Source organism: Paenibacillus sp. LPE1-1-1.1, from assembly GCF_040676435.1.
In the GTDB taxonomy this organism is placed as follows: Bacteria; Bacillota; Bacilli; order Paenibacillales; family Paenibacillaceae; genus Pristimantibacillus.
Genome location: NZ_JBEGHY010000046.1, coordinates 115,344 through 172,643, shown reverse-complemented (window position 1 = coordinate 172,643; position 57,300 = coordinate 115,344). Strand labels below are relative to the sequence as shown.

At 49.2% G+C, this 57,300-nt stretch carries 57 protein-coding genes (2 of these 57 running past the window's edge); 48 read left to right on the top strand and 9 right to left on the bottom strand.

All coding sequences use genetic code 11. The features are described 5' to 3' along the window. The 6 genes from MRBLPE1_RS31575 to trhA form a co-directional block, all read left to right on the top strand. On the top strand, positions 1-601 hold the 3' portion of the coding sequence (locus MRBLPE1_RS31575; RefSeq protein ID WP_364154063.1) for an FTR1 family iron permease. 1,214 nt of this gene lie to the left of the window's left edge; the window shows 601 of its 1,815 coding nt (coding positions 1,215-1,815); its start codon lies off the left edge, out of view; it ends in the stop codon at positions 599-601. Between the two features lie 168 nt (positions 602-769). After that, positions 770-1,096: a LapA family protein gene (locus tag MRBLPE1_RS31570; RefSeq protein ID WP_364154060.1), complete on the top strand. Its 327-nt coding sequence runs from the start codon at positions 770-772 to the stop codon at positions 1,094-1,096. 46 nt (positions 1,097-1,142) lie between these two features. After that, complete coding sequence (locus MRBLPE1_RS31565; protein ID WP_364154057.1) at positions 1,143-2,060, top strand: TRM11 family SAM-dependent methyltransferase; 918 nt, start codon at positions 1,143-1,145, stop codon at positions 2,058-2,060. 31 nt (positions 2,061-2,091) lie between these two features. Further along, entirely contained in the window at positions 2,092-2,295 is a 204-nt protein-coding gene (locus MRBLPE1_RS31560) for a hypothetical protein (protein ID WP_183562303.1), read from the top strand. A gap of 266 nt (positions 2,296-2,561) precedes the next feature. After that, positions 2,562-3,257: a lipase family protein gene (locus MRBLPE1_RS31555; protein WP_364154053.1), complete on the top strand. Its 696-nt coding sequence runs from the start codon at positions 2,562-2,564 to the stop codon at positions 3,255-3,257. Positions 3,258-3,333: 76 nt separating this feature from the next. Next, entirely contained in the window at positions 3,334-3,981 is a 648-nt protein-coding gene (gene trhA, locus MRBLPE1_RS31550) for a PAQR family membrane homeostasis protein TrhA (protein WP_364154051.1), read from the top strand. 129 nt (positions 3,982-4,110) lie between these two features. Here the strand turns inward: trhA and MRBLPE1_RS31545 are convergent, their stop codons facing one another. Beyond that, a complete protein-coding gene (locus MRBLPE1_RS31545; RefSeq protein WP_364154048.1) occupies positions 4,111-4,935 on the bottom strand; it encodes a lipase family protein in 825 nt (274 codons plus the stop codon). Between the two features lie 150 nt (positions 4,936-5,085). On the opposite strand from MRBLPE1_RS31545, the gene MRBLPE1_RS31540 reads away from it, so the two are divergent. Further along, positions 5,086-6,054, top strand: a complete 969-nt coding sequence (locus MRBLPE1_RS31540; RefSeq protein ID WP_364154045.1) for a Gfo/Idh/MocA family protein — start codon at positions 5,086-5,088, stop codon at positions 6,052-6,054. Between the two features lie 97 nt (positions 6,055-6,151). On the opposite strand, the gene MRBLPE1_RS31535 is transcribed toward MRBLPE1_RS31540, so the two are convergent. Next, positions 6,152-7,369: a magnesium transporter CorA family protein gene (locus tag MRBLPE1_RS31535; RefSeq protein WP_364154042.1), complete on the bottom strand. Its 1,218-nt coding sequence runs from the start codon at positions 7,367-7,369 to the stop codon at positions 6,152-6,154. Positions 7,370-7,589: 220 nt separating this feature from the next. Between MRBLPE1_RS31535 and MRBLPE1_RS31530 the strand changes: the two genes are divergently transcribed. Next, on the top strand, positions 7,590-8,144 hold the full coding sequence (locus MRBLPE1_RS31530; protein WP_364154039.1) for a general stress protein: 555 nt from the start codon (positions 7,590-7,592) through the stop codon (positions 8,142-8,144). A 123-nt stretch (positions 8,145-8,267) separates the two neighbouring features. On the opposite strand, the gene MRBLPE1_RS31525 is transcribed toward MRBLPE1_RS31530, so the two are convergent. Continuing rightward, positions 8,268-9,497, bottom strand: coding sequence for an NAD(P)/FAD-dependent oxidoreductase (locus tag MRBLPE1_RS31525; protein ID WP_364154036.1), 1,230 nt, complete (start codon positions 9,495-9,497; stop codon positions 8,268-8,270). A gap of 90 nt (positions 9,498-9,587) precedes the next feature. Beyond that, the gene (locus MRBLPE1_RS31520; protein WP_364154033.1) at positions 9,588-10,454 is read right to left on the bottom strand and encodes an AraC family transcriptional regulator; all 867 of its coding nucleotides are present in this window, start codon (positions 10,452-10,454) and stop codon (positions 9,588-9,590) included. Between the two features lie 202 nt (positions 10,455-10,656). Here MRBLPE1_RS31520 and MRBLPE1_RS31515 point away from each other — a divergent pair, with 202 nt between their 5' ends. The 4 genes from MRBLPE1_RS31515 (at position 10,657) to MRBLPE1_RS31500 (ending at position 15,143) form a co-directional block, all read left to right on the top strand. Next, positions 10,657-11,829: a galactokinase gene (locus MRBLPE1_RS31515; RefSeq protein WP_364154030.1), complete on the top strand. Its 1,173-nt coding sequence runs from the start codon at positions 10,657-10,659 to the stop codon at positions 11,827-11,829. A 44-nt stretch (positions 11,830-11,873) separates the two neighbouring features. Then, positions 11,874-12,860 (top strand): UDP-glucose 4-epimerase GalE, encoded by a 987-nt coding sequence (gene galE / locus MRBLPE1_RS31510; protein ID WP_364154027.1) that lies wholly within the window; start codon positions 11,874-11,876, stop codon positions 12,858-12,860. Between the two features lie 33 nt (positions 12,861-12,893). Continuing rightward, on the top strand, positions 12,894-14,483 hold the full coding sequence (locus MRBLPE1_RS31505) for a UDP-glucose--hexose-1-phosphate uridylyltransferase (RefSeq protein ID WP_364154024.1): 1,590 nt from the start codon (positions 12,894-12,896) through the stop codon (positions 14,481-14,483). A gap of 207 nt (positions 14,484-14,690) precedes the next feature. Beyond that, complete coding sequence (locus tag MRBLPE1_RS31500) at positions 14,691-15,143, top strand: hypothetical protein (RefSeq protein ID WP_364154022.1); 453 nt, start codon at positions 14,691-14,693, stop codon at positions 15,141-15,143. A gap of 114 nt (positions 15,144-15,257) precedes the next feature. Here the strand turns inward: MRBLPE1_RS31500 and MRBLPE1_RS31495 are convergent, their stop codons facing one another. Then, positions 15,258-15,485, bottom strand: a complete 228-nt coding sequence (locus MRBLPE1_RS31495; RefSeq protein ID WP_364154019.1) for a DUF1128 domain-containing protein — start codon at positions 15,483-15,485, stop codon at positions 15,258-15,260. A gap of 129 nt (positions 15,486-15,614) precedes the next feature. On the opposite strand from MRBLPE1_RS31495, the gene yyaC reads away from it, so the two are divergent. The 21 genes from yyaC (at position 15,615) to MRBLPE1_RS31390 (ending at position 36,912) form a co-directional block, all read left to right on the top strand. After that, the gene (gene yyaC / locus MRBLPE1_RS31490; protein ID WP_364154275.1) at positions 15,615-16,223 is read left to right on the top strand and encodes a spore protease YyaC; all 609 of its coding nucleotides are present in this window, start codon (positions 15,615-15,617) and stop codon (positions 16,221-16,223) included. Positions 16,224-16,228: 5 nt separating this feature from the next. After that, entirely contained in the window at positions 16,229-17,089 is an 861-nt protein-coding gene (locus MRBLPE1_RS31485; RefSeq protein ID WP_364154016.1) for an alpha/beta fold hydrolase, read from the top strand. Between the two features lie 23 nt (positions 17,090-17,112). Further along, positions 17,113-17,754, top strand: a complete 642-nt coding sequence (locus MRBLPE1_RS31480) for a DUF6483 family protein (RefSeq protein ID WP_364154014.1) — start codon at positions 17,113-17,115, stop codon at positions 17,752-17,754. A gap of 70 nt (positions 17,755-17,824) precedes the next feature. Further along, the gene (locus MRBLPE1_RS31475) at positions 17,825-19,012 is read left to right on the top strand and encodes a class I SAM-dependent methyltransferase (protein WP_364154011.1); all 1,188 of its coding nucleotides are present in this window, start codon (positions 17,825-17,827) and stop codon (positions 19,010-19,012) included. A 114-nt stretch (positions 19,013-19,126) separates the two neighbouring features. Continuing rightward, entirely contained in the window at positions 19,127-20,812 is a 1,686-nt protein-coding gene (locus MRBLPE1_RS31470) for a histidine kinase N-terminal 7TM domain-containing diguanylate cyclase (protein ID WP_364154008.1), read from the top strand. A gap of 121 nt (positions 20,813-20,933) precedes the next feature. Further along, positions 20,934-22,016 (top strand): HD-GYP domain-containing protein, encoded by a 1,083-nt coding sequence (locus MRBLPE1_RS31465; RefSeq protein WP_364154005.1) that lies wholly within the window; start codon positions 20,934-20,936, stop codon positions 22,014-22,016. Between the two features lie 105 nt (positions 22,017-22,121). Next, on the top strand, positions 22,122-22,475 hold the full coding sequence (locus MRBLPE1_RS31460) for a hypothetical protein (protein WP_364154002.1): 354 nt from the start codon (positions 22,122-22,124) through the stop codon (positions 22,473-22,475). Positions 22,476-22,624: 149 nt separating this feature from the next. Beyond that, positions 22,625-23,494 (top strand): YitT family protein, encoded by an 870-nt coding sequence (locus MRBLPE1_RS31455; RefSeq protein ID WP_364153999.1) that lies wholly within the window; start codon positions 22,625-22,627, stop codon positions 23,492-23,494. An 88-nt stretch (positions 23,495-23,582) separates the two neighbouring features. Beyond that, positions 23,583-24,674, top strand: coding sequence for a thiamine-phosphate kinase (gene thiL, locus MRBLPE1_RS31450; protein ID WP_414698952.1), 1,092 nt, complete (start codon positions 23,583-23,585; stop codon positions 24,672-24,674). 18 nt (positions 24,675-24,692) lie between these two features. Then, positions 24,693-25,181, top strand: coding sequence for a tRNA (adenosine(37)-N6)-threonylcarbamoyltransferase complex ATPase subunit type 1 TsaE (tsaE, locus tag MRBLPE1_RS31445; RefSeq protein WP_364153992.1), 489 nt, complete (start codon positions 24,693-24,695; stop codon positions 25,179-25,181). After that, positions 25,178-25,990, top strand: a complete 813-nt coding sequence (gene tsaB, locus MRBLPE1_RS31440) for a tRNA (adenosine(37)-N6)-threonylcarbamoyltransferase complex dimerization subunit type 1 TsaB (RefSeq protein ID WP_364153990.1) — start codon at positions 25,178-25,180, stop codon at positions 25,988-25,990. Before tsaE ends, tsaB begins: the two co-directional genes overlap by 4 nt. Further along, the gene (gene rimI / locus MRBLPE1_RS31435; RefSeq protein ID WP_364153986.1) at positions 25,987-26,475 is read left to right on the top strand and encodes a ribosomal protein S18-alanine N-acetyltransferase; all 489 of its coding nucleotides are present in this window, start codon (positions 25,987-25,989) and stop codon (positions 26,473-26,475) included. Before tsaB ends, rimI begins: the two co-directional genes overlap by 4 nt. A gap of 2 nt (positions 26,476-26,477) precedes the next feature. Next, entirely contained in the window at positions 26,478-27,542 is a 1,065-nt protein-coding gene (gene tsaD / locus MRBLPE1_RS31430; protein WP_414698948.1) for a tRNA (adenosine(37)-N6)-threonylcarbamoyltransferase complex transferase subunit TsaD, read from the top strand. Positions 27,543-28,506: 964 nt separating this feature from the next. Continuing rightward, positions 28,507-30,063, top strand: coding sequence for a 2-isopropylmalate synthase (locus MRBLPE1_RS31425; RefSeq protein ID WP_364154271.1), 1,557 nt, complete (start codon positions 28,507-28,509; stop codon positions 30,061-30,063). A gap of 113 nt (positions 30,064-30,176) precedes the next feature. Further along, the gene (locus MRBLPE1_RS31420) at positions 30,177-30,989 is read left to right on the top strand and encodes a class I SAM-dependent methyltransferase (RefSeq protein ID WP_364153983.1); all 813 of its coding nucleotides are present in this window, start codon (positions 30,177-30,179) and stop codon (positions 30,987-30,989) included. Between the two features lie 536 nt (positions 30,990-31,525). Then, on the top strand, positions 31,526-32,269 hold the full coding sequence (locus tag MRBLPE1_RS31415; protein ID WP_364153980.1) for an ABC transporter ATP-binding protein: 744 nt from the start codon (positions 31,526-31,528) through the stop codon (positions 32,267-32,269). Positions 32,270-32,336: 67 nt separating this feature from the next. Next, positions 32,337-32,564, top strand: a complete 228-nt coding sequence (locus MRBLPE1_RS31410) for a hypothetical protein (RefSeq protein ID WP_364153977.1) — start codon at positions 32,337-32,339, stop codon at positions 32,562-32,564. Positions 32,565-32,612: 48 nt separating this feature from the next. Beyond that, complete coding sequence (locus MRBLPE1_RS31405) at positions 32,613-33,542, top strand: polyprenyl synthetase family protein (RefSeq protein WP_364153975.1); 930 nt, start codon at positions 32,613-32,615, stop codon at positions 33,540-33,542. A gap of 141 nt (positions 33,543-33,683) precedes the next feature. After that, complete coding sequence (locus MRBLPE1_RS31400) at positions 33,684-33,854, top strand: competence pheromone ComX (protein ID WP_364153972.1); 171 nt, start codon at positions 33,684-33,686, stop codon at positions 33,852-33,854. Between the two features lie 33 nt (positions 33,855-33,887). Continuing rightward, positions 33,888-36,284: an ATP-binding protein gene (locus MRBLPE1_RS31395; protein WP_364153970.1), complete on the top strand. Its 2,397-nt coding sequence runs from the start codon at positions 33,888-33,890 to the stop codon at positions 36,282-36,284. Next, complete coding sequence (locus MRBLPE1_RS31390) at positions 36,262-36,912, top strand: response regulator transcription factor (protein ID WP_364153967.1); 651 nt, start codon at positions 36,262-36,264, stop codon at positions 36,910-36,912. The genes MRBLPE1_RS31395 and MRBLPE1_RS31390 overlap by 23 nt, the downstream gene beginning before the upstream one ends. Positions 36,913-37,017: 105 nt before the next feature. Here MRBLPE1_RS31390 and MRBLPE1_RS31385 read toward each other — a convergent pair whose 3' ends face one another. After that, positions 37,018-37,953, bottom strand: a complete 936-nt coding sequence (locus MRBLPE1_RS31385) for a phosphotransferase family protein (protein WP_364153965.1) — start codon at positions 37,951-37,953, stop codon at positions 37,018-37,020. Between the two features lie 35 nt (positions 37,954-37,988). After that, positions 37,989-39,923 (bottom strand): ABC-F family ATP-binding cassette domain-containing protein, encoded by a 1,935-nt coding sequence (locus tag MRBLPE1_RS31380; protein WP_364153962.1) that lies wholly within the window; start codon positions 39,921-39,923, stop codon positions 37,989-37,991. A 153-nt stretch (positions 39,924-40,076) separates the two neighbouring features. On the opposite strand from MRBLPE1_RS31380, the gene MRBLPE1_RS31375 reads away from it, so the two are divergent. The 14 genes from MRBLPE1_RS31375 (at position 40,077) to groL (ending at position 54,277) form a co-directional block, all read left to right on the top strand. Further along, on the top strand, positions 40,077-40,682 hold the full coding sequence (locus MRBLPE1_RS31375) for a 5-formyltetrahydrofolate cyclo-ligase (RefSeq protein WP_364153960.1): 606 nt from the start codon (positions 40,077-40,079) through the stop codon (positions 40,680-40,682). A 76-nt stretch (positions 40,683-40,758) separates the two neighbouring features. After that, positions 40,759-41,238, top strand: a complete 480-nt coding sequence (gene moaC / locus MRBLPE1_RS31370) for a cyclic pyranopterin monophosphate synthase MoaC (RefSeq protein ID WP_364153958.1) — start codon at positions 40,759-40,761, stop codon at positions 41,236-41,238. A 28-nt stretch (positions 41,239-41,266) separates the two neighbouring features. Further along, complete coding sequence (locus MRBLPE1_RS31365; RefSeq protein ID WP_364153955.1) at positions 41,267-41,761, top strand: MogA/MoaB family molybdenum cofactor biosynthesis protein; 495 nt, start codon at positions 41,267-41,269, stop codon at positions 41,759-41,761. Continuing rightward, positions 41,758-42,813, top strand: coding sequence for a molybdopterin-binding protein (locus MRBLPE1_RS31360; RefSeq protein WP_364153953.1), 1,056 nt, complete (start codon positions 41,758-41,760; stop codon positions 42,811-42,813). The genes MRBLPE1_RS31365 and MRBLPE1_RS31360 overlap by 4 nt, the downstream gene beginning before the upstream one ends. A gap of 55 nt (positions 42,814-42,868) precedes the next feature. Then, positions 42,869-43,102 (top strand): twin-arginine translocase TatA/TatE family subunit, encoded by a 234-nt coding sequence (locus MRBLPE1_RS31355; RefSeq protein WP_364153950.1) that lies wholly within the window; start codon positions 42,869-42,871, stop codon positions 43,100-43,102. 131 nt (positions 43,103-43,233) lie between these two features. Next, positions 43,234-43,986, top strand: coding sequence for a twin-arginine translocase subunit TatC (tatC, locus tag MRBLPE1_RS31350; protein ID WP_364154268.1), 753 nt, complete (start codon positions 43,234-43,236; stop codon positions 43,984-43,986). A gap of 544 nt (positions 43,987-44,530) precedes the next feature. Continuing rightward, positions 44,531-44,983: a VOC family protein gene (locus MRBLPE1_RS31345; protein WP_364153947.1), complete on the top strand. Its 453-nt coding sequence runs from the start codon at positions 44,531-44,533 to the stop codon at positions 44,981-44,983. Between the two features lie 526 nt (positions 44,984-45,509). After that, positions 45,510-46,676: a YhgE/Pip domain-containing protein gene (locus MRBLPE1_RS31340; protein WP_364153945.1), complete on the top strand. Its 1,167-nt coding sequence runs from the start codon at positions 45,510-45,512 to the stop codon at positions 46,674-46,676. A gap of 73 nt (positions 46,677-46,749) precedes the next feature. Continuing rightward, on the top strand, positions 46,750-47,340 hold the full coding sequence (locus MRBLPE1_RS31335; protein ID WP_364153942.1) for a TetR/AcrR family transcriptional regulator: 591 nt from the start codon (positions 46,750-46,752) through the stop codon (positions 47,338-47,340). A 280-nt stretch (positions 47,341-47,620) separates the two neighbouring features. Continuing rightward, positions 47,621-49,450: a heparinase II/III family protein gene (locus MRBLPE1_RS31330; RefSeq protein WP_364153940.1), complete on the top strand. Its 1,830-nt coding sequence runs from the start codon at positions 47,621-47,623 to the stop codon at positions 49,448-49,450. A 33-nt stretch (positions 49,451-49,483) separates the two neighbouring features. Then, positions 49,484-50,614, top strand: coding sequence for a glycoside hydrolase family 88 protein (locus MRBLPE1_RS31325; protein ID WP_414698947.1), 1,131 nt, complete (start codon positions 49,484-49,486; stop codon positions 50,612-50,614). 16 nt (positions 50,615-50,630) lie between these two features. Beyond that, positions 50,631-51,845 carry a DUF2264 domain-containing protein gene (locus tag MRBLPE1_RS31320; RefSeq protein WP_414698951.1) on the top strand — a complete coding sequence of 405 codons (1,215 nt, stop codon included), beginning with the start codon at positions 50,631-50,633 and terminating at the stop codon, positions 51,843-51,845. A gap of 437 nt (positions 51,846-52,282) precedes the next feature. Next, positions 52,283-52,564 (top strand): co-chaperone GroES, encoded by a 282-nt coding sequence (gene groES, locus MRBLPE1_RS31315; protein WP_076338572.1) that lies wholly within the window; start codon positions 52,283-52,285, stop codon positions 52,562-52,564. A 78-nt stretch (positions 52,565-52,642) separates the two neighbouring features. Next, complete coding sequence (gene groL, locus MRBLPE1_RS31310; RefSeq protein WP_076269676.1) at positions 52,643-54,277, top strand: chaperonin GroEL; 1,635 nt, start codon at positions 52,643-52,645, stop codon at positions 54,275-54,277. 179 nt (positions 54,278-54,456) lie between these two features. Here the strand turns inward: groL and MRBLPE1_RS31305 are convergent, their stop codons facing one another. After that, on the bottom strand, positions 54,457-55,434 hold the full coding sequence (locus MRBLPE1_RS31305) for a tRNA dihydrouridine synthase (RefSeq protein ID WP_364153932.1): 978 nt from the start codon (positions 55,432-55,434) through the stop codon (positions 54,457-54,459). A 656-nt stretch (positions 55,435-56,090) separates the two neighbouring features. Between MRBLPE1_RS31305 and MRBLPE1_RS31300 the strand changes: the two genes are divergently transcribed. Continuing rightward, positions 56,091-56,528 (top strand): VOC family protein, encoded by a 438-nt coding sequence (locus MRBLPE1_RS31300; protein WP_364153930.1) that lies wholly within the window; start codon positions 56,091-56,093, stop codon positions 56,526-56,528. A 362-nt stretch (positions 56,529-56,890) separates the two neighbouring features. Here the strand turns inward: MRBLPE1_RS31300 and MRBLPE1_RS31295 are convergent, their stop codons facing one another. After that, positions 56,891-57,300: the 3' portion of a FadR/GntR family transcriptional regulator gene (locus tag MRBLPE1_RS31295; RefSeq protein WP_364153927.1), read on the bottom strand. The gene runs 259 nt beyond the window's last position; the window shows 410 of its 669 coding nt (coding positions 260-669); its start codon lies off the right edge, out of view — the gene reads right to left on this strand; the stop codon is at positions 56,891-56,893.

Here is a 57,300-nt window from a genome sequence, read left to right as displayed (position 1 = left end):
CAGTGCGCGCGAATCGATTGAGGGTATTGCAGGCTTGTTATCCGTAGTCCTGATGATTACGGTTGGGAACTGGCTCCATAATAAGTCCAATATGAAAAATTGGAATCAATATATCGATAAGCAAATGGGCAGCGCGCTTGCTCGCGGCAGCCTATGGTCGCTATTTGCCGTATCGGGTTTAGCGATCTTCCGCGAAGGGGCGGAAACGACGATTTTTTATGTCGGCATGGCGCCGTCCATCGCACCGCTTCAGCTTGCGCTCGGCTTTGGCGTTACATTTGTGCTGCTGCTTGCGCTGGGCTTTGCCATTATCAAATTTAGCGCGAAGCTTCCTGTGCGGCCATTTTTCCTTGCAGCATCCGTACTCATTTATTACCTGGTCGTTCGGTTTCTGGGAGAAAGCATCCATTCCTTGCAGGTTTCGGGATGGCTGCCGTCGCATACCGCCACCGGTCTACCGACCATTGGCATACTAGGCGTATATCCAACCTGGGAAACAACGCTCCCGCAGCTGGCGGCGCTTGCGTACATCCTCGTGAAAATAAGCATCACGCAGCTGCGTAAAGCGGCAGTGCCAAGGAAAACGGCAAATGTAAAATAATATTAAGGAGCGGGTGCAATAAGGCACCCGTTCTTTTTTATGGCATGATTCTTGATCATGCTCCCGCGGTTAAACTTATAGTGCTGCGGCAATTGGTTAGTACGGAGCACATGAATAGGCGAATCGGCGGCGTTTATGGTATGATTTCTGGAAAAGGGAGGGATCGGTGTGAAGGGACAAGGCATTCTCATCTCCGCGTTGGTGTTCGCGTTTCTTATCGCTATATTCGCTGTTATAAACGTCGATTCGGTACAGGTGAATTTTCTATTTACAAAAACAACGCTTCCGCTGATTCTCGTTATTTTGGCATCAACGCTGCTTGGGGGCTTGACGGTCGGGCTGCTTGGCATGATTCGCCAGATTCGTTTGCAGCGCACGGTAAAAGCGTTGGAGAAGCAGGTAGCGGAGCTGACCAACGAAGCCGGGCTGCTGGGCGTATCGTCTGCCGGCAATCGCATGGAGCCAAAGGATGTGGCAAGACCGCAGAGCGAGTAGCTAATTTTTAAATAGAAGAAAGTATAAAATTTAAGCGAGGGCATTCATGTTTATTTATACGTATGCTTGTCATGAGGATGAGGCTACCTTATGCGGGCTTGAGCTGGAAACTTTGTTCGGCCAACCAGCGGACGGAGGAGTGATTCGCACTTCGCATGCCGTATCTGCGAGCCGCAGCCCGTTCATTAAACGGCGGATTGAGGTCATGAAACAAGCGGATAGCTTAGATGAACTCCTCCCTCAGCTGCCGGCAATCGAGCTTGGCGACCAAACCTTCAAGGTGCTGTTTACGCAAGGCGATGAAGCATTCGACTATGATGAACGGAGACAGCTCGAGCGGGCTGCCGGAGCGGCGATACGAGGCAAAGCGGATATGCGCAAGGCAGAGCGGCTTTTTGGATTGACGAAGCTGCAAGGAAGCTGGTTTTTCGGATTGCTGGAGGAGAATAGCGCGGTATGGCTCAACCATCAGAGCAAGCCGCAAAATTATTCGACGGCGCTTCCGACAAGAGCGGCACGAGCGATCGTTAACCTCGCGGCGGGGCGTTTCCCTGAGCAGCTGCGGCTTATCGATCCCTGCTGCGGCATGGGCACCGTCCTCATTGAAGCGTTGTCGATGGGGATCCAAATAGAGGGAATGGATCTCAATCCGCTTGCCGTAAAAGGGGCGAGGGTCAACCTGGCCCATTTCGGCTATCCTAATGTGGTGACGCTTGGCGATATGCGGCTTCTAGAAGGATTGTACGACGCGGCTATCTTGGATATGCCTTATAATTTATGCTCTGTCTTGCCGGAGAACGAACAGCTTGATATGCTGGAAAGCGTAAAGAAATGGGCCAAGCGAGCGGTCATCGTAACCACGGAACCGATCGGGCGGCAGCTAAAGCAGGCGGGCTGGCGGATAACAAAAAGCGCAACCTTGAGCAAAGCCTCTTTTACCAGATATATAAGTGTAGTAGAATAAGAATATGTAGTGCATGAAGTGAGGTGAACCTATGTCTACAATCGAACAAAACGAATCTGCCGAGCAGCCGAAGAAGCTGACTCAAGCAGAGAAAGCGAAGCAGCTGCTCGCTCAGAAGAAACAATCGAAAGCTGGAGGAGCTCCAGGCCAAACGCATCTTTCTACCGGGACGCAGGCACTGAAGAGCCAAAACACGAAGAAAGTTAACAATCAGCGTAAAAAGATGGGTGTATAGCTGTTCGAGTCGGTTAGTTAGACGCAGCAATAATCAAAGAGGAGCGCCGGCTGACCGCAGCCTGGCGCTCTTCTTTTGTATCCAAACGTAAGAGACCGATTCAAATATCCGTTTTTGGGGTAACGCATTACATTATCGGCCACCAAGGAAATAACATAAATTTGCAAGAATGAAATTTGCGGTTAACCCACATAATGAATATAAATATACGGATTAAATATTAGAGTGAGCGACATACGTTAATGTATATTACGGAGGGAATCGTTATGACGGCGACCAAACCATCACGAATGAATGTCTATTTGCTTGCCGGTATCGCTACGTCCAACAGCATCTTTACGGAATGCAAAATAAAGCTTGAAAAACTGTTTCAGTCTGACGGCGTAGAGCCCGACATTCATGTCATTTTTCCCTACGGCGATGCCAGCCGCAGCTTGGTTCGGCAAGTGCTGGAGGTGAAAAGCGATTTGTCTAACCGCTTAACGGCCGGGCGAATCGGCGGCTTGCATGCGCTTGGTAAGATTAAGGAAACTTTAACTAACGAACGCATTCTCCTGATTGGACACAGCGGAGGCGGAGCGGCGGCCTACCAGGCGGCGAAAATGCTGTATGAACAAGACAAGATCGAGGATTTCCGCATCGTGCAGGTCGGCTCGCCGAGAACGCCGATCGAGCCTAAGCTGCAAGACCGCGTCAGTTATTTTCATTCCATAGACAGATTGGGGAATCTGAGTGATCCGATCAGCCGGATCGGCACCTGGGGCGGCTGGAGCAGAGATCGTTATACTGTGCCAAGATGGAACCGCATGAAGTATGCGCCAGGTTATGTCGAAGGCATTCCTACGGTCGGCGGACATGCCGATTATTTTCGCCATACGCCAGACTACACTGACCAAGAGTCCATCTGTAATTTGGACAAAACGGTTGACCGCGTGCGCTGCTGGTTGAAAGGATGGGTATGATCCTTTACACTAAGTAAAGAGAATGCGTCCTGAAGGTATAAGGGCTCATGCTTATGACTTAGGAGGTGGACAGCCTATGGCGAATACCCATACGTATTCCAAAAAAGAAGAAATAGCGAATGCAGTCACGCATGGAATCGGAGCTGCGCTTAGCATAGCGGCGCTGGTGCTTTTAATTATATTCGCCGCATCGAAAGGAACGGCTCTGCATGTCGTTAGCTTTACGATATATGGCGCAGCAATGCTGCTCTTGTATTTAGCTTCGACGCTTGTCCACAGCTTTCCTGAGGGAAAAGCGAAGCGGGTATTCGAATCGCTTGACCACTCGTTTATCTATGTCTTTATCGCGGGCACGTATACGCCGATTTTGTTCCATATCGTAAAAGGGACGCTCGGCTGGGTATTGTTTGGCATTGTCTGGGGAGCCGCTCTCGTTGGCGTTATATTTAAAGCGTTTTTTGCGTCGCGGTTTCTCTTCACGTCGACGATCATCTATATTGCTATGGGATGGATTATCGTTTTTGCCTGGAAGCCTTTGAATGAACATTTGGCGCCAGGCGGCATACAGCTCCTTGTCACTGGTGGCTTGCTGTACACGTTTGGCACGGTTTTTTATGTATGGCGCGGTTTTCCTTATCACCATGCGGTATGGCATTTGTTCGTACTGGGCGGATCGGTTGTCCACTTCTTCGCGATTTTGCTGTATGTGCTGCCTGCAAAGTAAGGAATACGGCAACAGAATCGGATATCCAAAAATAGTGAGGCAAATCTCATTAACCATGAAGCCATTTTCATGGAGGCCGAGATTTGCTTCACTATTTTTTTTCATGCAGGCTGCTGCTTGCATTGTCGGTTAGACATCAATCGCAGGACACCAGCCGGGCGGGTCAGCGCAAACGGACAATGCAAAGGCGGGGTCTTCTTTCGCAAGATCGGCAAAATAGCTTGATAAAATATGGTTGCCCGCGATGGAGCCCATTCGGAACGAGCGTCTAACCTCGCCCTTAACATGCATATAATAATACGTTTGTTTGGTTTTTGGGGATTGGTATACGAGAGTGGGCAGATGCGGTACGATATCAAATTCATTCTGAAAGCGCCAGTGGGTCGCAATTGCCGCATTATAGGTACTGACAAATTTAGGATCGCCCACCCTAGGTGTACCGAAAGTATAGACAATAGGGGAAGTAAACGCAGAATTGTATGCCAGATCAATGGCCGCCAGCGTTGCTAGAGATCCGCCCAGGCTGTGCCCCGTAATGAATAACGGCTTATCGGGAGGAAGCTTCTTTAAAATATCGAGTATGCTTATGCGGGCGGACATATAAATGTCGGTAAACCCTTTGTGGGTAAGGCCTGCGTTTTTGACGGGCCGGTATGCGGTCTGCTGAGCGATGAAATCGGAAACCCAATCCACTGCGGAACCGCTGCCGCGGAAAGCGAGCACGGAAGCTCTCTCCGAGGTCAGCACAAACCCGAATCTTTCCGCACTGTTATCATAGGCTTTGGCAGTAAATTCGCCGGCAAGGCTGTAAGACCTCGGGACAAGGAACAGTCCGTCCTTGTTGTTGTAATGCATATAGGTTTGCCCGCAAACGGCTGCCAAAAACAAAGCTGTTCGAAGATCAAGCTCCTGCGATGCTTGCGTGTTTCTCGAGTCTTTCGGGTTTGCTCCCATATCATCCCTCCGCTCATACGGCTCCGGCTGTACCGATGTTGTATTATATGACAAAGTGGGCTGATGGGTACCAGCGGATAAGAATGGACTTAAAGACTGTAATCCAAGTATAATCGGGAAAGAAAACCGATTTTGAAAGGGGATTCATTCATGACGCTTCAAATAGGTATTGTGGGTACAGGCTGGTTTGGCATGATGCATGCGGAGAAGCTGGCTAAGCTGGATGGCGTGAATGTTGCGGCTTTTACCGCGACGAACCAACAGAAAGCGGATGCGGCGGCACAGCGTTTTGAGGGAGCACGGGGATATGATTCGATTCAACCTATGCTTGACGACCGTAAGCTTGATGCCGTATACGTATGCGTACCGCCGTTCGCGCATGGCGAAATCGAGTCGGCTTTGCTTGAGAGAAGCATTCCTTTCCTGGTAGAGAAACCGCTCGGAGTAGACGAGCAGCTTCCGTCTGCGATTTTGAAGGGCATCGAAGAGAAGCAGCTGATTTCGTCTGTCGGTTACCATTTCCGTTACATGGATGGAACCGACCGGGCAAGGGAGCTTCTGCGCGAGCGCACCGCTCTAATGGCTCTCGGCTATTGGATGGGCTCGATGCCGGGAGTCAACTGGTGGCGCAAGATGGAGGGCTCGGGCGGACAATTCGTCGAGCAGACCACCCATATCGTCGATTTGCTCCGCTATACCGTGGGCGAAGTGACGGAGGTTTATGCCGCATACGGCGACCGTTACATGAGCACCGTTGAGGAAGGCGTAACCGTTCCAGATGTAGGCACAGTAACCCTGAAGCTGGCGGGAGGCGCCGTTGCGACGATAAGCAATACATGCGCCATTCCGGCGGGAGACCTGGCCGGTTTACATATTTATACGAATAAAGGCGTGCTGGAGCTGGGTCATGGCGGATTGATTGATAAGGAAGCGGGACGCAAAACGGAATACGCCAACCGAACCGATCCGTATGAACTGGAAAACGAGGCTTTTCTGCACGCGGTGAGAACGGGGGACGCGTCGCGAATCCGTTCAAGCTACGCGGATGCGGTGCGCACACATCAAGTTACGATCGCGGCAAACCTTTCTGCGCGTACAGGCCAGCCGGTCAAGCTGTAAGCCGCTGTTTAAACGAAGTAAAACCGTCCAAACGGGTCATTGACCTGCTTGGACGGTTTTTTTTGTCCGTTTATTGGTTTAATTGGTTTGCATCATCTCATCGAAGCTTGGATGAACTCCGTTTCCGTTCTGAACGGGTTTTTGCCTGCGGCGGCTGCGTAGAAGCATCTACGGCTGAAGCTCGCCCGGTACGGCTTGCTTTCATCCGATTTGCCCGTTTTGCCCGTTTTGCCCTGGTGGAGGAGCCGTCTGAAGCGATGATTTCCTTGGGCGTACGCCCATTCAGCAAATCGCCGGTCCAGCCTTTCTTCCACAACCAAATATACATGAAGAGAGTAATGATGCTGATGATCGCTAACATAACCGTGAAGCTCCATTTAAAGTCCTTGAACGGGAGAAGCTCGAAGTTGACCCCCCATATGCTGCCTATGACCGTGGCAGGTAGGAAAAGCACGGTAAATATCGTGAGCGTCTTCATGATATCATTGCCGCGGAAGTTGGAGATGGCATCGTCCATGGAGATAAGGGTATCGATCTCCAGCGCGTAATGCTTGAGCAGTGCATCGATTCTTTCGAGCTTATGCGTGAATCGCTGAAAGCTGTCAACATCGGTAAGGCCGTTCATAAATGCCTCTATAGCGGCGCTGTGCACTTCTCTGATCGGGATGAAGAGATGGCTCCAATGCAGCAAGTCATAACGCCTCTCGAAAATATTATCGATCAGAACGGTGCGGTTCTCTTGGCGCATGGTTGCTTCAAGTTCGCCAAGGCGCGTCTCGAAGCCGTCCAAGCCGGTGTGAAAGGTATCCAAAATGATGCCAATCATAATGAAAAACGCTTCAGGCGCGGTCGCGCAGCTGTCGAGCTTTGAAGTATGCTGAGCGGACTGCAGCCTGAGCGGCAGGCGCATATCCTCATGCATCGTCAGCAATCGGTCCTCGCACAGCCAAAAATGAAAGGGCTGAACATCGGATTGGTCATCCGTTACTTGCAGCATGAGGGTACCGTAGAGCCGCTTCTTCGAAAGGGGAGCGTCACCCACCGAAATCATATTTGTCCGTCTGCCGGAACAGTCATCAATCCAAGAGGCGCATTCCGGAAAAAGATGCTTTAGCTCATCCGTATGCTGCTCTAAAGCATCCTGCTCCTTTTTTAAAATAGCTTTAACGGCTCTTTGCTCTTCGCGCGAAGCGTTTGTATGTTTTTGTGCATCTTTTCTGCTTGGCAAGGGTTCATTTCTTACGGTTTGCTGCCTTGCTTGCTGCAGTACATGCCATTCCCATCCTGCGGGATAGCGAAGCATCCGATGGATCATCGCTTTGCCTCCTGCTTGTCCGATTTTCCAATATCTATTCCTTCATCATACCGTGAACCGCTTTGATTCACAACCTAATCGTCAGATTAGGCAAATCGATTGTTACTTCAAGCTGCCAATCTACAAAATCCGACTTATTCCGTCAAAAACAGGGCATACCAATATTAGCTTAAAGCTTGAACAGCATAGGTATTCTGTCTGTATCCAGGAGGGAAAGTCGATGGCGAGAAAGATTGGCATTTTTGACACCGAGCAGCAAGCCATTACAGCGATTGAACAGCTCGAGCAATCCGGCTTCGCAAAGGGCGAGCTAAAGGTGCTGGCTAAGGATTCCGAGCATTCCAGACGCATAGAGGCGGAGAGCGACATCCATGTTGACGAGCTCAGAGAGATGGAATCCGCTTCAGACCAGGATGGATCAAGCAGCTTTGGCATGGCTGCCGCAACCGGTTATGCGGGCGTCGGCACAAATGCCGTTTATGGAATAACCGGTTATGGAGCGGCGCCTTATGCCGTAGGCGGCAATCCTTTTGCGGCTGCCATATTGTTCAACGATGATGAGCATAGCGGCAGCTTGCATGCGCTCGGGCTCGACGATGACGAAGCGCAGGCGTGCAGCCAGGCGCTGCGCAGCGGTTCAATAGTGGTCATCGTTGAAACCGATGACAGCAAATCCTTGTTCGACAAGGAGGGTGGACCGGATTTGTCGCGCCTCGGGGCGGCAGAGGCCGTGTTTCGGGCGTGTAACGCCTCAGTGATCGCCGCTGGCGAATAAGATCCATCAGATCCATTAGGATACGATGCAAAAAAAAGAAGTCTCGGTTATAGCGTAAGCAGTTTCTTGCGCTATACGAGGCTTCTTGTTATTTATCACAAGCGCGCATTGTATGTAGGCCGTTTAAGCATTGGTCAGGGATTTGCGGTCCAGCTTCACAATATCGGTTAAAGGATGCTTATCGCCGCAAATGAGATCGCGTACGATATGGGCAGCAAGCATGCTGTATACCGTGCCGTTGCCCCCATAGCCTAAGCAGTAATAGACGTTTTTCCATGCCGGGTCGGCACCGATAAAGGGCAGATTGTCGCAGGATTCCCCAAAGGTAGCGCTCCACTCATATTCTATGGGAGCCTGAAGTTCGGGAAACAGCGCTTTTAGCTTTCCATGCAGCTCCTCGCTTCGTTTCAGCCTTTGTTTACCGCTTTGCAGCGGCTGCTCAATATGCTCATCCAGTCCGCCTACGATAACGCGCCCATCGTGTGTCGTACGCATGTATAAGTAGGGGCGAGCGGTTTCCCAAACCAAAAAATGCTTGTGCCAGCTTTGAAGACTGTTCTGGATACCGGTTACAAGCGCGAAGGAGCGGCTCATCTCCGCTTTGATCAGCTTGCCGCGGAGCTCTTCTGGCTCGTAGCCGACCGCGTAGACCACATGTTCGGCCTCTATTACATAGCCATCCGACGTGCGAAGAAGGTGAATCCCGCTTGGCAGCGTATCATGCGCCACGATATCCGTTTGCTCATATATTTCAAGTCCGGCTTGGGCTGCGGCGTTAACGAGGCCGATTACGAATTGAAAGGGATTTAACTCTGCATCGCCATGTGTCACGATAGCGCCGGGCTTCCGGAAAGGGAAATGCTTCTCGATCTCTTCAGGCGGCCAATATTCAACATCGAATCCGCATGCTTTCAGTGCCTCGTACTCTTTTTTTAGCTTTGGCAGGTGCTGCTCGGTCGAAGCGTAAAAGAGGCTGCTTCTTCTTCTAAAGCCGACATCGGCTGCAAGAGACTCGGCTGCCTGTTCAATCAAATGGATAGCATCCCTGCATGCCCTATAAAAAGTTTTTGCGTCACGCTCTCCGATCTGGTCGATTAAGTCGCATAACATGATATCGTTCGAAAACTGCAGCAGGCCGGTATTGGCCAAGGTGCTGCCGCCTGACACCTGTCCCCGTTCTGCCATCAACACGGATAGGCCGCTGTTAATGAATACGGAGGCGCAAATAGTGCCGGAAATGCCGCCGCCGATGACGGCAACCTGTGTTTTTTTATGCTGGCGCAGAGGCTCGAATTCCCGGGCACTGTCTAGTGTTTCCGGCCAATATAAGTTACCGGTATAGAGTTCCTTCATTGGTCATCACTCCCTGAGATAGTATTACCCGTTTTTAGGAATATGAAGCGAGGGGAGGAGGATACTAATGCGTGCATGCAAAATGTTTTTTTATTCCCCGAAGCTCCGCATCGCTTCGCGGTACGCGGTAGGCGATTGGCCGTGAAAACGGCGGAATTGCTTGGAAAAATAAAGCGCGTCTTGCAGCCCGACGGAGGCGGAGACCTGCTCGATCGTCAGCTCGGGACGTTCGCGAAGCATATGCCGAGCCTTGTCGATACGCAGCTTGAGGAGGAACGTGACGGGGGATTCACCGGTTCGCTGCTTGAATAAGCGCGATAAATAAGCCCGGTTATACCCGAGCGATTCAGCCATTTGCGCGATGGAAACCGGGTGGGCATACTGCGTGGACAAGTAGTGGACTACCTGTTGCAGCAAATGGTCGCCCTCTGCCTGCGCGGTGCGCAGCGAGCTGCCGCTTTGCGTATGCAATAAAGTTTTGTATTCGGCGAGCAGCAGGTGCAGGTACCCGGCCGCTTTCATATCCGCCGCCGCGCCGCCGCGGCGGAAGGTTTCGAAGATTTGGCGGAACAAGGCGCTGGTCCGCCGTTTATCCGGCGCTAACACAACCTGCTGCTCGGCAGTAAATCCGGCAGCGGACACGAGCTCGGCGGATTGCGTTCCGTTAAAAGCGACCCAGCGATACCGCCAAGGCAGATCGCCGTCGGATTCGTAGCTGATCAGCTGCTCCGGCTCGATCAAGAAAGTATGGCCGGCACGGAGCTCATGCCGGAAGCCGTCGCAGATGAAAAGTCCCTTGCCCTCCAGCACGGTATGCATTAAATAAAAATCATATACCTTGGGCCCAAGCCGGTGAAGCGGCTTCGTCTGGCTCTCGCCGGCAAACAGCACATTCAGCTGCGAGTTCCCGCCGCCTATAACCGGATTGGAGGCAACCGTATACATATCCTGCTGCATTTTACTTTACACCTGCTTTATATTGAAATGATTATGCGAAGAAATGCTGGCTTTACACTATCATAGCATGTCCATTTAGGGTAGGAGAAGTCACATTAATCCATATAAAAAGCACTTGCCGCCATTTCGTTTTTCCGCGGGTTCCCTTATACTGAAGTTGAAAACAAAACACACTAAATTGACAAAAGGAACGTGATAGCAAATGGCAAACATTGACGCGCTAACACAGCAATTCATACAGCAATACGGCGGAGAAGCGGACGACATCGCCGTATTTCATGCTCCCGGCCGTGTAAACCTGATCGGGGAGCATACGGATTATAACGGCGGTTATGTTTTCCCGGCTGCTTTAACCTTCGGTACGACGCTGTTGATCCGCAAGCGTCAAGGCAATCAGCTTGGACTCGCGACAACCAATTTTCCTTCTTCGAAGAGCTTCTCGCTGGACGCTATTGTTTATGACGAGGCTGACGACTGGATGAACTATCCAAAAGGAATCGTATATGAGCTTCAACAAAGCGGTGTGCAATTCACTAGCGGCTACGACTTGCTGTACCATGGTGAAATTCCGAACGGAGCAGGCCTTTCTTCTTCTGCTTCCATCGAAGTCGTAACGGCTTACGCTCTTCAAACGCTTGAAGGCTTGGAGACGGACAAAGTAAAAATCGCTTTGCTTTCGCAAAAATCCGAAAATGAGTTTAACGGCGTGCAATGCGGCATCATGGACCAATTTGCGGTAGCCAACGGTAAAAAGGACCACGCGATTCTCCTGATGTGCGACACGCTCGAGTACGATCTTATTCCTTTTGACTCAGGCAAATATAAGCTCGTCATCGGAAATACGAACAAACGCCGCGGACTTGTTGATTCCGCTTATAACGAGCGCCGCGCCCAGTGCGAGCAAGCGGTTCAGGATCTGCGGGCTGCATTCCCCGAGCTTACGCTGCTCGGACAAATCAACCTGGAGCAGTTTAATTCCGCGAAGCATTTGATCAAGGACGCAACCGTGCAAAAACGCGCACAGCATGTCGTGGAAGAGATCGACCGCGTCCTGCAATCGATCAAAGCCCTGAAAGCGAATGATCTTGCCCAATTCGGCCAATTGATGAACGGCTCGCATGATTCCTTGCGAGATTTATATGAAGTAACAGGCGCTGAACTGGATGCTATGGTTGCGGCTGCCCGTCAAGTGCCGGGCGTGCTTGGCTCCCGTATGACAGGCGCTGGCTTTGGCGGATGCACCGTCTCGCTCGTACATGAAGACAGCGTAGAAGCGTTCCAAGAAGAAGTTGGCCGCAAATATAACGAAGCAACGGGCTTAACGGCTGATTTCTACGTATGCACGATTGGAAACGGCGTAGAGCGCCTCGTATAAACCGATTTTTTACAGCAGCACCATATGGAGAGGGGAAATGAAAGATGGCAGTTTTAGTGACAGGCGGGGCAGGATATATTGGTTCGCATGCCGTAGCAGCATTGCAGGAGCGCGGAGAAGACATCGTTATCGTCGATAACCTGCAGCAAGGGCACCGCGCAGCATTGCTTGGAGGCAAGCTTTACGAAGGCGATCTTCGCGATGCGGCTTTCATGGATACGGTATTTAAAGAAAATGAGATCGATGCGGTCATTCACTTTGCAGCAAATTCGCTAGTAGGCGAGAGCATGAAGGACCCTGGAAAATATTATCACAATAACGTTTTCGGTACCCTTTGCCTGCTTGAGAAGATGAATGAATACAATGTGCGCAAAATCGTGTTCTCGTCGACGGCAGCTACTTACGGCGAGCCGGAAAACGTACCCATCGACGAGTATGACCGTACGCTTCCGACCAACGCTTACGGCGAAACAAAGCTGGCGATGGAGAAGATGATGAAATGGTTCGATGTTGCCCATGGCATCAAATTCGTGTCGCTTCGTTACTTCAACGCGGCCGGTGCGCATGAGAGCGGCAAAATCGGCGAAGACCACAGCCCGGAAACGCATTTGATTCCGATCGTGCTTCAAGCAGCGCTTGGACAGCGCCCGCATATTTCCGTATTTGGCGAAGATTACGATACGCCGGACGGCACCTGCATCCGCGACTATATCCATGTCAGCGACCTTGCCGATGCGCATGTGCTGGCTGTTGACCGCCTTCGCGTCGGCGCGGACAGCGCTGTATATAATTTGGGCAACGGAACCGGCTTCTCTGTCAAGCAAGTTATCGATATTGCGCGTGCCGTTACCGGCAAAGAAATCCCTGCCGTGTTCGAGGCCCGTCGCGCAGGCGATCCTGCGACGCTTGTCGCATCGTCCGACCGTGCCCGCAAGGAGCTGGGCTGGAATCCGAAACGCGACAAGCTCGAGGACATCATAAAAAGCGCTTGGAGCTGGCATGAAGCAAATCCGAACGGTTACAACGACTAAGGTTACCCGCTCAACCGAAAGGGGCTACAACAATTGGCTAAAGAACAACAAGAGCTATCAGCCAGCGATGCGCTGATTCTAATCGAAAGATTGCTGCAATTCGCGGTACAGCGCAAGCTGATAGCCGATCAGCTGGATACGCATGCAGCACGAAACCAGCTGCTTGATTTATTTCGATTCACGGAATCATTCGAGGGAGAAGTCATCGAGGAGCGTCTGGAAAGCGCGGTTCCGCTGCTGGAGCAGCTGCTCGATTACGGTTATGCGATCGGGTTGATCCCGGACAATTCGACGACATACCGCGACCTGCTTGATGCGCGTATCATGGGGTATTTATTGCCGCGTCCATCCGAAGCGAGCGCCGTATTCCAGCGCTTGACGGAGGAGGAGGGGCTAAAAGCAGCCACGGATGCATTCTATAATCTGAGCATCGACTCGAATTACATTCGCATGGACCGCATTCGCAAAAATTTGTATTGGCTTCATGAGACGGAATTCGGGAAGCTCGAAATTACGATTAACCTCTCGAAGCCGGAGAAGGATCCGAAGGAAATCGCCCTGCTCAAAACGATGCCGCAAGCGAAGTATCCGAAATGCTTGTTATGCGTCGAAAATGTCGGCTACGCGGGACGCCCGGATCATCCTGCCCGCCAAAACCTGCGTGTCTTGCCGCTAACGCTGCAAGAGGAGCAGTGGTATTTTCAATATTCTCCTTATGTGTACTACAACGAGCACAGCATTATCTTTAAAGGTGCGCATGAGCCGATGGTTATCTCCCACTCGTCTTTTGCAAGGCTGCTGGATTTCGTTGAACAATTTCCGCATTATTTTATCGGCTCTAACGCCGATTTGCCGATCGTTGGCGGCTCGATTCTTAGCCATGACCATTTCCAAGGCGGCCGTCACGTATTTCCGATGGAGGCTGCTTCCGCCGATGTCTTGTTTGCTGATCCGACGCTTCCGGGCGTGCGCTTCGGTATCGTGAATTGGCCGATGTCCGTCGTAAGGGTCAATGGCACGTCAAAGGCTGACGTGCACGGCGCGGCTTGCCGCCTGCTGGACGAGTGGCGCGAATACAGCGATGCTTCGGCAGATGTACTGGCCTTCACGGAGGAAGCGGACGGCAAGCTGACGCCGCATAACACGATTACTCCGATTGCAAGGCTGCGGGATAACGGCGAGTATGAGATCGATTTGGTGCTGCGCAACAACCGGACCAGCGAAGAGCATCCGGACGGGATTTTCCATCCGCATCAGCATCTGCACCATGTAAAAAAAGAAAACATCGGGTTAATCGAAGTCATGGGACTTGCGGTGCTGCCAGGACGCTTGAAGGATGAGCTCGAGCAGATCGCAGCTTATTTGACAGGCGCAGCAGCGGCTTCCGCCGCTGAGCTTCATGCTGACACGCATCCGCTTCATAAGCATGCGGACTGGCTTCTGTCGCTTATCGGGCGCTTTGGCACCGCTAATACGGCGGAGCAGGCCAAAACGATCGTAGAGTCGGAAACCGGTGCCAAGTTCTTGGATGTGTTGAAGGACGCAGGGGTGTACAAGCACACAACGGAAGGCGCTGCGGCATTCGAGCGCTTCTTAACGTCGATCGGCCTTCAAAGAGCATAGTACGGAAGAACCTCCATTTGCGCGGGATACCCACGGCGGAATGGAGGTTTTATATTTGTATGGATCAGGTAAAAAGCTAATTAATTATCGAATGTGAAATTATATTAATTTGTAAAGTGCCAAAAATTATGGTATTTTTTATAGGATAAACAAAGCAATATGAATTATTTTTTATAACTCAATTAACTATTTATCGGAGGGGTCATGATGTCCGAAAAGATGCTGCCGCTAGATGATTTTTTGCAGCTAAGCACAGATGAGCAGGTCGAAAAACTTAAGCGTTGGAAGATGGACTATACGCTTAAAGATATCCGCGAGGCATGGAATTTCAAACATTCCGCGCAATACTATATGCTGCTGAAGAAGCTGCGCATTTATGAGAGAGTCGTAAATAAATCAGATAAATTTTATCCCGTTCAGGAGCAGTTGATCGCAAGAGCCAATGCTGGCGGGGAGCGCGGCTGGGCAGGGCAGAACGCTTATGCGGATCGGAAGCTGCCGGCTGACAGCTTTGACTATCACTTGAATACGACGCTAAGCGGCCCTGAGCTTGCGGATAAGCTGGAGAGAATCGCGCATTTCCTTAAAGGCGAGCATAAGGATGTTTCGATCAAGCTGTCTATAGAGGCTGCGGAGTTGGAAGCAGAGGATCAAGATTAACACTTGCAGCAAAGAAGAAGAACCGAGCTCGGCTAAGGTGCCAGGCTCGGTTCTTCTTCTGTTGAAAAATGAAAATTAATGTCTGATACTGGAATATTTTGTTTGAAAAAAATATTATTGAATCCGCAGCTTGCCAAGCTCGGATACAAGCGCTTCAACTTCGCTGATGCTGAACTTTTCTTTAGATGCAACCACTTCGTATAGGTCTCTAATATCCTCATATTTGCCAAGGTCGAAGTTAGAAGCCTGCATTGCCGCAGCGGAAGCCATTTTAAGCTTGGTTTTAATAACCTCGATCATATACTCAACGTTTTCTTGGGTTTGCAAGTCTAAATTAGTCATGGAGTGCCTCCTGAAATTTTTGTGGGCCGTAAGCAGCCTCGGGGAGTAGAATCGAACCTGTTTCGCTGCAGCAATTGTAACATGTTTCAATCGGGATTGACCACAAATTGAACAGGATCTTAAAATTGGATACAATTAAAAGCAGAACGGCAAAGTAAACGATCACAGGGCAGGTGCAAGGCGACGGAACAATTAACGAAAAGTGAAATAACTTTATTCCTTGAAAGCATTGCAAGTCAGCACAGAGACCGGAGAAGCATTGTATTTGTCTGTATTGGAAGCGACCGCTCATCCGGCGATTCCTTCGGGCCTCTAGCGGGAAGCCTGCTTAAGGACCGCGGCTGGCCGAATGTCATCGGCACGCTGCAGCAGCCTTGCGATGCGCATGCTGTAGAACGGTCGGCAGCGGAGATCCCTAAGGATTGCACGGTTATCGCCATAGATGCTTGCCTTGGTAAGCCCAGCTCTATTGGACGCTTCCTCGTATCGGAGGGCCCGCTTCAGCCAGGGAAAGCGATCGGCCGCCGATTGCCGGCAATCGGACAATACAGCATAGCCGGCGTGGTGAATGCAAATGGCCCCAAAGCCTACTGGATGCTGCAAACGACGTCGCTATATCAAGTGCTGCGTATGGCAAACGAGGTAGTGAATGCAATAGAAGCAGCTTGGAGCAGCTACATAGTGGAGTCGACTTCAGTAAATCCTGAATTACAAATTCCGATTGTGCAAAGGAGCTAATTGCAATGACTAACGAAGAACAAGGTAACGTACAATCTATCGCGCAGCGCAAGCTTTTCTTGAATAACGGCGCAGAGCTTGCTTATTATGATTCTCACCCGCATGACGGGGGAGCGGAGGACGGTATTTCCGAAGTGGTGGTCCTGCTTCACGGCTATTGCGGCAGCTCGGCGTATTGGGAGCGCATCGTAGAGGAGCTGGAGCAATCCGTACGCATTATTGCGCCTGACGCGCGCGGGCATGGCAGAAGCTCGGCGCCAAACGATGAGATTTATTCGATGGAGACGTACGCGGAGGATCTTGCCGAATTGCTGATTAAGCTCCAAATCCATAATGCGGTGCTGCTCGGTCATTCCTTAGGTGGTTATATTACCCTGGCTTTCGCGGAGAAATATGCGAAGAAGCTATCGGCGTTCGGCCTCATTCATTCGACAGCGCTGCCGGACAGCGACGCAGCGAAGGAAAACCGGGATAAAGCCGTATCGGCATTAGAGCAAAACGGGATTCAGCCATTCGTAGACGGGCTTATTCCTAAGCTCTTTGCCCCGGCAAGCCTCGAAGCCCGGCAAGGCGAGGTTGAACGCGGCAAACAGATCGGTTACGGCACATCCGTCCAAGGCGCGATTGCCACGGCAAAAGGAATGAAGGCAAGGTCTGACCGCAAGCATATTATCGAACAGTCCGAGCTGCCCGTGCTGCTTGTAGCCGGCGCCAATGATAAAGTCATTCCGCCGGAGAGCGTATTTGCGGCTGCAAACGGAGCGACAACAAAGGTAGAACTTGGCAGCTCCGGCCATATGGGAATGGTGGAGCAGCCGAAGGAGCTGATCTCAGCCATCGTCAGCTTCGTGAATTCAAAGCAGTAGCATGCAGGGAGAGGGGATGCCAGATGTTTCAACGCGATTACTTCATGCGGATGATCGAGCAGATGACGGAAGCGGTTGGCCAGATATTGAATCTGAGGCGAGAACGCAAGCACGAGGATGCGCTGCTGTTTATTGATGAGCTGCTGGATAAGAAATTCCGTTTGAGCAGCAAGCTGATCCGATCCTTGTCGGACGAGGATTTGATGAAGATGATGACGACGAACGGCCTATTGGAAACCGATCATTTGCTGGCCATCGCGATTCTGATGAAGCATGAGGCGGAGCTGAATGCGGAACTGGGCCGTGAGGACGAGAGCTTCTTAGCCAATATGAAATCCCTGCATCTCTTTCTGCGGTTATCGCTTGCAGGCGCAGAGCCTACGCTCGCGGAGCCGCGCGAACAAATCAAGGAGCTGCTGGCGCGGCTCCTTCCATACGAGCTTCCAAGGCAGACCAAGCGGCTCCTTACGGAATGGCATATGGAGGAGGGCCGTTATGATTCCGCCGAGAACCTCATGCATGAGCTGCTCGAGGATAACGGGTTGGACCGGGAAGAGGCAGCGGAGCTGTACAGACGAATGCTATTGCAGGCGGATGAACGGCTTGAAGCAGGCGGTTTGCCGCGCGAGGAAATCAAGCAGGGGCTTGAAGCATTATCAAGCTAGTAGATAGGACCTTAGACTAAGCGCGGAAGTGTGGGCTTAGCTTCAATAACGGCTGGGAGTGAAGATACGCATGACGGAACAATGGCAGCAAGACATCACAAAATGGATCAGCGAGAAAGAACTGCTGCAGGCAACGCTAAGCCAGCCTAAGCGGAAGGACGGCACTGCGGCGCCCAAAACGGTCATCCGTCCGATCGAGATGAAGAACGGGCTGTTTTATCAATTTGAATATCATTTTGCCAATAAGGTTACGCATGACAATATCGAAGAGGCCAAGGCTGCGGAGAGAGCCATTGGCCTGCTGCAGGAAAATTACCGTCAAGCGCTTGTAAAGACGCCGGAAGCGGATGTTCAACTGCTTTTTAATAAGAAAGGCAAGGCAGCCGTACTCAAGAAGCCTCCTACCGGGGATTCGAAAAAAGGAGTTCAGCAGCATAACAGGCAGAAACAGCGCGTGCTCGCGGAAGGAAAAGCGGCGCCGTTCCTTGTCGAGCTGGGCATCATGACGCCCGAGGGCTTGGTCCACGCCAAAAAACAAGATAAATACAGGCAGATCAACCGGTTCCTGGAGATGGTTACGGATGTCCTTGCGTACCTGCCGAAGGACAGGGAGCTTACGATCGTTGATTTCGGCTGCGGAAAGTCGTATCTGACATTTGCATTGTACCATTTGCTGGCAGTGGAGCAGCAGCGGAAAATCAATATTATCGGTCTCGATTTAAAAGCGGATGTCATTGCGTTCTGCTCTGGGCTTGCGGCTAAACTCGGTTACGATAAGCTGCAATTTTTGGTTGGCGATATTGCCGATTACGAGGAGCTGCAGACTGCCGACATGGTGGTCACCCTCCATGCATGCGATACGGCTACGGATGCGGCCCTTGCCAAGGCGGTCAACTGGGGGGCCTCGGTCATTATGTCTGTTCCGTGCTGCCAGCATGAGCTGTTCAAGCAGGTCGATAACGATGTCCTTTCTCCGTTGCTGTCGCAAGGCCTGCTGAAGGAACGTTTTTCCGCGCTGGCAACGGACGCCGCCCGGGGAACTTTGCTTGAGGTATTAGGATATAAGGTACAAATGCTGGAATTCGTAGATCCGGAGCATACACCGAAAAATCTGCTCATACGCGCCGTTCGTACCGAGCAGCAGGGGCTTTCCGTGAAAAAATGGGAGCAGTACGAACAATTCCGCCAGTTTCTGAATATCTCCCCGTCTCTCGAGCATATGCTCGCCGAGCGATGGCCGAACGAAATATCCAAATAATGGGTATAATATCGATTGTTAAACTTTGAATTTTTTGATGTTAAGTAATTGTCGATATTATTAACATTTGCTACAATGGAAGAAGATGGCTATCAAATGAATGGGTGAACCGTAATGGAATGGATGATCTGGCTAGACTTTAGTATGTTTCTAGTGCTGCTCGGCTTGTTTTTCTACGTGTTTGCCACAAGCACCGTTACGGTCCTGCATCGCATATACCTATCTTTACATATCGTGTTTATGAGCTGGACGTTCTCTCAATTCGTGTCGCAGACGGTTTCCTCAACGGCTTTCAAACTATTCTATCTTTCGGTTTCATACATAGGGCTTTCCTTGCTTGGCATTGGTTGGTTTGCCTTTATCCTTTTTCTTACCGGCCAGTCGTATGTGATACGAAAGAGCCGGTTATTCATTTTAGCGATACCGGCTCTTATATCTGTAGCGGCAGTCGTCATCAATCCTAACGGCATGTTTTTAAGTATCAATGTACGGCTCAGTCCGTTGAAGCAGCTTCAGCATGGGCCTTTGTATTGGATTATGATTGTCCAGCTGATTCTTTATATGGTGATTTCTTTCACGATTATGTTCTATAAGCTGCGGGGCGAGAAATCGTCCAGACAGCGTACTTTAATCAAGACCGCAATCGTTGGCATGTTCGTACTGGTTTCGTTTGCTATCGCCGATTTGATCATCAATGTTGTGTTCATTGAGGCAATGAATCGGTACGTTCCGTTAATTTCAGTCGGGATGGTGCTTGCGGCTGTCTATCTGGTTCACGCCATTAGAAGGAATAAAGTGCTCGATATTATTCAAACGGTCCAAAGGGACGTAATGAATACGATGTCAATGGGTATTATCGTATTGGACGAGAATGATATCATTCTCGAAGTGAATAAAGTGATCAAACCGATTCTTCGGCTGCGCATCGGCGATAAATTTAATCCTGCCCTTCTTGGTCCACAGTTCAAGGGAGAGGCTTCGAGGGAGTTTACGGCATTTATCGAGGAGCAGCGGAAGCGCCCCATGGACAGGCTTGAGATCGAAATTGCCATTTCTTATGACAAGTACCGCCATGTGATCGTGCAATCCGCTCCCATTTTGTACAATAAGAAGACACCGGTCGGAAGGCTGTTAACCTTCCAGGATGTAACCGAGCTTCGGCTGCTGGTAGAAGAGACAAATGACCAGAATGAGCAGCTTCAGGATCGCAACCGCGATCTGCTTATTATGCAGGACGAGCTGTTTCAAGCGAATAAAAAACTGGAGCATATGGCGATTACCGACGGCTTGACAGGCTGCTTCAACCGGCGGTATTTGCTGCATCAGCTGGAGCAAGAGGTCGTTGCGAATATCCGCTACGGCATTCCCTTTTCAATCTTTTTATTTGATCTGGACCACTTCAAATCCATTAACGACAAGTACGGGCATCTGATTGGCGACGAGGTGCTATGCGGCACGGTCGATGCGGTGCGGGGCTCGCTTCGGTTTACGGATATTTTGGCCCGGTACGGCGGAGAAGAATTTACGGTGTATTTGCCGCATACAAACCGGGAACAGGCGGATCAAATTGCCGAGCGTCTGATGGAATCGGTCGAGCAGAATAAAATCAATATGGGGAACGGGGAATTGCCGATCTCGGTGACGATCAGCATGGGCGTCATCTCGATTGATCATTTTGAGCCCACTGACCTCGCTGACCCTAAAGCCTTCTTGCGGGAGCTTCTCGCGCAGGCGGATGCAGCGCTGTACGAAGCGAAATTCAATGGCCGCAACCGGATTGTCAAAAGAAAACTAGCCTAAGGGCCCGAACGAGACGTTCGGGTTTTTTTCATGTCCTCCGCATAGTCAGTGGCAGATAGTTCTGATAAAATAGAGGCGATCGGTTACAAGCGCTAAATTATCGAAGGCGGGAACTAATCTAATGAGAAAAGTGCAAATTGGAATGGTCAAGCCGGGAGACAGAGTGGCTAAGCCTATTTTCCAAGAAAACGGCAACGTGCTTCTGGGTGATGGGGTGGAGCTCAATGATCGTTACATCGATCGATTGCGTAACTTGGGCATTGATTTTCTATTCATAGAGGATGGTTTAACGGAGGATATCATTCCCGAGGACACGATCAGAGATGAAACGCGTAAGCAAGCGGTCGATACCATCTATAAAACAATGAACTCCTTCAAAGACCAAAACGTATCAAAGGGCCGAACGATCGCACCCGATATGGGCCGGAATTTCCGGGCGGTGTTCGGACAAATCATGCAGGACCTGTCTTCAAGACCTAATATGCTCGTCAATTTAACGAGCATTCATGCCATGGACGGCTATTTGTTTCAACATTCCTTTAATGTAGCGGTGCTTGCGGGCATCATGGGCATAGCAAAGGGCTTTAACCGTAATCAGCTGGAAGAGCTCGGCATCGGCGCGCTTCTTTTCGATATCGGGATGACAAAGGTTCCGCAGAAGCTGTTGAATCATACAGGAGCCTTATCGGCGGAGGAGCGTACAATCGTCCAAAGCCATGCGAAGGATGGATTCGATATATTGCGGAAGTATCATGATATATCGATCGTATCCGCGCACTGCGCGCTTCAGCATCACGAGCGCTTTAACGGTTCGGGCTATCCGCGCGGGCTCAAGGAAAACGAAATTCACTTGTATGGCCAAATCGTCGGTTTAGCGGATACTTTCGATGCGTTAACTTCGCCGCGGCCGTATCGGAAGCGGTATACAGCGAGCGAAGCGATCGAGTTTCTTTTTGCTGCCGGAGGGACTTATTTTGATCATGAGCTTATCAAGCTGTTTTGCCGGCATATCTCGATTTATCCAGTAGCGACCTCGCTGCTGCTCAGCACGGGGCAGGTCGGCGTGGTATCGGAAAATAACGAGCTTGCCGTTCATCGTCCGCGGGTGCGCATCATTATGGAGCCGGACGGGACGATGCCAGCCTCGCCCTATGAAATTGAGCTGAAGGACAAGCTGCATATTACCGTCGTCAAGGAGCTGTAGCAAGCAGCTGAAGCCGGTTATATTAGGCGTTTTAAATAGGATACAAACCATACCAAATCTCCTATTCTCGCATATTTTAATATAAATGCGGGAAGGAGTGAAAGTATGGCAAATCGGGTAGTACCCCCTCTATTTAATCTGAAAAACGTAGATAAGATAGTGATCAATAAATCAAGCGCCCGTAGGATTCAAAGCGGGCCAACATTTAACCGCTTAACGGTATTGTGGGTAGACAACAGCGGTGTACCCTTCAATACAACAGGCTTTAACGCTGCTTTGTACAGAGGCAGCACGCTTATTCAAACCGCGGCGTTCGACCGTTTTGGCGTTGTGTTTTTCAGTTTAGTTACGACTCTGACGACTGCGAATTATACCCTGGTCGTATATGATAGCTTTGGCAGAATCTATCGCACCAAATCGATACCGGCAGGCGTAGAAGCGTTCTCGGTCATCGGTTAACCTATGGGGAAATCTTTCGAATCGGCGGCCGCAAGCTGCCCGGTGCGGAAGGTTTCTTTTTTTGCAATAATGGTAGACTTGCTTTATATCTGGTAGCGTTTAAGGTAAAATGATGAGAAAAAGAGCCAGTAGGGGATGTGAGTTCACTTATGGGATCATTACAGCACCACAAGCTGTCCAAGCTCGAAGTGCTGCGAAGAGTACTGTTTATTACGCTCGGCGCTGCGCTGGTATCGGTTGGATTGGAAATTTTTCTCGTACCAAATCATATTATTGATGGTGGTATAGTCGGCATATCGATTATGTCTTCCCATTTATCCTCCTTGCCGCTCGGTCTTTTTCTATTCTTATTGAACTTGCCTTTTCTGTTTCTCGGGTATAAGCAAATCGGAAAAACCTTTGCGATTTCAACTCTGTACGGCGTATCGGTAATGTCGCTCGGAACGTTTTTGCTTCATCCGGTGCCGCCGCTTACGGTAGAGCCCTTTTTGGCGGCTATTTTTGGCGGCGTAATCCTGGGGATTGGCGTCGGTATGGTCATTCGTTTCGGAGGCTCGCTTGACGGCACGGAAATCGTTGCGATTTTGTTTAATAAGAGGCTTCCGTTTTCTGTCGGCGAGACAGTTATGTTTTTCAACTTGTTCATTCTCGGCAGCGCAGGCTTTGTGTTCGGCTGGGACCGGGCGATGTATTCTCTTATCGCGTATTACATTGCATTCCGATTGATTGACGTGACCATCGAGGGCTTTGACGAATCGAAGGCCGTATGGATTATTAGCGATGAGTCGAAGGAGATCGGCGCAGCAATCATGAGCCGGCTGGGACGCGGCGTTACTTACTTGCATGGGGAAGGCGGATTTACAGGCGGCAGCAAACGCGTTATTTTTTGCGTCATAACGCGGCTGGAGGAAGCAAAAATGAAGTCGATCGTGCATGAACTCGACCCTGTGGCGTTTCTCGCTGTCGGCAATATTCATGATGTAAAGGGCGGACGGTTTAAGAAACGGGATATTCACTAATGATGATAGTAGCCCAGGTGGACAGATGACGTTGCCGGATCTGCATGCAGCGAGCGGCTAACTGATGCTTGGGATGAAGGAGAGCTGCATTTTGGATGAGTTTGCGAGTATTCATCATTGGACGGCGGCCAGGCAGGAGAGCAAGTGGCAGCTGCGGCGCGGCGTGATTACGGGCATAGGCGACGATACCGCTGTCGTGGATCCCGCTTCCGCGGAGGATGGCGTAGCTGCTCCGAAGCGGCTGCTGCTGGCGGTCGACACGATGGTGGAGACCGTCCACTTTAAGCAGTCGACGATGCGGGACGAGGATGTCGGCTATAAGGCACTTGCCGCGAACATTAGCGACATTGCCGCGATGGGAGGCGTGCCTTTGCATGCGCTCGTCTCGGTCAGCGTGCCGCCGTCATATTCGCCGGAGCGGATGCGACGGCTGTACGATGGGCTGTACGAGTGCGCCGAGCGCTACGGGGTTGCGATTGCAGGCGGCGATACGACGTCGTCGCCGGGGCAGTTGGTTGTCGCGGTAACGGTGACGGGAACCGTGGAAGCGGGGCGTGAGCTGCTTCGCTCGGGCGCGAAGCCGGGCGATGCGGTGTTTGTGACCGGCGCTGTTGGCATGTCGGCGGCGGGTCTGCATGCGCTGCTGGCGCAGGAAGAGCGTACGGGAGAGAAGCAGTTTCCCGCGGATTTCAGCGGTCAGCCGGAGGCATCGCTCGTACACGCGCATCAGAGGCCAAGCCCGTCGGTGCGTGCAGGCCGGCTGCTCCTATCGCGCGGAAGCTGCCGCTCGCTAAACGATGTTAGCGACGGGTTGGCGAGCGAGGCATGGGAAATTGCGGAGGCTTCGGGGCTGCGCCTTGTGCTGAGGGAAGCGTTGCTGCCGAGGAGCGGAAGCATGGCAGCTTACGCGTCAAGGACAGGCATCGATCCGCTTGAATGGATGCTTTACGGCGGTGAGGATTATGTATTGCTGGGTACGATGGCAGCCGAAGATGCGGAACCCATGCGGGCTGTTTTTCAGCAAGAGGGACTTCCTTTTTTTATTATCGGGGAGACCGAGGAGGGCGAGCCTGGAGTGGAGCTTGTGCGCCATAATCAGGCTAATGCGGGGCAAGGCCGGCTTTCTCCTTCGGAGAAGCGAGAAAAGCTTAAGAAACGCGGGTACAATCATTTTTTGTGATGAACGGGTGAGTAGAAAATGCAGCAACAGGTAAACCATGCCACATGGCTGGCACAAACGGAGCAGGACACGATTGCATTAGCCGAGCAGCTTGCTGCTTGGGTAAAGCCGGGCGCGATACTTGCATTGGACGGCGATTTAGGCGCGGGCAAAACGCGTTTTTCGCAGGCCTTTGCCAAAGCGATCGGCGTAAAGGGCATTGTAAACAGCCCGACCTTTACCATCATAAAAGAATACGAAGGGGAACAGCTTCCCTTTTATCATATGGATGTATACCGGCTGTCGCTGGAGGAAGCGGACGAGCTTGGCTTGGACGATTATTTTTACGGCGACGGCATTACGATCGTAGAATGGGCGAACTTGATCAAGGAGCTGCTGCCAGCCGACAGGCTGGAGCTGTACATCGAGCACCTGGGCGATGAAAAACGGCGTATACAGCTAACCGGCTATGGCGAGATTTATGCAGGCTGGTGCCGCGCCGTAAGCGAGATAGGAGCAGGCAGATGACAAATGAGCAGAGACAAGAAGGAACCATTTTGGCATTAGATACGTCCACCGCATCGATGGCAGCCGCTATTGTAAGCGGTCAAGAGGTGCTAGCCGAAATACAGACATTAGCCGAAAGAAACCATTCGGTTCACGTGGTTACGCATATCAAGGATATGCTGCTGAAAAGCGGGATAAGCGATAAGGATATCGAGGCAATCGCTGTAGGTAACGGGCCTGGCTCCTATACAGGGATGCGTATCGCGGTATCCGTAGCCAAGACGCTTGCATGGGTATGGGACAAACCGTTAATCGGCATATCCAGCTTAGAGGCGCTTGCATATGGCGCTTGGCACCGGCATTCGGAGGATAAAGCAGAGCAGGGCAATACGCTCGAAGGCGAACAATGGGTGCTTCCGATTATGGATGCGCGGCGCGGGCAGGTTTATTCATCCGGCTTCTCGATGGCTGCCGGAACGGAGTGGAGCCGCTGGCTTGATGACGGCGTACGGCTTATGAAGGACTTCGTGGATCTCCTGGAACAGCGAATGGCAGAGCAGAAGGGCCGGGTCCGAAGCCTTTCGCTTGTAGGGGATCTAACCCTTCACGAGCAGGAAGCAGCGCGCTTGCAGCAGGTTGGCGAGGCGGCTGGCGTTACCGTTCGGCTCCAGCCATTTATCCAAGAGGGGCAATGGGTTGCGAGGCTTGGCCGTATTCGGCTTGAAGCGGGCATGGTAGAGGATCCGCATACTTTTATTCCTAACTACACGCAGCTTACCGAGGCTGAAGTCGTTTGGAAAGCAAAGCAGGCAGGTGAAGCGAAGGCATGAAAATAGATGTGAACGAGCTCATTTACCGTGCCATGACGATGGCGGATATTCCTGCTATCGTGGCTATCGAGCAGGAAGCTTTCACGAGTCCTTGGACAGCGGAGGCGTTTACGAATGAGCTTATGAATAATTTATTTGCCCGTTATATGATCATGGAATACGATGGCCAAATTATTGGGTACGGCGGCATGTGGGTCATTATGGACGAAGCGCATGTGACGAACATCGCGGTAAGAGCCGATTATCGCGGACAGGGACTCGGGAGCTGCTTGCTGGCCGAGCTGCAGCGGACGGCGGTCTTTTTTGGCGCAGTCAAAATGACGCTGGAGGTTCGTCCTTCCAACGAAATTGCGCAGCAGCTGTACCGTAAATACGGCTTTGAGCCCGCAGGGATTCGTCCGAGATATTATTCGGATAACAATGAAGATGCGCTTATTATGTGGGCGGAGCTTGACCATGAGCGGTTGAAGGCAGGGGAGCAATGAACGTGACTCAGACGGAACAGGCAGCGGGAATGCAGCCGATGAATGATATTATTTTGGCAATAGAAACAAGCTGCGACGAGACATCTGCATCCGTTATTCGCGGCGGCAAACATATTTTATCGAACGTGGTTTCCAGTCAAATCGAAATCCATGAGCGCTTCGGAGGCGTCGTGCCGGAAATTGCTTCGCGCAAGCATGTGGAATCGATCACTTTGATTATCGAGCAGGCCGTCAAGGAATCCGGGCTTACGCTAAAGGATATGTCGGCTATCGCCGTCACGCAGGGTCCAGGCCTTGTAGGCGCGCTGCTCGTTGGGATCGTGGCGGCCAAGAGCTTGTCGATGGCGTTGGATATTCCTTTAATCGGCACACATCATATCGCCGGCCATATTTATGCTAACGAGCTTGTGCATGACATTGTCTATCCTTGCATGGCTTTGGTCGTTTCCGGCGGTCATACGGAACTCGTGCTTATGGAGAGCGAAGGCGATTTTCAAGTCGTTGGGCGAACCAGGGACGACGCGGTAGGCGAAGCGTACGACAAGGTGGCGCGCGCGCTGCGTTTGCCTTATCCGGGGGGACCGCATATTGACAAGCTTGCTGTCGAAGCGGAGGAGTCTATTCCGCTTCCGCGTGCCTGGCTTGAGCCGGACAGCTACGATTTCAGCTTCAGCGGCTTAAAGTCGGCAGTGCTTGCCGTTATTAACCAGACAAGAATGAAAGGTTTGGTACTTGATGAGGCGGCGCTTGCGCGCGGCTTTCAGGAGTCGGTTACCGAGGTGCTGGTCACTAAAGCTTTGCGCGCTGTTCGTCAATACGGCGCGAAGCAGCTGCTCTTATGCGGCGGAGTGGCGGCTAACCGGGGCTTAAGAGCGGCATTAACGGCAAAATGCGAGTCTGAGCGCGTACCGCTTCTTATCCCGCCGAATACGCTCTGCACGGATAATGCGGCGATGATCGGCGCTGCAGCATATCTCAAGCTTAAACGGTCGCAATTCACGGATCTCGATATGAAAGCCGACCCCGGCTTTTCGCTGGAGAGCTGGTCTGTGGGCAAAAGCATTTAAAAAAGATTTGGGAATGGAATTGACAGACAATTTCTAAGAGCATATAATAAGCAACAATACTTCAGAACTTCAATCTCATACGTTACAAACGCAAAGAACAGGAACAGTAAAGCTTGTCCGGGAATGTCAGCGGCGCCGTTATGAATGAGCATCATTCATGTACTGCCGCGACACAGAGAGCTGCGGGTCGGTGCAACGCAGTCGAAGGATGCTTGAAGCTCACCTGGGAGCGGAACAGTGGAAACGATGGCGGCATTTTTAATGCTGATATGCCATGCAGGTACATTGTTACGGTTAACCTCCGTAATCGGGTGCATGTGAGTCAACATCCGGAGTTGGCCATATGCTTAAGTTGGGCGTCCCTGCTCGTTTGCGAGCGTATGGGGGTCAACAAGGGTGGTACCGCGCGGGTCTTTATAGCCTGTCGTCTCTTGATTCAAGAGACGACAGGCTTTTCTTGTTGTCCATGAAGCGAAGTATAGATGACCTTTATGACCTATAGACGATCAAGCAGTAAACAACATAGAGCGCAAACGCGATGAACAGGAGCAGTAGAACAATAGGCTGGCAAAGCGAAATTCGATAAACCCATGATCAAAAGTGAGGAATCGAAATCGTACAGAGAGCTGCGGTGTGGTGCGACGCAGTCGAAGCTGAGGTTTGAATCTCGCCTGGGAGCGGAACGGTGGAAAATGGCTGTGCCAGAATGATGGCGCGATCTACAACGTTACGGCTAGCCGCCGTCATCGGGCATTTAAGCGGGCATGGATTCCTGCAAGGTAAGCAAAGAGCCTTTTATTAAGAGGCAGCTTTGTCGAACTTCTGCGGTAAGATCCAGTCAATTAGAGTGGTACCACGGCAGCGAAAGCATGTCGTCTCTTACAAGGAGACGGCATGCTTTTTTTTGTACCCAAAAAAGGACTTAACAATCCAACCTTAGGAGGAAATAACAATGGCAAACGAAATGAAAAAAATTCAAATATTCGATACGACTTTACGGGACGGCGAGCAATCGCCAGGCGCATCAATCGACTCCGAACGCAAAATAATTATTGCCCGCCAGCTTGGGAAATTAGGGATTGATGTCATCGAGCCTGGGTTCCCCGTATCCAGTCCGGGTGAATTTGCAGCCGTACAGCAAATTTCCCGTGAGCTTCAGCATGTTGAAATTGCGGGCTTCGCAAGGGCGGTTAAGGTAGATATTGACGCTGCCGTAAAAGCGACACAGGATGCGGCTCGCAGGCGCCTTCACCTGTTTATCTCATCATCCGACATTCATCTGAATCATCAGCTGCGCAAATCCCGCGATGAAGTAGTAAAGATCGCTCGCGATATGGTTGCTTACGGCAAGCAATTCGTTGATGAAATTGAGTTTTCCGCAATGGACTCGACAAGATCCGGCCGTGATTTTGTTATTCAGCTTGTAGAAGCGGTGATTGCGGAGGGGGCGACGATCATAAACCTTCCGGATACGCTTGGCTACGCCATGCCGGAGGAAATGAAGGAGCTGTTCCAAGCTGTTCGCAAGGAGGCGAGAGGCGGCGACACGGTGAGATACAGCGCGCATTGCCACAATGATCTGGGACTCGCCGTAGCGAACAGCATTGCCGCGATCCATGGAGGCGCAACGCAAATTGAGGTTACAGTAAACGGAATCGGCGAGCGTGCGGGCAACTGTTCCCTTGAAGAGCTGGTCATGGCGATTGAAACGCGCAAGGATGCGGTTCAAGCAGAAACAAACATTCAAATCGGCGAAATCTATGAAACTTCGCGTATCGTTAGCCGCGCGATGAATTTCCCGATTGCATTTAATAAACCGATCGTTGGACGGAATGCGTTCCAGCATGAATCAGGAATCCATCAGGACGGCTTGCTGAAGAACCGCAATACGTATGAAATCATGGATCCCGAGGCGATGGGAATCCCGCGGAACATGATTATTCTAGGTAAACACTCCGGTCGCCATGCGATTAAGCACCGTCTTTCCGAATACGGCATCGACATGACGGAAGCTCAGCTTCAGGATGTGTATGACAAGTTCAAGGAGACGGCCGACGCCCAAAAGATCGTTACGGACGATGAGCTGATCCGTATCGCGGGAGAGCTAACCCAGACCCAGCCGGATCCCTATGTGCTGGTTGACCTGCATGTCCATGCCGGCACGCAGCGGTCGCGCACCGCAACGGTAACGATCCGCGAAAATGAGTTCGGAGCGGAGCAATCTTATATCGCTATGGGAGCAGGCCCGATAGAAGCGGTCATTCATGCGATCCAACAGGCCATACCAGTGGCAGCCGAGTTTGAAGACCTGGAGCTTCATTCGTTATCGACTGGAGAAGATGCCCATGGCGAAGCGGTGGTCAGCATCGTGCACGAGCAGCAGCGCTTCCGCGGGACCTCGATACACAATGATATCGTGCTGGCAGCGGCACAGGCCTATGTGGCAGCTTGCAACCAGGCGGTGATGACAACAGGCAGCAGAGTGGTAGTTGCTTCACAGCCTAATCGAGCGGCAAATTGATCTTTATGGAAAACTAAGCTTGGATATCCCATAGCAGAGGATGTTATACATTCTCTCTTATGGGATGCTGAGCATTATTTTCGGAGTTCGCCTGACTATAGGAGGTAGATCAAATGGATCAAATCATCCGGTACTATAATCAGTTTGATGAATGGGGGCGTCTCGATAGAGCGCCCCTTGAGTTTATCGTCAATTGGCATTTTATAAGCCGTTTCTTGCCGGATGGCGGACATGTTTTGGATAACGGGGCCGGTCCCGGCAAATACGCCATGGAGATCGCCCGGGGCGGAAATTCCGTCACATTAGCCGATTTGACGCCGCGGATGGTACAGACGGCGCGCGAAAAGGCGGAGGAGCAGGGGCTCTTAGAACGTTTTAGAGGTTTTCACTCGGCGGATGCCAGAAACTTAAGCATGTTTTCAGACGAGACCTTTGATGCCTCGCTAATGATGGGACCGCTCTATCATTTGCAGGAGCAGAGGGATAGGGAGCAGGCAGTTAAAGAACTGCACCGGGTGACGCGCAAGAATGGCTATGTGTTTGTTTCCTTTATGACAAGGATAAGGCATCTGCTTAACGCGCTGGCCGATCCGCAAAGCTGGAGGCCTACTGACAATGTCGCCCGGATTCGCGCTTTCTTGGAAACAGGTGTATTCAATCATTCAGACGAAGGCAGGTTTACCGGCGCTTATTCTTTTCATATCGACGACATCAAGGCTTTAATGGAAGCAGGCGGATTTGAAACGGTAAAGCTAATCGGCTCCTCCAGTTCGGCTGGCGCATTGACGAAGGAGCAATTTGATTATTGGAAATCGGCTGGGGATAACGAATATCGTTCTTTTCTGCAGCTGTTATATGATTCTGCGGAAAATGTCTATTTATTAGGTTCGTCTTCCCATTTGCTGTATATCGGGATCAGAAAATGAAGTGAAATAACTGCCAAATTTAGTGTTGTGCACAAAGTTATCCACAATCATGACCTATTTTGTGTATAACAGGCTGAAATACGCGAAAACACTGGATTTACGAAAGGTTAACACTGTGAACGAATAGGGGATAATTTTTTCGTTATTTTATTGTGGATAATGTGAATAAAGTGGATAAATAAATTAAACTTATGAAAATATACCTATAAATCGACGAAATCCGCGGAAATACTACTATAATACTAGAGTACTACTGACTGAATTAACTAACAATTTATACAGAGTTGTTGATATCTCTGTGGATAACAATGAATAGATTTTTGAACATGTGAAGGTAGAAAGGACCCCTGTCCTTTCTTTTTTTTTGCGCTTATATTGCGTCCCGCAAAAAAATTGCGTGAATTACTAGACAGGTTTTCGGTGAAAAAGTTAACGGCATGCGTTATCGTGAAACTATGACGCATACCTAAACATAAATCTCACCTTAAAGCTGGTAACTTAGGAATGCTTAAGTGTGAATGGAGGTTAACCAAGGAATGGATAAGAAAACGATCATTCAGGTAAGCTCGGTCAGCAAGTATTATGGTGCGAATAGGGCAGTAGACCAAGTATCTTTCAAAGTAAATGAAGGAGAAATATTCGGTATTATCGGTACGCATGGTGCTGGGAAAACGACGCTGCTGGAAATGCTCATGGGTATTCGCATGCCGGACCAAGGCAGCATCCGCATATACGGACATGATGTGGTACTTGAGGCAGAACGATTGAAGGAAGATATCGGAATCCACCTGCAGAGCACGACCTTAGTAGATAAAATGAATGTTCGTGAAGCAATGGAGATGTTTCAGGGCTTTTATAAACGTAAAAACAACTTGGACCGCATAATTGAGCAATTCGGGCTTAGTCCATATTCGGATAAATTAGTGAAACGGTTATCGGGCGGTTGGAGGCAACGGACGGCACTCGCTATTGCACTCGTAAATGATCCTAAGATCATATTTCTCGATGAACCGACAACCGGACTCGACCCGCAGGCCAAAAGTGATTATTGGGCGCTGCTGAAGCTGCTTAAGCAGCAGGGGAAGACGATTATTGTCGCTTCGCATGATATGGAAGAGATTCAACGCAATTGCAATCGGGTATGTGTAATGCGCAAGGGTGAATTCGTTACCTGCGATAATCCGTCTACATTAATTGCACAGCTGCCGGGAGGCGGGATGACGATGGAAGCCGTTTATATGCATCACGCAATCGAAATGAATGGGAGTGTGAGCGTATAAGGAGAAACAAAGGGCAGCAGCGGTTTTTTTATCGTATAGGCAAACCTCAAGGAGGGCTTTTTAGTCAATGGATCATCGCGATCGCATCGAAAGTCCGTCAGTCGAGCGCAGAAAACTATTAGAGAAAAGGATGGAGATGATTGCAAGTTTAATGAATCAAATGAATGAGGAGGAGAATCAGAAGAAAGAATCAAGCAAGGAAAAAAAGCGCAAACGCACCTACGACTGCCACGGCATAAACACACTACATTGGTTGGGACAATTCGTAACGACATTTCAGCGTATGTTCTCTTAACGATTTCATAGTATAATAATAGGATCATGATTTGGCGGAGGATCACTTGTGAAAGATTGTATTCCACTCATTGGTCAACAAATGCAGAAGCAGGTTCAGCGCTTTTTTACCGCTGAGCCTCTTCTTCGTTTCGCAGAAGCTTTTATTGAGGACAAGCTGGCTGAATCGCTTCGATTCGGACAGCTGACGGTACTGCATTACCGGATGTTCGGCGGAAAAGGAGAGGATCCCTGTAAGGCAGCCGCCGCGGTAGAGCTGTTTATATTGGCATCGGATATATTAGATGATTTGCAGGATCAGGACGCGCCGCATAAGCCGTGGATGCAAACTCCTTTGCCCGCTGCACTTCATGTCGCGACAGCGCTCCTGACCTTGTCGCAGCAAGCCATGCTACAGAGCACAACGAATGCTGAGATACGGCTCGCGCTTTTGGATATGATGAATGCGCAGCTGATTCGGTCTGCGAACGGTCAGATGCTGGATATTATGAATGAAATGAATGACGAGCAAGCTTATTTAGAAGTTATTAAGCAGAAATCAGCGGCACTGCTGCAGTTTGCTTGTATGACAGGCGTTATGCTGGCAGGACAGCCTTGGCATCCTGTCGTGGCAGAGTATTCGCTTGAAATTGGCCTAGCTGCACAGATTCAAAATGATTTACGGGACTTGTTGAGATGGGACGACAAAAGCGACTTTTTGCAAAAAAAACGTACGCTGCTCACGCTCTATTTAATAGAAGGGGATGCAGAGGAGGATGTTTGGATCAGGGAGTATTTCGAGGGACGCAGATCCACGGAAGAAATCGCCCAAAACCATGAGATTTTTCTCGAAACATGCGAAAGGACCGGCACGATACTCTATGGGTCTGTAATGAGCCGTATGCACTACAATCGTTTTGAAGAATTACTGGACACGATTCAGGAAATAAGTCCTTGGAAAACGACATTTTTGCATATAATAAACCCTAAAACTGCATAAAAACTGACTAATCTATCAAATCACGCAAAAGTCATTTCGGTAAATACGAATCACTTTTGCGTTCCATGTCGAATCATTTCCTGTTATATTATAGTAGTATACTAGTTTTCTAAATATTAGTAGAGAAGCGGAGGAGTTAAAATGTTAAAAGAAACGATTCGTCAGTTGGTAAGCGGCACTGGAAATGTGTCTATGGCTATGGGTGGTCAGTTGCAAATTGCAGGTGTTTCAGCGGCTGAACAAAAAGCTCTTCTTGGCGAACTTAAAGAAAAAAATGAAAAAAACAGCGGATACGCTTATATGTGGAGCTAAATACCTAAATATGCTTGAAGGGAAGAGGACAGCATGAAACCTACACTATTGAATCGCATTACTGTAATCCTCTTCCTGGCAGTATTTTTATCGTCGTTGTTGTATCTGACTTCAGTTATTGTCCGGATACCATCGATAGGTGCGGTACTGATTAAGGATTCCAGCGATCGTTATATCGTGAAATCAATAGAGCCTGCAGGGCAGGCAGAGGTAAGAGGAATTCGGGTAGGCGACCAAATACTCGAGATAAACGGAAATCCCGTAGAGGAGTTTCGTAACGTTGAGAAATATAATTCTATCGAGTATGCCGATAATGTTCTGATCTTGCATAAAGACAATGTTCAGCAAGAGATAGCTTTTCCGAAAGGCTGGACAGGTGATCATTCGCTCTGGGAACTATTGATTCAGTTGTACATCCCAGGTATATCACTTGTTATTTTTTGTGCCTTCTCCGGTTTTCTATATGTGAAGCGAAGGAATGACAGAGCCGTCATTATGCTCATTCTTTTCTTTATTTCAATCGGTATCAGCTATTATAGCTCGGCTGCTTCCTATCGCAGCGATCCTGTGGGGCTCACCGTTATTTATCTCTTATTACCTGTCATATCCTTATTATTCATGGGCTTTATGAACATTTATTTGCAGCGGTTCGATGTTCAGTTTATTAGCAGGAAGCTGCTGCGGACATTATTTGGCGTAGCCGGATTAGTAGGCGTTGCCAGCTTGCTCTATATATGGACCGATTTATTTCCTATTCAATTTTATAGCTATATCGAGATGGCCTTTAGCGGTATTGTGCTATTAGGCAATTTAGTGTGCGTTTATATGCTTGTTCGAAAGTTTATCAAGCATCGGAGCACCAAACTTCATTCTTTGTTTACCATTACTTTGATTTCGCATCTCGTTGCATTTACACCATTCGCGACACTCAATTTGCTTCCGCAAATATTTGGGGAAGACCAAATATTACCGGCTGCTTTTACTGCGCTTTTCTTATTCGTTCTGCCAATAGTCTATTTCTATCTTTCAACCTCGAATCAATTATTCGACATTGATTTTATATTGACTAGATTTAAATATTATACTGCGCTTGCTTTTATTCCGGCAGTTATCGTAGCTGCTCTGGTAGCGTTTGTATTACTAGGAGAGAACAATCCGTCATGGGCCGCATGGTTTGGTGTGTTTTTTGTCATCTACATCGGAATGACGTTGTTTTTATATGCGAAGGAACAGATAGATCAGCGATTCAGGCCGAAGCTCTTTAAGGCCATGTACAGCTATCAGGACAGTTTGGATCGTTTTTCGCGTAAGATTGCCAGAGTTATGAAACAAAGCGATTTGGAAGCCGTTCTAAAACAAGAGATCTCTGATCTACTGCCTGTAAACCGAATTACCTTTTTGCTCGTGGAGCAAGCAGAGAATACCGTATATCCGATGGGAGAGCATCCTGAGGAGCTAATAACGGCAGAATTTTTGCTGGGTACGGTAAACTCCCTGCAAGTTGGCGAATTGATAGAGCTTCCGTACGGGCTGGGCCTTGTCATCGGCAGGCAGCGTTCGAGGTATCATATCCTGTGGATCGGCATGAAGACCAACCACACCCGCTTCAATTCGGACGAGCTTCGATGGCTGAAGACGATGTCGAACTATTCCAGCATTGTATTCGAAAACTTATATCTAATCGAAGGTTTAATTGAAGACTTGGAATCAGAGGTGCGTAAGGAGCATTCAACGTCGCCTTGGGTTCTCCGCCTTCTCTTCTGCTTGTCTGAGAACGAAAGAAGAAAGCTTGCTGCGGATTTGCATGACTCAGCGCTTCAGGATCAGCTGCTCTGGTACAGGAAACTGGAAGCCATTATGATGGATTATCCAATATCTAACAGCCTTGGACGCGAGCTTGAAGACATAAAAGAAGGTCTTCTGGATGTCATTCATCAAATACGTGAAACCTGCAATGAGCTGCGTCCGCCTCTATTGAAAGAGATGGGGGTCGTTGAGGCAGTGGAATCCATTATCGAGCATACTCAAATGCGCGTGAATTTTGCGGTCGATTTCCATGCCAAATCGTTCAATCGCCCGCTTAATGAGGAGCAAATTACGGCGATTTATCGTATTGTGCAGGAATTGCTGCGGAATGCGGATAAGCATTCACAAGCCAAACTCGTCACCCTTGAGCTTGAATTGCGCAAAGGAACTATATATTTCCGATACCAAGACGATGGTATCGGCATGGATGTCAATCAAATGATCGTTTCTTTTGAGCACATGGGCTTGTCAGGAATTAAAGAACGGGTGACAGGGCTTGAGGGAGATATATCATTTTATTCTCAAAGCGGTAACGGCCTGGAGGTTGTTATTTTATTGCCAGAGATCATGACAACCGGTAGATCGGAGAGGGGTATATCGCGTGATTCGTATCTTATTAGTTGATGATCATCCTTCCGTTGGGGAAGGAACCAAAACAATGATCGAGCAAGATAGCGAAATGTCGGTATCGGTTGTGTTATCTGCAATCGAGGCGCTGGATATCGTACAAATCGAGCATTTTGATCTCATATTATGTGATTTAAATATGCCGGGCATTAGCGGATTGGAACTGACGAAACGACTTATACAACAGGATCCCGAACGCAAGGTTATTATATACTCCGGCTACGAAATCGGTTCGCATTTTAATTTGCTTATCGAATCAGGCGTTTCCGGCTTTATATCCAAGACAGTATCGCGAGAACAGCTCCATAATGCAATAAGAAGCGCTATGAGAGGGGATACGGTGATTCCGATCTCCTTGCTAAAGCAGCTGAGGCGGCATGAAGTGACCATCGGACGTTCGGAAGTTACGATTGAGGATGTGTCCATCAACGAGAAGGAACAAACGATATTGCATGAGGTGGCTACCGGCATTAGCAATAAAGAACTGGCAGCCATGCTGCACGTAAGCCAAAGAAATGTGGAATATCAGCTTTCGCGTATTTTCGATAAGCTTAATGTCCGCTCGCGTTCAGAGGCGATCAAAGAGGCGCAGCGTCTAGGCTTGATAAGCCTGGAGCAATTTTAGATTGCAAGCAGTTGTTCCTTTAACAAGCTAAGTATTAAACGGATTAATAGTAAACGGCAGATTAGGGCTTAGACCTTAATCTGCCGTTTTGTATGCGGGCGATTGTTAATGGCCCGAAGCTTTATCCAATAAGCTAAGCATATAGTCATCAAGGCGCTCGGCCATCAAAGCATCCGTTAAACCGGTTACCCCGAAGGCAGGCCAGCCGGGATAAACCGATGGCGGTCCAAAAAGGATATCGATTAACGACAAGCAATCCCAATAGGGTTCGTAGTGATAGGCTGGGCCGGCATGCTTCTCATATGCGGTCAAAAAAGCATCCGCGGTTTTTTTACCGTAGAGCTGAGCTAAATTTAACCGGCAATGGCCGACATCAATTCCAGCGGGCCCTTGGCATGCATTTACCCAATCGACAACGCCGCTGATTTGGTTATGATGCCATAATACATTAGTAGGATGATAATCCCGGTGTATAAAGCATGGCTTGGTATCGGGTCGTGGTCCTTTTACGATGGCAATGATTTTGTTCCAAGAATCTTTATTGCCGGACCAGGATGGAGCTTCTAAGGAAGAGACATCATTGTACGTAAAATAGCTCCAAGGATGCCCATTTGCCTCCGTTGTATGAATTTGAGCGAGCGTTTTTGCCAGGCCGTCTACCCACAGCGCCATATTAGGAGGCTGCAGGTCGACGCTGCCCTCAAGCTGAGTCATTAATACGGCAGGTATGCCGCAATCACGGCCAGTTTCGTCAAACGCGAGAATTCGCGGCGTAGGCACGCCGGTCTTTGCTGCCCAGCGGAGGCTTTCAGCTTCATGAAGCGCCAAATCAGGCTCTTGTTTAAGCCAATCGGCATTGTCGAATTGACGCAATACGACTTTGGATTCGACGCCTAGAACCATGAGTGTGATGCTGTGAACGATTGAAGACATGCCGCCATGCAGGCGATCAACGGATTGAACGGCAGCAAGCGGATGAACTGCGGCAGCAGCCCATTTAAGAAGGCGTTCAGGAAGTATTGGATTAGAAATGGCAGTCATGGTTTCCCGTCCTTTCCCTAATGAAAAATCTCTTCTTACATATACTGCTCCCATTCCTCATAGGCGGCAGCCAAAGAGGTCTTGCGCGATTCGATAGCAGCCTGTATTTCTTGGATGCGGATATAATCATTAAAAATGCCGGGATCGGCAAGCTGCTCCTCCAAATCGGTAACTTGCTGCTCTAATGCAGCAATGTCTTGTTCCAATTGCTCGAGCTTACGCTGCCTGGTTCGTTCTTCCCGTTTGGCTTGTTTGTCGGCCTCATAGGAATTCGTCGGTATATTGTCGGTTACGGTGGCAGATTTCGAGCCTGAAGCTTGTTTTGACAGCGCTTCGAGCCTAGCTTCCTCGATTTCAAGTTTTTTCTCTATCATTTCGTCATAATTTCCTAGGAAATGATCGGTTCCTGACGGTTTGAGTTCGACAATTCGTTCAGCCATCTTGTTGAGGAAGTAACGGTCATGTGAAATGAAGAGCAAGGTCCCTTCATAATCAAGCAATGCCGCTTCGAGAACTTCCTTGCTGAATAGATCGAGATGGTTGGTAGGCTCATCCAAAATCAAGACGTTGGCCTGAGCCAGCATCAGCTTAGCCAATGAAACGCGGGCTTTCTCACCGCCGCTAAGCGAAGAGACCCGCTTCAGAACATCCTCGCCGCTGAATAAAAAGTTTCCGAGAACGGTGCGTATACGGGCTTCCTCCATATGGGAATAGTGCCCCCATACTTCTTCGAGGACCGTATTTTGTCCGTTAAGCTTGGTCTGTTCTTGGTCGTAATAGCCGACCTTTACATGGGTTCCGAATCTGACGGTGCCTGTCGAAGGCTCATTTTGACCGACAATTACTTTAAGCAGCGTCGATTTGCCGATACCGTTAGGCCCGATTAAAGCGACGGTTTCACCGCGAGTAAGCTGGAAGGACACATTACGGAAAATCGGAGTATCCTTACCGGGAAAAGTAACCGAAACATCATTTACCGCGAGCACGTCTTTGCCAGTCTGACGCTCGATTTCAAAGGTGAAATGCGCTTTCTTCAAATCGCCCTGAGGCTTGTCTAAACGATCCATTTTGTCGAGCGCTTTGCGTCTGCTTTGGGCACGCTTAGTCGTTGAAGCGCGTACGAGATTGCGCTGAACGAATTGTTCCATTCGCGAAATTTCATCCTGCTGCTTCTCGAATTGCCGCATATTGATTTCATATTCCGCGGCTTTAAGCTCCATATAGCGGCTGTAATTTCCGGTATAACGTTTAGAGGTATGACGTTCAATTTCAATAATGGTTTGGGCGAGCGCGTCGAGAAAGTAACGGTCATGGGAAACGACCAGGATAGCACCCGAGTATCCGCGCAAATAAGACTCTAGCCAGGTTAATGTCTCAATATCGAGATAGTTGGTAGGCTCATCCAGCATAAGCAAATCCGGCGCTTGAAGCAGGATGCGCGCAAGCGCGAGACGTGTCTTCTGGCCGCCGCTAAGCGTCGAGATTAACGTGTTGGACGGGAAGCTTCCGAAGCCCATCCCATGCAGGACGCTGTTAATGCGCGTATTGATCTCGAATCCGCCTTGCTCCCGGTACCAATCCGAGCGTTTGGCGTAACGATCAAGCGTATCCGCATAACGCTTCTCATCGCCATGAAGAGCCGGATCCGCAATTTTGATCTCAAGCTCGCGAAGCTCCTGCTCCGCTTCGATTAAATGCGAAAAGACGGCACGCATCTCTGCTTCGATGGTCCGATGGGATTGCAAGCCGCTGTTTTGGGCGAGATAACCGATTTTTGTTTCTTTTGCTTTGTGAACGGCGCCTGAATCTGCGGACATTTCACCTGCAATTATTTTGAGTAACGTTGATTTTCCTGCGCCGTTTACGCCAACGAGTCCGATGCGCTCGCGCTCCTGCACCTGCATAGAAATATTGGATAATACGACATTTACGCCGTAGCTTTTTGTAATATTGGAAACCTGCAGCAGCATTTTGAAACCTCCAACAAAAAATTGTAAAGAACGAATGCTTTTACTACTTATTAGTGTACCATAAACGAGCGCTGGCATTGGCGAAAGTTGCATAACAGTGGTAAACTACTTTTAATGAAAGAAAATGATGGGAACTGAAATAGGTGAGTGTTTTTGGCTGAACCGAATCAACTGGGCGATAAAGCTTACATACGTAATCAAATGATGATTAAACGCAATAGTTTGCCTCCGGAGCAGCGGAAATTATGGTCAGAAACTGCCTGTGCGAATGCGGAAAAATTACTCGAGAGCCGGAATGCAGACTCATTTATGGTTTACGCAGCTTTCCGAAGCGAGCTTGATTTATCGCGTCTCATTGAATGGGGCTGGCGTACGGGACGGGATGTCCTTGCACCGCGATGTTTAGCCGCAGACCGATCGATGACGCTGCATGATTTGCGGAGTTGGGACGACCTGATGCCGGGAGCATACGGAATCATGGAACCGAATCCGGATAAGACGCCGAAACTGGATGATTATGCTCCTTCCGTTATTTTTGTCCCAGGCATCGCTTTTAGTAAGGATGGCGGCCGTCTTGGCTACGGAGGCGGTTATTATGACCGTTTTGCCGAAGCCTATCAAGGAAAAAACGGTAATGCGGCGAATACGTTATGGATCGGAATGTCGTTTGAGGATCAGCTTACAGCCGAGATCCCGCATGAGCGGCATGACTTGAAAATGGATGGCTTGATTACCGAGCGCGGCATCCGCTTGTTTTAGCTGGAGGTATTAACGCGAAACGCGCTTTGACCAGCAGAAGGCAAAGCTTCCGTTTACGCTAGAAGGAGCGATAGAGGTGGAGTTGACACATTTTAACGAGCAGGGCCGGGCAAGGATGGTGGACATCTCCGATAAGGAAGTCACTTCACGTACGGCAGTCGCTCAAACCAAAGTAACGATGAACCAAGAAACGTTAGCGCAAATCAAAGCAGGAAAAATCGGAAAGGGCGACGTCCTTGCGGTTGCCCAAGTGGCAGCGGTCATGGCCGCCAAAAAAACAGCAGATTGGATTCCAATGTGCCATCCACTCCCACTCACAGGCATAAACGTGGTATTCAGCGATAATGGAACCGATGAGCTTTACATCGAAGGAACAGTGAAGACGACCGGAAAAACCGGCGTTGAAATGGAAGCTCTGACAGCTGTCTCTGCCGCAGCCTTAACGGTATACGACATGTGCAAGGTGCTGCAAAAGGATATGGTCATCGGGCCTACGCTGCTTGTTTCCAAAACAGGCGGCAAAAGCGGCGATTATCAGATTTCGTCAAACCCATGAGCGGAACAAGAAATGGGAGGAATGGTAAATGCGGTGGAAGGTAGCAATTTTAACGGCAAGCGATAAAGGCTCACGCGGGGAACGCGAAGATACGAGTGCTCAGGTTATTCGTGAGTTGGTGGAGGAAGAGCTGGGCGGTGAGATCATCGATTATCGCATCGTTCCGGACGAGCAGGATGAAATCATGGCGGCTCTCATCGAGATGACGGAGTATTTTAATGCCGATCTTGTCCTAACCACAGGCGGAACGGGTCTTGCACTCCGGGATGTTACACCCGAAGCAACGCTTAAAGTCATTGATCGCGCGGTGCCGGGGCTGGCAGAGGCCATGCGTATGGGAGCTCTCCAGAAGACAAGAAGAGCCATGCTCTCAAGGGGAGTGTGCGGAATTAGAGGCAGCTCGCTCATTATCAACCTGCCCGGCAGCCCGAAAGGCGTGCATGAGAGCTTAATGGCAATCATGGATCAATTGCCGCACGCACTGAACATTTTATCCGGAGAGATTGGGGAACACAACGCATGAGCCAGAAAAAGCAGCTTTCAGAGGACGAAGTCCAGCAGCATGGATCGACCGTGCTTAAAGAGGTATCGGTATATGATGCAATCGGATTGCGCTTGGCCCATGATTTGACGCGAATTATTCCCGGACAGTTCAAAGGACGTCTATTCAAAAGAGGGCATGTCGTGACAGAAGCGGATATTCCTAATCTTCTGGATATCGGTAAAGAGCATATATACATCATGGAGCTTGGCGAGAGCGAGCTTCATGAGGATGATGCCGCCATTCGAATGGCCGAAGCATTATATGGGGATCAGCTTACGCTGTCGGAGCCCCATGAGGGCAAAGTAAGCATCAAATCGAAGCTGCTTGGCCTGGCCGAGGTTGATAAGGGAATGGTTGATGCCATTAATGAGCTGGGCGAAATTGCACTGGCTACCATAAAGTCGAAAACAGTCGTTAAACCCGGGCAGCCGCTTGCCGCAACGAGAGCAATCCCGCTTGTCGTACCGAAGACGAAGGTGGAGACGGTTGAGAGGCTCGCCGCCGAATATCGCGAAGCAAATGACGGGGCTGCACCGCTGCGCGTGCGCCCTTTCCGTAAATTTCGCGTAGGGCTGCTAACGACTGGCGGAGAAGTGTTCAATGGCCGAATCGAAGATAAATTCGGGCCCGCCGTTAGAAGCAAGCTGGAAGAGCTTGGCTCAGAGGTTGCGGAGCAGCGCTTTTCCCCTGATGATCGACAAACAATTGTCAAGGAAATACACTATTTGCTCGAACAACGGTATGATATGATACTAGTAACAGGCGGAATGTCGGTTGATCCCGATGATCGCACGCCAGGCGCGATAAAAGCCGCGGGAGCGGACATTGTAAGCTATGGCACGCCAATGCTTCCAGGTTCGATGCTGCTTGTCGGTTATATCAACAGCGTACCGATTATGGGACTGCCAGGCTGCGTTATGCATGATCCCTATACGTCCTTCGACGTGCTGCTGCCGCGTATTTTAGCGGGAGATACTATTATTCGCGAGGATATTGTCAGTATGGGATACGGGGGGTTGAACAACTGTTAACGATTGCTGCTTACGAAGTAGGCATACTCCGTAAAGCTTTGAGGAGGTATACAATATGTCAGGAATAGGTGCAACGGGTATTATCCTGCTCGTTCTGGTTGCTTTGCTTCTGTTTGGACCGAATAAACTGCCAGAGCTTGGACGTGCTTTTGGACGGACGCTGCGTGAATTCAAATCCGGAGCGAGAGAAATGATGGATGACGAAGACCGCAAAGACAAGGATTCAAGCCGGGTTGAAGTGAATCGCTCGGAAAATAAAGATAAAGACAATAAGCGGCTTCCGGACTAATCGGGCCCGCTTTTTTCTTGAACAAAAAGGCTGTTAACGCTTGGCGAGGGAGGTAAGTACGGGTGGGATCGGATGCAAATCATAAAACGGAGCAGACATCGCGTAAAGCGCTCCTTCAACAGGAAGGGCTCATGCCGCTTCTAGAGCATCTTGGAGAGCTTCGCAAACGTATTGTCTACGTGCTCATTATACTGACGATAGGCTTAGTAGTCGGATTGATACTCGCGCAGCCTACTTATAATTTTCTAATGAGCCAAAAGCCGGCAAACACGATTTCATTGCATACGTTTTCGCTTTGGGACGGTATCGGTATGTATATGAAATTCGCTTTTGTGATCGCCTTGATTATTGCGCTTCCTATGATTGCTTATCAGCTCTGGGCATTCGTAAAGCCGGCGCTGCGCAAAAACGAACAGCGTTCTACGCTTAAATACGTGCCGTTCGCGCTAATCATGTTTTTGATTGGCCTGGCATTTTCGTATTATGTCGTGTTTCCGCTTGCGTTCAACTTTACAAGAACGGTCTCGCAGCATTTAAACCTTGAGGAAACCTACGGGATCGCGCAATATTTTACGTTTATGTTCAATTTGCTTATTCCGATATCACTCCTTTTCGAGCTGCCGCTTGTCATTATGTTTTTGACGGCGATTCGATTGGTGAATCCGAAGCGGCTTCGCAAAATGCGCCGGCTCGCATACTTCATCATGGTGCTTATCGGGGTAATGATCACGCCCCCGGATTTCATATCGGATATTTTAGTGGCCATTCCCTTAATTATTTTGTACGAAGTCAGTGTGTTTCTATCGGGTACGGTGCATAAAAAACAGCTGGCAGCGGATGCGAAATGGGAAGCGGAATACGGAGAATCATACAATAACGCGTAACGGGAAGAAGAGGACAATCCTCTTCTTCTTTTTTTATACCTGTCCAATGACACAAATATACCTACTTTATAGATGAATTATCAATCATCCAATTAAGAATGATTGAAATATTAGAACCTGTCGGGAAACAAGAACATAGTCCGATTAAAATCCGCATGGATTTTTTATTGTATAGGAACATGTTCTTGTCATTTCTCAAAGCCAAGAATATGATCTGATTGCCGATTTTCTAACTACACAAATGTTCCTGTATTCTTGCATATGAAAACTTTGCTCCAAATCAATTCAATCTATGATGGAATCATTACTGATTTCTCTTTACGATAGGTAATCCCAAAGATATGATTGAATCATCTTTTACAAGAACCGAAAGCATTGGGGTTTGCAAAGTCTTAATGACTTTGTGAGCCTCTTCTTTATTTCCAATATTTACAATCACTTGTATAATGGAAAGGCGGGTCTTCATGGACATATCATTATCAAAAAGAAATGAGACAACATTGGAAGTAAGATAATTAATTTGTACACATAAGGAGATAAAACTATGGCAAAAAACAAATTACTAAGAATGGACAATGTCGGCATCGTTGTAGAATCCCTTGATGACGCAATCTCTTTCTTCGAGGAGATTGGCTTGAAGCTCGAAGGGCGAGCCACTGTCGAAGGTGAATGGGCTGGTCGCGTAACCGGACTGGGTTCTCAGTGCGTAGAGATTGCTATGATGGTTACCCCAGATGGCCACAGCCGACTTGAACTTTCGCGATTTCTCACCCCACCTACTATATCAGATCACCGGACTGCTCCTGTAAACGCCCTCGGTTATCTACGCGTCATGTTCACCGTTGAAGACATTGACGAAATGGTATCCAGACTCACAAAGTATGGTGCTCAGCTCGTTGGCGAAGTGGTTCAGTACGGGGACTCGTATCGGCTCTGCTACATTCGTGGAACCGAAGGACTTCTAATCGGTTTGGCGGAACAACTCGGTAACAAATAAGTAACTGATGTTTTATAAAAAGCCTTTACTGAAATATATATTGCTGGAGTATAAATAGAAATAGAAAAGCAGTGTGAAAGTAACTCGAAGAAGTCGGGTACGTCATATAACACCGCATTCACGCATCGGGGCCTTTCGGCCCCTCGGTCCCCGAGAGAAATTTTGAGGAAGCGAATTCAAGTGACACACCCGCACACCTAACCGCATCGCGGCCGTTCCCTTCGGTCACTTAAGGTGGTGGGGCGTCGTGAATGCACAAACGTTATAAGAAATATCCGCAAAAACAATAAATGATTTTGGAGGCAACACTTCAGTAAAAAAACAACAAAAATCATCTTGTTGTTTTTTTTTTTTGTTCTCAATGTAGGCAGATTTGTGTCATTAATGTAGGTACATTTGTATCATTAGACAATACCTAATCATTTCTTTGTTGTTTTCGCTTGTTGACAAAATAAAACTTTCCGCTTAATATTTAAACAGTTGTTTTAAACGTTTGTTTAAATAGAAAAAACGGGAGTGGTTCAATATGAAAAATGCTTTGCAAGCTTTTATGAAACGCCCAACCACATGGGTTGGCATTATTACGGCGATCATGTTCCAAGTGATTTTCTCGGTCATTTGGATGACGGGTTATAACGGCGTTACGGATCGGATCGACCAGCTGCATATCGCGGTTGTCAATGAAGACCAGCAAATGGGCCAGCAGATTGCCAGCGGACTTGTTCAAAATTTACCGTTCAGCATGAATCAAATCAATGCCATTGACGAGGCGAAGCAGAAGCTCGATGAGCGTGAGCTTCAAATGATCGTCTGGATACCGGCCGACTTTTCTCAAAAGACTGCAGCAGCAGACGGTAAGGCATCGATCCAATATTTAATCAACGAATCCAACCCCGCGTTAATTAAAAGCATTATGAGCGGCGCGGCTGCGCAAATAACTGCAGAAGTGAATAAGCAAGCAGTAACCGGCGGCATCCAAACGGTCCTCGGCAACATGCAGCTTCCGGCGGAGCAAGCAGGAGCAGCCGCGCAAGGATTGTCAGAGCGCGTGACTTCAGAGATCCAGTCGACGAACGTTATTCAAGGAATGAACAATCAGATGGTTCCAATGATGCTGGTGCTGGCTTCTTATGTTGGCGCGATGATCATGGGAATGAATTTCGAACAATCTGCGATGGCGATAAGTGCGGGGGTAAGCAGATGGCAGCGTTTTGCGGCAAGAAGCGTTCTTAATGTTGCGGCAGCGGTGATCGTATCGTTGATAGGCTCATCGCTGCTCGCTGCGTTTGGCGGCCAAATGGCTCAAGGCTTCCTTCATATTTGGTTATTCCAGCTGCTGTTCGTCCTGACTTTTATTTTCGTATCGCAAATGTTTATTTACTTGTTTGGCATGAGCGGAATGCTGTTTAATATTATGTTGCTGTCCGCACAGCTGGTTACCTCTGGCGCGATCGTGCCTCGTGAATTGTTGTCGGATTTTTATGTGAAGCTAGGAGATGTTCTTCCGGCCACGTATGCGGTAGAAGGCACGATGAACATTTTGTTCGGCGGCCCGGCCGCAACGGCTGACGCATTGACATTAAGCCTCATCGCGATTGTCGCCATTGCGGTTAGCGCATTAGCCGTAGCGGTAAAACGGCAGGGTGTGCGCCAGCAGCAGCCGGCCGCAGTCATTGCCGGTCAAAACAGGTAAAAACCAATGTTGATCTTGCTGTTTGCTCGCGGTTCGTTCAAAATAAAAGAAATCGTTACGATGGAGGACCGTCATGACAACAGGAGATGCGGATATCAAAATCAGAATTTTGTTGGCTGCCAAGATGCTGTTTGCCCAATATGGCTTCGAGAAAACGACCGTTCGGCAAATATGCGAGGAAGCAGGAGCTAACGTCGCGCTCGTATCGTATCATTTTGGCGGGAAAGAAAATATGTTCGGCGCGTTGTTCGAGCAATTTTTCCCAAATGATCAAATTGCCGGAGTAGATCCATCGCTAAGCCCAGCAGAGGGCGTAAAGCTTATTATTCGCGAGGTAACGAGATTTCGATACAGCGACCGTCAGCTCATTAATATTATTCAACAGGAAATTATAATGAACACGGATCGCATAAAGAAAATTCGCAAGCATGTCATGCCCATGTGGAAATTGCTTCGCCAATGGCTCAAAGAAGGCGAGGAGCAGGGCGTGTTTCATTTTCGCTCACTGGATACGGCTTTGATGTCCGTTGTAGGGACGCTGCTCTTTCATCGACATACGGAGTATTGGGCCATATTGCTCGAGGAAGAGCATCCATCGCTGGAAACGACGATCGAAGATTTGACAGCGTTCATTATGGGCGGCTTGCATTTCAAAGAACTATAGCTGGAATCATTCATACCGTACGCGAGAAATCGTTGTGCGGTATTTTTTTCGCCCATGAAAGAAAGTCAAAATAGCGGTAGAGGTGATCAAAATAGCGTTAAAGAATCGGGAGTTCTTTTTTTATAATAGTAGTAAGGCATTGTGCTCTCGAAGCAGCAGGCAGGAAATGCCTATTATTCTCATATCGAGCCTTGGCACGCCAAGATTGGACGGGTAGAATGGATTAGAGGCATACAGAAACCGGCAAAAACGGTGACTGAATAGGAGTGGAATGATACCCATGAACAGCGAGCGGATTAGAATCGTTCTGGATCAGAGCAGGAAACGCGGGATGACGCTTCTCGCACCGGATGACGAGCAGGTCGGACTTGCGGCAAGGATGCGTGAAGCTGCTGCAAATCAGTCGCTAATCGCTGAGATTCGGGCAGAAGCGGAGCGATATTTGCTTACGCCTGATCCTGAGCTGACGTATGCCCTCTTTCGTATCTACGGTGATACGGGAGAACGGCTGGCCTACGAGAAGGTTTATTTTGAAAGGCGCAAAAGGCTGAATGCATTTGTCATCATGGCTATTCTTGAGCCAGATCTCCAACGTTATGAATCGGCGGCCCTTAATATCATTTGGTCCATTTGCAATGAGTATACCTGGTGTCTGCCGGCTCATTTTAATGAAGGAGCGGATAGACCGGATATTGATTTATTTGCTGCGGAGACGGGTTTTGCGCTTAGCGAAGCGATGCTGCTTTTGGGTGACCGCTTGCCTGCATTGCTGCGCATACGGATGGAAGAGGAAATAGAGACGCGGCTGTTTCGGCCTTTCTTGGAGCAGGGGCCTTACGGCTGGGAAACAGCTGACCACAATTGGTCTGCGGTATGCGCCGGCTCGGTTGGTGCGGCGGCCCTCCATCTTATCGAGGATGCGGGACGTTTATCTGAGCTGCTGGAGCGGGTGCTTCGTTCGCTCGATTGCTATTTAAGCGGTTTTGGCGAGGACGGCGCCTGCGCGGAAGGATATTTGTACTGGCAGTACGGATTCGGTTATTACGTTTATTTTGCCCAGCTGTTAAAAACGGCGACCGACGGGCGAATCGACTTGTTTGCTTCAAGCAAAGTGAAGGAAATCGCACTTTTTCAGCAAAAATGCTTTACAGGAGGCAGCACGGTCGTTAATTTCTCCGATTCGACTAACGAAAGCGGTATCTTTATGGGGCTGAGCTGCTGCCTTCATAACGAGTATAATGAGGTTATCGTGCCTGATGGAAGCCTGCGAGCAAAGTATGAAGCCGATCATTGCGGGCGCTGGGCGCCTGCGCTTCGTAATTTAATATGGGTGAAGGATGACTGGATGCAAGCATCGGGCGACAAGGCGGTCTGGCCTGCCGAGTCGTATTATTTGTCCGATGTGCAGTGGCTGATATCCAGGCATGTCAGCGATAACGGCGGCAGCTACAGCTTCGCGGCCAAGGGCGGTCATAATGAGGAGCCGCATAACCACAATGATGTAGGCCATTTTATCGTGCATGCGGACGGACAAGCCTATTTGGCGGATCTCGGCAGCGGAAAGTATACGGCGCAATATTTTGGCCCGGAACGTTATTCCATATGGTGCAACGGCTCGCAAGGACATTCGGTTCCTATAATTAACGGACTTCATCAGCAAAATGGTTCCGCATTCCGGGCAACGGTTTTGGAAGCGTCTACAGGCGAAAGCTGCGATCACATGGCGCTTTCGATTAGCGGAGCTTACGGGCATTCCAATCTGGAGCGGTTGGAGCGCCGTTTCCGCTGGGAAAAAGAAAGGCTGCCGCGTCTAATGCTGACCGACTTGTTTTCATTTACGGAAAGCAGAGAAGCCGCCGATCTGCATGTGACGGAGCGCTTCATTACGTTTCTTACTCCTGAGCTGGTGCAGGAGGGACGTATCGTCCTGTCCGGAAAGCGTCAACTCAGCATCGCATATGACCATCAAATATGGCGGCCGTTGGCGACGGCAAGAAGCGATATCGATCATTTCGGAAGCGAACGCTTTTGGTATACGCTTGATTTCGAGGCAGCGGTTCCGGCTGGCATGCCATTGTCAGCGTCATTTATTTTTCAATTTGACTCATAGCTTACTTAATCGCCGAGGGGAGAGGGAATGGATATGGAGAAGAGCAATTGGACAAATGAAGCATGGGAAAAGGTACAGGAGAAGATAACGAGGACGAGCAATCGAATCGGGGCGAGATTCCCGCATGCCAGCGTGGAGGGGACCTATGTCCTCGAAGCGCCGCATTGGTGGACAGCCGGATTTTGGCCTGGCTTGCTCTGGCTGTTGTACCGCGACTCGGACTCGAAAGACGAGCGCTTTAAAGACATTGCCGAAGCATGCGAGCAGCAATTGGATGAGGTGCTGATGGGATTTGACCGGCTGGACCATGATATCGGCTTCATGTGGTCGCTTACGAGCGTCGCCCGTTATAAGCTGCTTGGCGAAGAGCAATCGCGTAAACGCGCTCTGCTGGCTGCGAGCGTGCTCAGCGGACGGTTTAACGTAAAAGGCAATTATATAAGAGCATGGAATCCATGGAGCGAGGGTGATCGCAACGAGGGCTGGGCCATTATCGATTGCATGATGAACTTGCCGCTGCTCTACTGGGCGAGCGAGACGACGGGCGATCCAAGGTTTAAGCACCTGGCGATGGAGCATGCGGATACGGTGCTGGAGCATTTTATCCGGACGGATGGTTCGGTCAACCATATTGTCGTTTTCCATCCGCAAACCGGCGAATTTGAAAGCGTGAACGGCGGGCAAGGCTATGCGCCGAATTCGGCTTGGTCGCGCGGGGCCTCATGGGCTATTTACGGCATGGCGCTAAGTTACCGCTATACGGGTGAGCTTAGGTATTTGGAAGCAGCCAAGCGGGTTGCCCACTTCTTCCTTGCGAATTTACCCGAGGATTCGGTTCCCCATTGGGACTTCCGGCTGCCTTCCGGCGTCGAGCGTTACCGCGATACATCGGCAGGCGCGTGTGCGGCTTGCGGCTTGCTGGAAATTGCGAAAGCGGTTCCGAATGAAGAGGCAGAGCTGTATCAAGCGGCAGGAGAGCGAATCCTGCGCTCTATGTACGAGAACTACGGAGCTTGGGATAACGAAGCGGAAGAGGGCTTGATTTTGCATGGCACAAGCCATTATCCGGAGCGGAGAAACATTGATGTGCCGCTGATTTACGGTGATTATTTCTTTGTGGAAGGCTTGGCGCGGCTGAGAGGAAATTCAGCCACGTTCTGGTAGGAGGGAGAGGGAGATGATGAGCAGACAAGAGTCCAGCACTCCGTTTTCGGACCGCCGCTATTGGCTTGAGCAGATGATTGTGATTAGCGAACCTGTCCTGACAGCGCTCGCGGAGCGTCGTCTCAAAGAGAGCATGCCGGTTGAGTTCGCAGTGGTGTCAGGCGAAACCGAGAAGGAAAGGGCGGCTGCGGCGGCAGAGCTACAGGCTGACCGGGCGAAATATACACATTTGGAAGCGCTTGGACGGCTTCTGTCCGGTATGGCTCCATGGCTTGAGAATAGGGCCCTTCACGGAGACGAGGAGGAGATTCGCTGCCGGTTTGCAGCTCTGGCTCGCGAGGCCATAGACGCAGGGACCGATCCGAATTCGCCGGATTACATGAACTTCAGCGATGGCTTCCAGCCGATTGTCGACGCAGCTTTTTTGGCGCTAGCAATCCTTCGCGCGCCGGTAGAGCTGGGAGAAAAGCTGGAGCAGCGGGTCAAAAAGAACGTCATTGCAGCGCTGAAGCAAACACGGACGAGGAAACCCGTTTTCTCGAACTGGCTGCTGTTTGCGGCAACCACTGAAGCGGCTTTGCTTAAGCTGGGTGAGGGCGATTGGGATCCGATGCGGATCGATTATGCCCTAAAGCAGCATGAACAATGGTATTTAGGCGACGGCGCCTATGGCGACGGACCTGAATTTCATTGGGATTATTACAACAGCTTCGTCATTCAGCCGATGCTTGTTGACGTGCTTGCCGCAGCAGGCGACCAGTACGGGGAGTGGGATGCCATGCGGGCGTCCATAACCGGCAGGGCTCGGCGATATGCGGAAGTGCTCGAGCGGTTGATCGGAACCGATGGAACCTATCCGCCGATTGGACGCTCGCTTGCTTATCGCTTCGGTGCGTTCCAGAGCTTAGCTCAGAGTGCCCTGCTGGATGATTTGCCGAAAAGCGTCAGTCCGGCCCAGGTACGCTGCGCTTTGACGGCAGCCATCCGCCGAACGATGGAAATACCGGGCAATTTTACGTCGAAGGGCTGGCTTACGATCGGTTTTTGCGGGCATCAGCGGGATATTGGCGAGCGTTACATTTCTACAGGCAGCCTCTATTTATGCGCAGCCGTATTTTTGCCTTTGGGTCTGGCGAGCGAGCATCCGTTTTGGAGCGGGGCGGATGAGGCATGGACGTCGAAGAAGGCGTGGGCTGGACAAGCTTTTGGGATAGACACGGCATTAAAATAATATGAAACAAACGGCAGACAGGCAGGCAGACGATGGATGATTCGTACGCCTGCCTGTTTGTATTGGGATTGCAGTCGGATGCAGGAAGCTGTCAATGATGCGGCATTTATTATAGAAGAAAGACGGAGAAGAACATGCGGAAATTGTCAAAATTGCTCGGTTTTTGTGGTATCGCGGCAGCCTCATCGGCTGGGGCTGTTGTATATGAGGCGCAAGTTGCAGAAGGAGTCTTTGCTGCCCAAAAGCGGAGGAATACAGCTTTTAGCGGCAAAAGAATAGCGTTCCGGCCTGCCTTGTGTAAATAAACGGAAAATTAAAACCAAGCACTTGAAATTGATAACGAAAATGAGTATGATAAAAATAGTTGTTAGCACTTGAAGGTTTCGAGTGCTAACGAGAAACTAAGAAGCGACAAATTTTGAAGGAGGCTATTTTCAATGATCAGACCTTTGGGTGAACGCGTATTGATCGAAGCAATCGCGAAAGAAGAAACAACCGCTAGCGGTATCGTATTGCCGGATTCGGCGAAAGAAAAGCCGCAAGAAGGTAAAGTGGTAGCAGTCGGCAGCGGTACGCTGAAAGATGGCGTTCGTGTTGCTTTGGAAGTTAAAGAAGGCGACCGCGTTCTTTTCTCCAAATATGCGGGTACTGAAATCAAATACGAAGGCAAAGAGTATTTGATTATGAAGGAAAGCGAAATTCACGCGATTTTTGAATAGCAGCCCGTCAAGGGTCACATAGAAGGCAAGATACGTTAAAACAAAATTACTTAAACTATTTTGGGAGGTTTTACGTTAATGGCTAAGGAAATTAAATTTAGCGAAGATGCTCGTCGCGCAATGCTGCGCGGAGTTGACGCTCTTGCAAACGCGGTTAAAGTAACACTAGGTCCAAAAGGCCGCAACGTTGTCCTTGAGAAAAAATTCGGCAGCCCGCTTATCACGAATGACGGTGTGTCCATCGCGAAAGAAATCGAGCTTGAAGACGCATTCGAAAACATGGGCGCTCAGCTTGTTAAAGAAGTAGCAACAAAAACAAATGACGTTGCAGGTGACGGTACGACTACCGCAACTGTACTTGCTCAAGCGATGATTCGCGAAGGCTTGAAAAACGTTACAGCCGGCGCTAACCCGATGGTTATCCGCAAAGGTATCGAGAAAGCCGTTAAAGCTGCTGTAGAAGAGCTGAAAGCTATCTCGAAACCAATCGAAGGCAAACAATCGATCGCTCAAGTTGCTTCCATCTCGTCTGCTGACGATGAAGTAGGCCAACTGATTGCTGAAGCTATGGAAAAAGTCGGCAACGACGGCGTTATCACTGTAGAAGAGTCGAAAGGCTTTGTTACAGAGCTTGAAGTGGTTGAAGGTATGCAATTCGACCGCGGTTATGTATCGCCATACATGATCACGGATACAGATAAGATGGAAGCTGTCCTAGACAACCCTTACATCCTTATCACTGACAAAAAAATCACGAGCATTCAAGAGATCCTTCCGGTTCTTGAGAAAGTCGTTCAATCCGGCAAACAATTGCTAATCATTGCTGAAGACGTTGAAGGTGAAGCTCAAGCTACGCTTGTAGTTAACAAACTTCGCGGAACATTCACTTGCGTAGCGGTTAAAGCGCCAGGCTTCGGTGACCGTCGTAAAGCAATGCTTCAAGATATCGCTGCTCTTACAGGCGGCCAAGTGATCACGGAAGAGCTCGGCCTTGAGCTGAAATCGACTGGCGTTGAATCCCTGGGTTCCGCTCGTCAAATCCGTATCACAAAAGAAACGACAATCATCGTTGACGGCAGCGGCAACTCCGCTGACATCGTTGCGCGCGTGAACCAAATCCGCGCTCAACTGGAAGAAACAACTTCCGACTTCGATCGCGAGAAGCTTCAAGAGCGTCTTGCAAAATTGTCCGGCGGCGTTGCTGTAATCAAAGTCGGCGCAGCTACAGAAACAGAATTGAAAGAGCGCAAGCTCCGCATCGAAGATGCCCTCAACTCCACTCGTGCAGCGGTTGAAGAAGGTATCGTATCGGGTGGCGGTACTGCCCTCATTAACGTATACAATGCCGTTGCTGCTGTTAAAGCAGAAGGCGACGAGCAAACAGGCGTGAACATCGTTCTTCGTTCCCTTGAAGAGCCGCTTCGCACAATCGCAGCTAACGCAGGCCAAGAGGGCTCCGTTATCGTTGAGCGTCTGAAAAACGAAAAAATCGGCGTAGGCTACAACGCAGCTACCGGCACATGGGTGAACATGTTCGAAGCTGGTATCGTTGACCCTGCTAAAGTAACACGTTCCGCGTTGCAAAACGCAGCTTCCGTTGCAGCTATGTTCTTGACAACTGAAGCCGTTGTTGCTGACAAACCTGAGCCGAAGGGCGCAGGCGCTGGCATGCCAGATATGGGCGGCATGGGCGGTATGGGCGGCATGATGTAATAGGCTAAAACGCCTGTAGCATCAAGGGTTTCCTTGATAGGAAACCTCGTTTGACCACATAGTACAAAAAAAATGAGAGACTTTTCAAGAGTTCATTGAACTTTTGGGAGGTCTCTCATTATTTTTGAAAAGACTTGTTTCACAGTAAGTCTTTTTAGTCATGCATAGGTGGGTATGATTCAATCTAATTCTTGATCTAAAAAAGGTTTTACTAAACGACGTACTTCATCTGTTGACGTGGTATCCATTAATTGGTTTCTTAGTTCGCCTGCGCCTCTAAATCCACGAACATAGATTTTGAAAAAGCGAAGAAGTGGTTTAAATGGACGCGGTTCGTTTTCTTTTGAATATTTATCGTGAAGATCCAACTGTAAAAGTAGTAAATGAAGAAAATCCTTTGCGCTATGTTCTTTTGGTTCTTTCTCAAAAGCAAATGGATTAGTGAAAATGCCGCGGCCAATCATGACACCATCTACGCCGTATTGTTCTACTAATTTTAATCCTGTTGCGCGGTCAGGAATATCTCCATTAATTGTTAACAACGTATTTGGTGCAATTTCATCGCGTAATTTTTTTATTTCAGGGATTAGTTCCCAGTGCGCCTCTACTTTACTCATCTCTTTCTTTGTACGAAGGTGGATGGAAAGATTCGCAATATCTTGTTTCAATATATGCCCTAACCAATCGCGCCACTCGTCAATTTCAAAGTAACCCAACCTTGTTTTAACACTAACCGGCAATCCACCTGCTTTTGCTGCTTGAATAATTTCGGCTGCAACTTCAGGATGTTGTATTAATCCAGAACCCTTTCCATTGGATGCGACGTTTTGGACTGGGCATCCCATGTTTAAATCGATACCACGAAAACCAATTTTTTTCATATCGATACTCATCTGTTCAAAAAATGCAGGTTTATTGCCCCAAATATGAGCGACGATCGGCTGCTCATCTTCTGTGAACGTTAACCGACCACGAGTACTGTCTCTTCCTGCAGGGTTACAATAACTATCTGTACTTGTGAATTCTGTGAAAAATACGTCTGGTTTTGCAGCTGTACTAACGACGTGACGAAATACAACATCTGTGACATCTTCCATTGGTGCTAATATAAAAAACGGCTTTGGTAAATCAAGCCAAAAATTTTGTTCGTTACTCATATTATCTCCTCTTGTTGCAATATATAAAAACGATATAAGTTATAGCCAAGTCCTTTACCCATCATACATAGTATCATTTTTTTTCGTTTGATGCACAGAATCAATTATGTGAGCGTGCAACCTATGGACCTGTTCACGCATACGAAACATATGCTTAAATAAATCCATGACCACATTTTGACCACAAACAATGCAAACACATCATATTGACTAGGAAATATAGGACTGATTTTTAAGGGGATTCAGATAGAAAACCTATGATATAACTTAAAATACACAAAAAACTCACCTAATATCCTGGGCGGCATGACGTAATCACATCATCAAAACCCTTGATATACCAGTGTTTAGAGGACCCTTCGGGGTCCTTTTTTATATATGGTAATGAAAAGGTAACATTTCTTGCAAAACAGTGTTCAAGAAAAATGAACACGATAGCTAAATATTCAGGGAGCAGTTCATGATGAACTGCTCTCTTACTTTGTTAAAGGCAGGATTCTTAAAGAACAGAATGAGATTTACTTATAGAAATATCATTAAATAACTGAAGTAATGTTTAAAGAAAAACTGAAACACTGACATACCATTGTCAGTAACGGTTGCTTATAATCGTAATAGAAACCAGTACTAAAAATCATCTTAGGAGGAATTTGAGTATGAGCAAAATACAAACATTACGAGGATTTGCGACTATCAGTTATTGGGCGGATGATATGGAGGCGGCAAAGGCATGGTACTCGGAGCTGCTGGGCAGTGCGCCTTACTTCGAACGCTCAGGGCCAGATGGTCAACTAGTTTATGCCGAGTTTCGCCTTGGAGACTACCAGCACGAACTGGGTCTGATCGATCGCCGTTTTGCTCCTGCGCGTGGAACGGCTGGCCCCGGTGGTGCCATTATGTATTGGCATGTTGATGATGTAGAAGCTACACTTAACAATTTAAAGGCCTTGGGAGCGGAAGAATATGAGCCGCTCGAACACCGTGGGGAGGGCTTCATCACGGCTTCCGTAACTGATCCATTTGGTAACGTGTTGGGTATTATGTACAACTCCCACTATTTGGAGATGCTGAATTCCAGAATTCAAGGGTTATAGGATTATAGGGTAGAAAAAATGAGAAGGCGACAAGAAATTTTTCGCCAACTTTAACATTGAGCTAACGGTAAACGATAGTTGAACACACAAGGGGGTAGTTTGCTATGGCAGCTACTCCTTTCCTTTATTAAGCTAACGGACAGGATAATACTAAGGAATGGTGAATTTTAACACGAAATGGTTGTTTGAAAAAAATCGAGAAGTAAAGGAGTTTATCACTTGGAACGGACACTGAATACGAATATGGATGGGAGCACACTAGTGCTTATCGTACTGGTTTTGTGAATCAGTGACCCTGCCTCAAATAGATAGACACATAGAAAGTTAAATTACAGTAAGCTTTGAAATCAGAAGGCAAGCTATTACTTCTTTAATGCTTCAAGCATGTCATAAATATGGCTATGCATGAGCTGCCTTGCCTGCTCACTATGTCGTTCCTCAATGGCGATCGCAATTAAGATGTGATAATTGGATGCTTTGGTACGCATATGAGGCAAGGTGTTTGTCTGTTTGCGGCCTTCGGAGAGAAGGGGATAGATGGAATCCAGCATGTGTAATAGGACAGGATGCTGTGCGGATTCTGCAATGAGACGATGGAAGGAAAGATCGGTATCTAAAAATGGGCCCCCTTCTTCCATCTGGTTAATCATAGAGTCAGCCAGCGCACGAAGCTGCTTGACTTGGGAGCGCGTTGCATGCTCTGCGCTTAAGGCAGCCAGTTTGGGTTCAATGAGCAGTCTTGCTTCCAGTAATTTGACGAGAGAAATATCGC

Excerpts from the sequence above, each read along its gene's own strand:
- MRBLPE1_RS31540 (WP_364154045.1), top strand. The coding sequence starts at position 5,086 with ATGACGCTTCAAATAGGTATTGTGGGTACAGGCTGGTTTGGCATGATG.
- MRBLPE1_RS31485 (WP_364154016.1), top strand. The coding sequence starts at position 16,229 with ATGACTAACGAAGAACAAGGTAACGTACAATCTATCGCGCAGCGCAAG.
- MRBLPE1_RS31380 (WP_364153962.1), bottom strand. The coding sequence starts at position 39,923 with ATGCTGCTGCAGGTTTCCAATATTACAAAAAGCTACGGCGTAAATGTC.
- MRBLPE1_RS31400 (WP_364153972.1), top strand. The coding sequence starts at position 33,684 with ATGTTAAAAGAAACGATTCGTCAGTTGGTAAGCGGCACTGGAAATGTG.
- rimI (WP_364153986.1), top strand. The coding sequence starts at position 25,987 with ATGAAAATAGATGTGAACGAGCTCATTTACCGTGCCATGACGATGGCG.
- groES (WP_076338572.1), top strand. The coding sequence starts at position 52,283 with ATGATCAGACCTTTGGGTGAACGCGTATTGATCGAAGCAATCGCGAAA.
- MRBLPE1_RS31475 (WP_364154011.1), top strand. The coding sequence starts at position 17,825 with ATGACGGAACAATGGCAGCAAGACATCACAAAATGGATCAGCGAGAAA.
- MRBLPE1_RS31320 (WP_414698951.1), top strand. The coding sequence starts at position 50,631 with ATGAGCAGACAAGAGTCCAGCACTCCGTTTTCGGACCGCCGCTATTGG.
- MRBLPE1_RS31300 (WP_364153930.1), top strand. The coding sequence starts at position 56,091 with ATGAGCAAAATACAAACATTACGAGGATTTGCGACTATCAGTTATTGG.
- MRBLPE1_RS31455 (WP_364153999.1), top strand. The coding sequence starts at position 22,625 with ATGGGATCATTACAGCACCACAAGCTGTCCAAGCTCGAAGTGCTGCGA.
- MRBLPE1_RS31425 (WP_364154271.1), top strand. The coding sequence starts at position 28,507 with ATGAAAAAAATTCAAATATTCGATACGACTTTACGGGACGGCGAGCAA.
- MRBLPE1_RS31495 (WP_364154019.1), bottom strand. The coding sequence starts at position 15,485 with ATGACTAATTTAGACTTGCAAACCCAAGAAAACGTTGAGTATATGATC.
- groL (WP_076269676.1), top strand. The coding sequence starts at position 52,643 with ATGGCTAAGGAAATTAAATTTAGCGAAGATGCTCGTCGCGCAATGCTG.
- MRBLPE1_RS31530 (WP_364154039.1), top strand. The coding sequence starts at position 7,590 with ATGGCGAGAAAGATTGGCATTTTTGACACCGAGCAGCAAGCCATTACA.
- MRBLPE1_RS31305 (WP_364153932.1), bottom strand. The coding sequence starts at position 55,434 with ATGAGTAACGAACAAAATTTTTGGCTTGATTTACCAAAGCCGTTTTTT.
- galE (WP_364154027.1), top strand. The coding sequence starts at position 11,874 with ATGGCAGTTTTAGTGACAGGCGGGGCAGGATATATTGGTTCGCATGCC.
- MRBLPE1_RS31420 (WP_364153983.1), top strand. The coding sequence starts at position 30,177 with ATGGATCAAATCATCCGGTACTATAATCAGTTTGATGAATGGGGGCGT.
- MRBLPE1_RS31515 (WP_364154030.1), top strand. The coding sequence starts at position 10,657 with ATGGCAAACATTGACGCGCTAACACAGCAATTCATACAGCAATACGGC.
- MRBLPE1_RS31565 (WP_364154057.1), top strand. The coding sequence starts at position 1,143 with ATGTTTATTTATACGTATGCTTGTCATGAGGATGAGGCTACCTTATGC.
- MRBLPE1_RS31340 (WP_364153945.1), top strand. The coding sequence starts at position 45,510 with ATGAAAAATGCTTTGCAAGCTTTTATGAAACGCCCAACCACATGGGTT.
- tsaB (WP_364153990.1), top strand. The coding sequence starts at position 25,178 with ATGACAAATGAGCAGAGACAAGAAGGAACCATTTTGGCATTAGATACG.
- MRBLPE1_RS31460 (WP_364154002.1), top strand. The coding sequence starts at position 22,122 with ATGGCAAATCGGGTAGTACCCCCTCTATTTAATCTGAAAAACGTAGAT.
- MRBLPE1_RS31410 (WP_364153977.1), top strand. The coding sequence starts at position 32,337 with ATGGATCATCGCGATCGCATCGAAAGTCCGTCAGTCGAGCGCAGAAAA.
- MRBLPE1_RS31520 (WP_364154033.1), bottom strand. The coding sequence starts at position 10,454 with ATGCAGCAGGATATGTATACGGTTGCCTCCAATCCGGTTATAGGCGGC.
- trhA (WP_364154051.1), top strand. The coding sequence starts at position 3,334 with ATGGCGAATACCCATACGTATTCCAAAAAAGAAGAAATAGCGAATGCA.
- MRBLPE1_RS31385 (WP_364153965.1), bottom strand. The coding sequence starts at position 37,953 with ATGACTGCCATTTCTAATCCAATACTTCCTGAACGCCTTCTTAAATGG.
- MRBLPE1_RS31545 (WP_364154048.1), bottom strand. The coding sequence starts at position 4,935 with ATGGGAGCAAACCCGAAAGACTCGAGAAACACGCAAGCATCGCAGGAG.
- tatC (WP_364154268.1), top strand. The coding sequence starts at position 43,234 with ATGCCGCTTCTAGAGCATCTTGGAGAGCTTCGCAAACGTATTGTCTAC.
- MRBLPE1_RS31555 (WP_364154053.1), top strand. The coding sequence starts at position 2,562 with ATGACGGCGACCAAACCATCACGAATGAATGTCTATTTGCTTGCCGGT.
- MRBLPE1_RS31525 (WP_364154036.1), bottom strand. The coding sequence starts at position 9,497 with ATGAAGGAACTCTATACCGGTAACTTATATTGGCCGGAAACACTAGAC.
- MRBLPE1_RS31345 (WP_364153947.1), top strand. The coding sequence starts at position 44,531 with ATGGCAAAAAACAAATTACTAAGAATGGACAATGTCGGCATCGTTGTA.
- MRBLPE1_RS31470 (WP_364154008.1), top strand. The coding sequence starts at position 19,127 with ATGGAATGGATGATCTGGCTAGACTTTAGTATGTTTCTAGTGCTGCTC.
- MRBLPE1_RS31360 (WP_364153953.1), top strand. The coding sequence starts at position 41,758 with ATGAGCCAGAAAAAGCAGCTTTCAGAGGACGAAGTCCAGCAGCATGGA.
- MRBLPE1_RS31335 (WP_364153942.1), top strand. The coding sequence starts at position 46,750 with ATGACAACAGGAGATGCGGATATCAAAATCAGAATTTTGTTGGCTGCC.
- MRBLPE1_RS31500 (WP_364154022.1), top strand. The coding sequence starts at position 14,691 with ATGTCCGAAAAGATGCTGCCGCTAGATGATTTTTTGCAGCTAAGCACA.
- MRBLPE1_RS31480 (WP_364154014.1), top strand. The coding sequence starts at position 17,113 with ATGTTTCAACGCGATTACTTCATGCGGATGATCGAGCAGATGACGGAA.
- MRBLPE1_RS31325 (WP_414698947.1), top strand. The coding sequence starts at position 49,484 with ATGGAGAAGAGCAATTGGACAAATGAAGCATGGGAAAAGGTACAGGAG.
- tsaE (WP_364153992.1), top strand. The coding sequence starts at position 24,693 with ATGCAGCAACAGGTAAACCATGCCACATGGCTGGCACAAACGGAGCAG.
- MRBLPE1_RS31560 (WP_183562303.1), top strand. The coding sequence starts at position 2,092 with ATGTCTACAATCGAACAAAACGAATCTGCCGAGCAGCCGAAGAAGCTG.
- MRBLPE1_RS31415 (WP_364153980.1), top strand. The coding sequence starts at position 31,526 with ATGGATAAGAAAACGATCATTCAGGTAAGCTCGGTCAGCAAGTATTAT.
- MRBLPE1_RS31395 (WP_364153970.1), top strand. The coding sequence starts at position 33,888 with ATGAAACCTACACTATTGAATCGCATTACTGTAATCCTCTTCCTGGCA.
- MRBLPE1_RS31535 (WP_364154042.1), bottom strand. The coding sequence starts at position 7,369 with ATGATCCATCGGATGCTTCGCTATCCCGCAGGATGGGAATGGCATGTA.
- MRBLPE1_RS31465 (WP_364154005.1), top strand. The coding sequence starts at position 20,934 with ATGAGAAAAGTGCAAATTGGAATGGTCAAGCCGGGAGACAGAGTGGCT.
- MRBLPE1_RS31330 (WP_364153940.1), top strand. The coding sequence starts at position 47,621 with ATGAACAGCGAGCGGATTAGAATCGTTCTGGATCAGAGCAGGAAACGC.
- MRBLPE1_RS31355 (WP_364153950.1), top strand. The coding sequence starts at position 42,869 with ATGTCAGGAATAGGTGCAACGGGTATTATCCTGCTCGTTCTGGTTGCT.
- MRBLPE1_RS31365 (WP_364153955.1), top strand. The coding sequence starts at position 41,267 with ATGCGGTGGAAGGTAGCAATTTTAACGGCAAGCGATAAAGGCTCACGC.